This is a genomic window from Modestobacter excelsi, from assembly GCF_005930495.1.
Lineage (GTDB): Bacteria > Actinomycetota > Actinomycetes > Mycobacteriales > Geodermatophilaceae > Modestobacter > Modestobacter excelsi.
This window is the reverse complement of record NZ_SJEX01000025.1, coordinates 1-54693: the sequence shown is the minus strand read 5'-3', so window position 1 is coordinate 54693 and position 54693 is coordinate 1. Positions and strand designations below refer to the sequence as shown.

At 71.6% G+C, this 54693-nt stretch carries 50 protein-coding genes and 1 pseudogene; 30 read left to right on the top strand and 21 right to left on the bottom strand.

Annotation, left to right across the window (positions count from 1 at the left end; translation table 11 throughout):
* Positions 1 to 291: 291 nt before the first annotated feature.
* On the bottom strand, positions 292 to 1494 hold the full coding sequence (locus FHL80_RS10790) for a serine hydrolase domain-containing protein (protein ID WP_138733419.1): 1203 nt from the start codon (positions 1492 to 1494) through the stop codon (positions 292 to 294).
* Positions 1495 to 1779: 285 nt separating this feature from the next.
* Between FHL80_RS10790 and FHL80_RS10785 the strand changes: the two genes are divergently transcribed.
* Together FHL80_RS10785 and FHL80_RS10780 are read left to right on the top strand one after the other, a co-directional pair.
* Positions 1780 to 2913, top strand: coding sequence for a sensor histidine kinase (locus tag FHL80_RS10785; protein ID WP_216870616.1), 1134 nt, complete (start codon positions 1780 to 1782; stop codon positions 2911 to 2913).
* Entirely contained in the window at positions 2910 to 3566 is a 657-nt protein-coding gene (locus FHL80_RS10780) for a response regulator (RefSeq protein WP_138733417.1), read from the top strand. Before FHL80_RS10785 ends, FHL80_RS10780 begins: the two co-directional genes overlap by 4 nt.
* A gap of 345 nt (positions 3567 to 3911) precedes the next feature.
* Here the strand turns inward: FHL80_RS10780 and FHL80_RS10775 are convergent, their stop codons facing one another.
* Positions 3912 to 6857 (bottom strand): AfsR/SARP family transcriptional regulator, encoded by a 2946-nt coding sequence (locus FHL80_RS10775; protein ID WP_138733416.1) that lies wholly within the window; start codon positions 6855 to 6857, stop codon positions 3912 to 3914.
* A 67-nt stretch (positions 6858 to 6924) separates the two neighbouring features.
* Here FHL80_RS10775 and FHL80_RS10770 point away from each other — a divergent pair, with 67 nt between their 5' ends.
* From FHL80_RS10770 to FHL80_RS10760, 3 genes are read left to right on the top strand one after another with little or no spacing between them, the layout of a single operon-like run.
* Entirely contained in the window at positions 6925 to 7254 is a 330-nt protein-coding gene (locus tag FHL80_RS10770; RefSeq protein WP_138733415.1) for a hypothetical protein, read from the top strand.
* A gap of 37 nt (positions 7255 to 7291) precedes the next feature.
* Positions 7292 to 8002 (top strand): DUF4386 family protein, encoded by a 711-nt coding sequence (locus FHL80_RS10765; RefSeq protein ID WP_138733414.1) that lies wholly within the window; start codon positions 7292 to 7294, stop codon positions 8000 to 8002.
* A gap of 38 nt (positions 8003 to 8040) precedes the next feature.
* The gene (locus FHL80_RS10760) at positions 8041 to 8604 is read left to right on the top strand and encodes a hypothetical protein (protein ID WP_138733413.1); all 564 of its coding nucleotides are present in this window, start codon (positions 8041 to 8043) and stop codon (positions 8602 to 8604) included.
* Positions 8605 to 8923: 319 nt separating this feature from the next.
* Here the strand turns inward: FHL80_RS10760 and FHL80_RS10755 are convergent, their stop codons facing one another.
* Complete coding sequence (locus tag FHL80_RS10755) at positions 8924 to 9241, bottom strand: WhiB family transcriptional regulator (RefSeq protein ID WP_138733412.1); 318 nt, start codon at positions 9239 to 9241, stop codon at positions 8924 to 8926.
* A gap of 343 nt (positions 9242 to 9584) precedes the next feature.
* The gene (locus tag FHL80_RS10750) at positions 9585 to 10106 is read right to left on the bottom strand and encodes a peptidase (protein WP_138733411.1); all 522 of its coding nucleotides are present in this window, start codon (positions 10104 to 10106) and stop codon (positions 9585 to 9587) included.
* A gap of 562 nt (positions 10107 to 10668) precedes the next feature.
* On the opposite strand from FHL80_RS10750, the gene FHL80_RS10745 reads away from it, so the two are divergent.
* The 11 genes from FHL80_RS10745 to FHL80_RS25465 all read left to right on the top strand — a co-directional run bounded on the left by FHL80_RS10745 (position 10669) and on the right by FHL80_RS25465 (position 20341).
* The gene (locus FHL80_RS10745; protein WP_138733410.1) at positions 10669 to 11583 is read left to right on the top strand and encodes a hypothetical protein; all 915 of its coding nucleotides are present in this window, start codon (positions 10669 to 10671) and stop codon (positions 11581 to 11583) included.
* Positions 11584 to 11612: 29 nt separating this feature from the next.
* Complete coding sequence (locus FHL80_RS10740) at positions 11613 to 12065, top strand: hypothetical protein (RefSeq protein WP_138733409.1); 453 nt, start codon at positions 11613 to 11615, stop codon at positions 12063 to 12065.
* Between the two features lie 220 nt (positions 12066 to 12285).
* Positions 12286 to 13260 (top strand): P-loop NTPase fold protein, encoded by a 975-nt coding sequence (locus tag FHL80_RS10735; RefSeq protein WP_216870615.1) that lies wholly within the window; start codon positions 12286 to 12288, stop codon positions 13258 to 13260.
* A 39-nt stretch (positions 13261 to 13299) separates the two neighbouring features.
* Entirely contained in the window at positions 13300 to 14061 is a 762-nt protein-coding gene (locus tag FHL80_RS10730) for a hypothetical protein (RefSeq protein ID WP_138733407.1), read from the top strand.
* Positions 14062 to 14582: 521 nt separating this feature from the next.
* Entirely contained in the window at positions 14583 to 15143 is a 561-nt protein-coding gene (locus FHL80_RS10725) for a DUF732 domain-containing protein (RefSeq protein WP_138733406.1), read from the top strand.
* A 279-nt stretch (positions 15144 to 15422) separates the two neighbouring features.
* A complete protein-coding gene (locus FHL80_RS10720) occupies positions 15423 to 15884 on the top strand; it encodes a DUF732 domain-containing protein (RefSeq protein ID WP_216870614.1) in 462 nt (153 codons plus the stop codon).
* 844 nt (positions 15885 to 16728) lie between these two features.
* On the top strand, positions 16729 to 17148 hold the full coding sequence (locus FHL80_RS10715) for an acyltransferase (protein WP_246078600.1): 420 nt from the start codon (positions 16729 to 16731) through the stop codon (positions 17146 to 17148).
* Between the two features lie 717 nt (positions 17149 to 17865).
* Entirely contained in the window at positions 17866 to 18492 is a 627-nt protein-coding gene (locus tag FHL80_RS10710; RefSeq protein WP_216870613.1) for a TetR/AcrR family transcriptional regulator, read from the top strand.
* 144 nt (positions 18493 to 18636) lie between these two features.
* A complete protein-coding gene (locus tag FHL80_RS10705) occupies positions 18637 to 19560 on the top strand; it encodes an alpha/beta hydrolase (protein WP_216870612.1) in 924 nt (307 codons plus the stop codon).
* Positions 19561 to 19580: 20 nt separating this feature from the next.
* On the top strand, positions 19581 to 19934 hold the full coding sequence (locus FHL80_RS25470) for an alpha/beta fold hydrolase (RefSeq protein ID WP_216870611.1): 354 nt from the start codon (positions 19581 to 19583) through the stop codon (positions 19932 to 19934).
* A complete protein-coding gene (locus tag FHL80_RS25465; protein ID WP_216870610.1) occupies positions 19931 to 20341 on the top strand; it encodes an alpha/beta fold hydrolase in 411 nt (136 codons plus the stop codon). The genes FHL80_RS25470 and FHL80_RS25465 overlap by 4 nt, the downstream gene beginning before the upstream one ends.
* Before the next feature lie 297 nt (positions 20342 to 20638).
* On the opposite strand, the gene FHL80_RS10695 is transcribed toward FHL80_RS25465, so the two are convergent.
* The 5 genes from FHL80_RS10695 to FHL80_RS10675 all read right to left on the bottom strand — a co-directional run bounded on the left by FHL80_RS10695 (position 20639) and on the right by FHL80_RS10675 (position 24716).
* Positions 20639 to 20956 carry a hypothetical protein gene (locus FHL80_RS10695; RefSeq protein ID WP_138733401.1) on the bottom strand — a complete coding sequence of 106 codons (318 nt, stop codon included), beginning with the start codon at positions 20954 to 20956 and terminating at the stop codon, positions 20639 to 20641.
* Entirely contained in the window at positions 20953 to 21960 is a 1008-nt protein-coding gene (locus FHL80_RS10690; RefSeq protein ID WP_138733400.1) for an RNA polymerase subunit sigma-70, read from the bottom strand. The genes FHL80_RS10695 and FHL80_RS10690 overlap by 4 nt, the downstream gene beginning before the upstream one ends.
* A 329-nt stretch (positions 21961 to 22289) precedes the next feature.
* On the bottom strand, positions 22290 to 22634 hold the full coding sequence (locus FHL80_RS10685) for a DUF1330 domain-containing protein (RefSeq protein ID WP_138733399.1): 345 nt from the start codon (positions 22632 to 22634) through the stop codon (positions 22290 to 22292).
* Positions 22635 to 22984: 350 nt separating this feature from the next.
* Entirely contained in the window at positions 22985 to 23731 is a 747-nt protein-coding gene (locus FHL80_RS10680) for an SDR family NAD(P)-dependent oxidoreductase (RefSeq protein ID WP_138733398.1), read from the bottom strand.
* A 436-nt stretch (positions 23732 to 24167) separates the two neighbouring features.
* Positions 24168 to 24716 (bottom strand): TetR/AcrR family transcriptional regulator, encoded by a 549-nt coding sequence (locus FHL80_RS10675; protein ID WP_138733397.1) that lies wholly within the window; start codon positions 24714 to 24716, stop codon positions 24168 to 24170.
* A 60-nt stretch (positions 24717 to 24776) separates the two neighbouring features.
* Here FHL80_RS10675 and FHL80_RS10670 point away from each other — a divergent pair, with 60 nt between their 5' ends.
* The 3 genes from FHL80_RS10670 to FHL80_RS10660 all read left to right on the top strand — a co-directional run bounded on the left by FHL80_RS10670 (position 24777) and on the right by FHL80_RS10660 (position 30057).
* Positions 24777 to 25532 carry an SDR family oxidoreductase gene (locus tag FHL80_RS10670; RefSeq protein WP_216870609.1) on the top strand — a complete coding sequence of 252 codons (756 nt, stop codon included), beginning with the start codon at positions 24777 to 24779 and terminating at the stop codon, positions 25530 to 25532.
* Between the two features lie 223 nt (positions 25533 to 25755).
* A complete protein-coding gene (locus tag FHL80_RS10665) occupies positions 25756 to 26277 on the top strand; it encodes a polyketide cyclase (RefSeq protein WP_138733396.1) in 522 nt (173 codons plus the stop codon).
* 495 nt (positions 26278 to 26772) lie between these two features.
* Positions 26773 to 30057 carry an AfsR/SARP family transcriptional regulator gene (locus FHL80_RS10660; protein ID WP_216870608.1) on the top strand — a complete coding sequence of 1095 codons (3285 nt, stop codon included), beginning with the start codon at positions 26773 to 26775 and terminating at the stop codon, positions 30055 to 30057.
* On the opposite strand, the gene FHL80_RS10655 is transcribed toward FHL80_RS10660, so the two are convergent.
* Positions 30044 to 30406 carry a heavy-metal-associated domain-containing protein gene (locus FHL80_RS10655; protein WP_138733394.1) on the bottom strand — a complete coding sequence of 121 codons (363 nt, stop codon included), beginning with the start codon at positions 30404 to 30406 and terminating at the stop codon, positions 30044 to 30046. The two genes, FHL80_RS10660 and FHL80_RS10655, sit on opposite strands and share 14 nt — an antisense overlap.
* A gap of 213 nt (positions 30407 to 30619) precedes the next feature.
* On the opposite strand from FHL80_RS10655, the gene FHL80_RS10650 reads away from it, so the two are divergent.
* Both FHL80_RS10650 and FHL80_RS10645 read left to right on the top strand, forming a co-directional pair.
* Positions 30620 to 32068 (top strand): MFS transporter, encoded by a 1449-nt coding sequence (locus tag FHL80_RS10650; RefSeq protein WP_138733393.1) that lies wholly within the window; start codon positions 30620 to 30622, stop codon positions 32066 to 32068.
* Positions 32069 to 32562: 494 nt separating this feature from the next.
* Positions 32563 to 33036: a MarR family winged helix-turn-helix transcriptional regulator gene (locus FHL80_RS10645; protein ID WP_216870607.1), complete on the top strand. Its 474-nt coding sequence runs from the start codon at positions 32563 to 32565 to the stop codon at positions 33034 to 33036.
* Between the two features lie 356 nt (positions 33037 to 33392).
* Here FHL80_RS10645 and ygiD read toward each other — a convergent pair.
* Positions 33393 to 34148, bottom strand: a pseudogene (gene ygiD, locus FHL80_RS10640) (4,5-DOPA-extradiol-dioxygenase).
* A gap of 688 nt (positions 34149 to 34836) precedes the next feature.
* Between ygiD and FHL80_RS10635 the strand changes: the two are divergent.
* The 3 genes from FHL80_RS10635 (at position 34837) to FHL80_RS10625 (ending at position 37097) form a co-directional block, all read left to right on the top strand.
* Complete coding sequence (locus FHL80_RS10635; RefSeq protein ID WP_138733392.1) at positions 34837 to 35457, top strand: nitroreductase family protein; 621 nt, start codon at positions 34837 to 34839, stop codon at positions 35455 to 35457.
* 164 nt (positions 35458 to 35621) lie between these two features.
* A complete protein-coding gene (locus FHL80_RS10630; protein WP_138733391.1) occupies positions 35622 to 36194 on the top strand; it encodes a DoxX family protein in 573 nt (190 codons plus the stop codon).
* Positions 36195 to 36656: 462 nt separating this feature from the next.
* Entirely contained in the window at positions 36657 to 37097 is a 441-nt protein-coding gene (locus tag FHL80_RS10625; protein WP_138733390.1) for a hypothetical protein, read from the top strand.
* 84 nt (positions 37098 to 37181) lie between these two features.
* Here FHL80_RS10625 and FHL80_RS25460 read toward each other — a convergent pair whose 3' ends face one another.
* Positions 37182 to 37343, bottom strand: coding sequence for a hypothetical protein (locus tag FHL80_RS25460; protein WP_216870606.1), 162 nt, complete (start codon positions 37341 to 37343; stop codon positions 37182 to 37184).
* 355 nt (positions 37344 to 37698) lie between these two features.
* Here FHL80_RS25460 and FHL80_RS10620 point away from each other — a divergent pair, with 355 nt between their 5' ends.
* Positions 37699 to 39876, top strand: coding sequence for a glutamine synthetase III family protein (locus FHL80_RS10620; protein WP_138733389.1), 2178 nt, complete (start codon positions 37699 to 37701; stop codon positions 39874 to 39876).
* A 1094-nt stretch (positions 39877 to 40970) separates the two neighbouring features.
* A complete protein-coding gene (locus tag FHL80_RS10610) occupies positions 40971 to 41207 on the top strand; it encodes a hypothetical protein (RefSeq protein WP_138733388.1) in 237 nt (78 codons plus the stop codon).
* A 390-nt stretch (positions 41208 to 41597) separates the two neighbouring features.
* Here the strand turns inward: FHL80_RS10610 and FHL80_RS26230 are convergent, their stop codons facing one another.
* Positions 41598 to 41741 (bottom strand): hypothetical protein, encoded by a 144-nt coding sequence (locus tag FHL80_RS26230; RefSeq protein WP_246078599.1) that lies wholly within the window; start codon positions 41739 to 41741, stop codon positions 41598 to 41600.
* Positions 41742 to 42643: 902 nt separating this feature from the next.
* Here FHL80_RS26230 and serA point away from each other — a divergent pair.
* A complete protein-coding gene (gene serA, locus FHL80_RS10600) occupies positions 42644 to 43849 on the top strand; it encodes a phosphoglycerate dehydrogenase (protein WP_138733387.1) in 1206 nt (401 codons plus the stop codon).
* Between the two features lie 313 nt (positions 43850 to 44162).
* Here serA and FHL80_RS10595 read toward each other — a convergent pair whose 3' ends face one another.
* Together FHL80_RS10595 and FHL80_RS10590 are read right to left on the bottom strand one after the other, a co-directional pair.
* Positions 44163 to 45221: a helix-turn-helix domain-containing protein gene (locus FHL80_RS10595; RefSeq protein WP_138733386.1), complete on the bottom strand. Its 1059-nt coding sequence runs from the start codon at positions 45219 to 45221 to the stop codon at positions 44163 to 44165.
* The gene (locus FHL80_RS10590; RefSeq protein ID WP_138733385.1) at positions 45218 to 45661 is read right to left on the bottom strand and encodes a hypothetical protein; all 444 of its coding nucleotides are present in this window, start codon (positions 45659 to 45661) and stop codon (positions 45218 to 45220) included. Before FHL80_RS10590 ends, FHL80_RS10595 begins: the two co-directional genes overlap by 4 nt.
* A gap of 302 nt (positions 45662 to 45963) precedes the next feature.
* Between FHL80_RS10590 and FHL80_RS10585 the strand changes: the two genes are divergently transcribed.
* On the top strand, positions 45964 to 46272 hold the full coding sequence (locus FHL80_RS10585; protein ID WP_246078598.1) for an HhH-GPD-type base excision DNA repair protein: 309 nt from the start codon (positions 45964 to 45966) through the stop codon (positions 46270 to 46272).
* A gap of 166 nt (positions 46273 to 46438) precedes the next feature.
* Positions 46439 to 46786 carry a DUF3099 domain-containing protein gene (locus FHL80_RS10580; RefSeq protein WP_138733384.1) on the top strand — a complete coding sequence of 116 codons (348 nt, stop codon included), beginning with the start codon at positions 46439 to 46441 and terminating at the stop codon, positions 46784 to 46786.
* A 3-nt stretch (positions 46787 to 46789) separates the two neighbouring features.
* On the opposite strand, the gene FHL80_RS10575 is transcribed toward FHL80_RS10580, so the two are convergent.
* Both FHL80_RS10575 and FHL80_RS10570 read right to left on the bottom strand, forming a co-directional pair.
* A complete protein-coding gene (locus FHL80_RS10575) occupies positions 46790 to 47674 on the bottom strand; it encodes a carbohydrate kinase family protein (protein ID WP_138733383.1) in 885 nt (294 codons plus the stop codon).
* 10 nt (positions 47675 to 47684) lie between these two features.
* On the bottom strand, positions 47685 to 48617 hold the full coding sequence (locus tag FHL80_RS10570; protein ID WP_216870605.1) for a pseudouridine-5'-phosphate glycosidase: 933 nt from the start codon (positions 48615 to 48617) through the stop codon (positions 47685 to 47687).
* Between the two features lie 69 nt (positions 48618 to 48686).
* Between FHL80_RS10570 and FHL80_RS10565 the strand changes: the two genes are divergently transcribed.
* Positions 48687 to 48914 (top strand): DUF3039 domain-containing protein, encoded by a 228-nt coding sequence (locus FHL80_RS10565; protein ID WP_216870604.1) that lies wholly within the window; start codon positions 48687 to 48689, stop codon positions 48912 to 48914.
* Between the two features lie 89 nt (positions 48915 to 49003).
* Here the strand turns inward: FHL80_RS10565 and FHL80_RS10560 are convergent, their stop codons facing one another.
* From FHL80_RS10560 to FHL80_RS10545, 4 genes are all read right to left on the bottom strand, one after another.
* Positions 49004 to 50077, bottom strand: coding sequence for a YihY/virulence factor BrkB family protein (locus tag FHL80_RS10560; RefSeq protein WP_138733381.1), 1074 nt, complete (start codon positions 50075 to 50077; stop codon positions 49004 to 49006).
* A 77-nt stretch (positions 50078 to 50154) separates the two neighbouring features.
* Entirely contained in the window at positions 50155 to 52392 is a 2238-nt protein-coding gene (locus tag FHL80_RS10555; RefSeq protein ID WP_138733380.1) for a VanW family protein, read from the bottom strand.
* 146 nt (positions 52393 to 52538) lie between these two features.
* Positions 52539 to 52766: a DUF7455 domain-containing protein gene (locus FHL80_RS10550; protein ID WP_216870603.1), complete on the bottom strand. Its 228-nt coding sequence runs from the start codon at positions 52764 to 52766 to the stop codon at positions 52539 to 52541.
* 431 nt (positions 52767 to 53197) lie between these two features.
* A complete protein-coding gene (locus FHL80_RS10545) occupies positions 53198 to 54505 on the bottom strand; it encodes an RNA polymerase sigma factor (protein WP_439331090.1) in 1308 nt (435 codons plus the stop codon).
* Positions 54506 to 54693: the final 188 nt, after the last annotated feature.

Sequence of the window (54693 nt, the reverse complement as noted above, 5' to 3'; positions counted from 1 at the left end):
GGGGTGGGGTGTTCCGGGAGTGCGCATGAGATGCCTCTGGGGAGTGCCCGCCGCCCGCGGTGCGGGTGGTCCTTGCGGGCCGTGGTCTGAGGTTGTCGGGCGCCTTGGGCCCGCCACATGTGCGGAAGCTCATCGGTTGCCGGGCGGGCCGCACGGCCGACCCCTGACACGTGTCATCGGTGGGGCCTGAGGCGGGACGCGTGGGAGGTGCTGGACCAGTTGAGCGGGATCACCGGGCGGTGCTTGGTGGCTTCGACCGTTGGTGAGCAACGGTCGAGGCCACCGATCCCGTCAACCCCTTGCGGCGGTGAGGGCCTCGATGGCCATGAGGGCCTGCGGTCCGGGGTTGTCGGAGTTCATCATCACCACGACCGATGCTCCGCTCTCCCGGTCGAACGCGATGAACGCGGAACTCGCGGCCCCGCTGCCCAGGTGGCCGTAGACGGTCACCTGGTCGGTGGCGTACAGCTCGAGCCCCAGGCCGTACTCGTGCCGGACGACGCCGAATGCCGAGTAGTCGGCGGCCGGGATGAACGCCGTCCATTCTGCCTGGCTCGCATCGGACAGCAGTCGGCCGTCGGCCAGCGCCTCGGTGTACGTCATCAGGTCCTTCGCCGTCGACTTGAGCGCTCCGGCCGCGCCTCCGAGCGAGGGGTCCCACCGATCAGTGAAGTCGACGAATGCGTCGCCCTCCAGGCCGTAGCCGGGCGCTTCGTGACAGGTCATCACTGCGGTGTGGTGCATGCGCAGTGGCTCGAGGATGCGCTCACGCACCTCTGCGGCCCAGGGGTGGCCGGTGACCTGCTCGACGATCTGGCCGAGCACCACGTAGTTGGTGTTGGAGTAGGCATGCGCCCCGCCCGGTTCCCCGGTCCGCCCGGCCGCCTCGGCGACGGCGATCAACTCTGCCGGCGTCCACACGCGCCGTGCGTCGTCCAGGACGGCGGGCTGTTCGATGTACTCACCGAGTCCACTGGTGTGCTGGAGGAGCTGCCGGGGCGTGATCCGGTCGGCGCCCGCGAGGTCGGGCAGGTAGCCGTCGATTCCGGCGTCGAGGTCGATGCGGCCTTCCTCGGCGAGCTGCAGGACGACGACGGCCACGAACGTCTTCGTGACGCTCCCGATCCCCCAGGGGATCCGCGGATCGACGACGCCGCTGTCCCCGCTCAGTTCCTTGGTGCCCGAGGTCACAGTGATGGGGGCTCCGTCCTTCTCCTGCAGGCGGAGGACAGCTCCGACGAACTCGTGGTCGGCGCGATGCTGCTCGAGGATGCTGGTCATCTTCCGGGCGAGGCCGGAGTCACGAGGGGACGTCGTCGAAGCGGCCGCGGCGGGGACGGTGGCGGCCGAGGCGCTGCGCTGATCGGCCGTCCCACACGCGGTGGCGACGCTCAGCGTGGCGAGCAACGCCGCTGCCGCCACGGTGTTCCGGTATCGAGTGGTGCGATGGTGCGCGGGCGGTCCGGCGATGGCCGGTGTCGTGTGGGTGGTCATGGTCACCGAGCTCCTGGCTTGATCCGACGAGTCCCTGGAATTGGGCTCGTCGCAGAGCCTGGGCCCGGGGGACGCCGGACATCGAGCCCCGCGCGGGGGCCGTGATCCGGCCCATCCGGGGTAGCCGACCGCCGGCCATGCCCCCGGCGGGGCACACCGGGATGCCCCACGCGGGGCATGTGCACCAGGCGCCGCCCGGAGCAAGATGGGCTCGTGCCCACCAGGGTGGTTCGACCGGGCGAACCGCGTGCTTCGCGCGGCGCCGTACGCCCGGCCCGCGGTGAGATGTGGCTGATCACCGGCCTGGCGGTGTGCTCCGCCTTCGCCGAACTCGTCCTGCCGGCCCAGGAGCCCTACCGGTCGCCCGGGGTGCCGGCAGCCGTGCTCGCCGCGGTGTCGGTGCTGTGCCTGCTGTGGCGCCACGTCGTCCCGCTGATCACGCTCGCGGTCACGTCGGCCGTCGTCGTCGGAACCGCGGCCTCCGGGCTCAGCGTGTGGCTCGTGCAATGGCCGACGTGGATCGGCCTGTTCACCTGCTTCGCGCTCGGTGACCGCCGCCTGCGGGCCGGGGGTTGCGCTCTGGCTGCCCTCGGCGTCGCGGGGTTCCTGGTGTTCGACCGTGGTGCCTTCGATCCGACGGCGCTGTTCAACATCGCGACGATCTTCGGCATCGCGGTGGTCGCCGGCGACGCGACCCGGTCCCGACGGACCGCCGCTGCGGCCACGGCGGGCAAGGAAGTGGCCGAGGCGCGCGAACGGGCCCGGTCGGCCGAACAGCTGCTGGTGGAGGAACGCGGACGGCTTGCCCGGGAACTGCACGACGCGCTCGGCCACGCGGTGACCGTGATCGTGCTGCAGGCCGCCGTGGGACGACGGGTCCATGCGCGGAACCCGGCGTTCGGGCACGACGCACTCGAGCGGATCGAGACGGTCGGTCGAGGAGCACTCAGCGAGCTCGACCGGATGCTCCGGGTCCTGCACCCGGGCTCCCAGGAGACGGACAACGCGTGGGTCGAGCCCTCGCTGGCCGATCTCGATGAGCTGGCCGCCGGGGTTCGGGCCGCCGGACGGGAGGTGCATGTGCACACCGGGCAGGTCCAGCTCAGCGCCAGCGCCGGCCGGACGGTCTACCGGATCGTGCAGGAGGCGGTGACCAACGCCGTGCGCCACACCACGTCCGGGATCGTCCGCATCGACGTCGACCAGATCGCCGACCAGGTCGTCGTGGAGGTCACCAACCCCATCGACAGCTCCGGGGACGGCCCGCCGGCTTCTGCCGACGGACGGGGACTGGTGAACATGGGCGAACGAGCCCGCCTGGAAGGCGGCTCCCTCGAGGCCGGGCCAGTCGCCGGGGATTTCCGGATACGGGCCACCATCCCCGCGCTGAGGATGTCCCCGTCAGGATCCCGACCGTGATCAGGGTCCTGCTCGCCGACGACGACGCCCTCGTCCGCGGCGGACTGCGAGCGCTGCTGGACGCCGAGCCCGACATCTGCGTGGTGGGCGAGGCGACCAACGGCCTGGACGCGGTGCGCGATGCCCGGACCTTGCGACCCGACGTCGTCTGCATGGACGTCCGGATGCCCCGGCACGACGGCATCTCCGCGACCCGGGAGATCATCGGGTGGGGCGAGCCCCGACCCCGCGTGCTCGTGCTCACCACGTTCGACACCGACGAGGTCGTCGACGACGCCGTCGACGCCGGCGCGGACGGCTTCCTGCTGAAGCGGGCCACCCCGGACGAGCTCATCACCGGCATCCGCACCCTCGTCGCCGGGGACGCGCTCGTCTCCCCGGCCGTCACCCGGCGGTTGCTGGCCGCCTACGCCGCTCGCCGGGTTCCCGACCCGGCCCTGCTCCGGCTGGCCGACCCGCTCACCGAACGTGAGGCCGATGTGCTGCACGCCCTCGCCGACGGTCTGTCCACCGGACAGATCGCCAGCTCCCTTCGAGTCGCGCCGGAGACCGTGAAGACCCATGTCAAGCGCATCCTCACCAAGCTCGGCGTGCACGACCGCACCCAGGCCGTGGTGTGGGCCTACCGCACCGGCTTCGTCGACCGGAGCTGAGCGTGCGCGGCGTCGTGTCCACTCGACAAGTCCTCGTCTGTCAGGTCGTGGGGTGGCGCCGAACCCTTCGTTCGGCCTTGTTGCTCCGGCGTCGGTCGCCACACGGCTACGCGGTCGCTCCGGCCGTCGCAATGCGTCCGCCCAGCCCATCGCGTAGTTCCAGGGGTGTGCGCGTACCGCCTCGGTCGGTCGCTCCATCAGGAGCACGGGGTGAGCCGGCTGGAGGCGGGGTCCGACCTCCCGCTCCGCGCACCGGACGTATCACCGCCTGACCGTCGACCGCTGCGGACGCTCCAGGGGGCGTCAGGACCGGGGGACGCGACCCCGTCCGCGGGCCGACTGGACCTACGGCGTGCGTCCAGCCCGCCAACTTCCCCGGGCGGGCGTCGGCTGCCGGAGGTCGCCCAGCGTGGCGGTGGCCAGCGCCTGCACCTCGCGGTCCCCGGTGCGCTCGGCGGCGTCGCGGATCGCTTGTAGGTCCTCCTGAGCGCCGGGCTCGCCGTCTTCGGCACGCATGGTGGCTCGCAGGCAAGCGGCGAGTGCGGCGCCCTCGCCGGCGCCGGACTCGGTGTACCAGTGATGGGCGGCGTCCAGCAGTGTGCGGGCCGCGGGTCGGTCGCCGGCGTCGCGGAGGACCTCCGCCTGGGCCACCTGGGCCAGAGCGAGCAGCCGTCGGTCGCCGGCGAGCTGGGCACCGGCGACCGCTCGGTGCAAGGTGTCCGCCGCGCCCGGGTCGCCGCCCTGGCGCTGGGCGCGTCCCAACTGCACGCGGTGCAGCGCGGCAGCTCCGCCGAAACCGAGCCGGTCCGCTGACTCCGCGGCGTACCGGTGGTGCCGTGCGGCGTCGGGAAGGCGTTGCTCGGCCTGCGCGATCCTGCCGAGCGCGCCCTCGGCGTGCAGCAGTGCCCAGATGTCCCCGAGCGGCCGCAGAATGACGATCGCCTCCTCGGATGCGGCACGTGCCCCCGATGTGTTCCCGAGGGCGAGGTGGGCGAAGGCCGCCAGAAGCAGGCTGCCGCCCTCTTCCCAGGTGGCCCCGGTGGCGGCGTAGGTCTCCCGGCAGTGCGCCAGGTCGGCCAGGGCCTCAGCCGCCCGACCCTCCAGGGGGAGGACGAAGCCGCCGTACCAGCGCGCCAGCACGGCCAGCGACGGGTCGTCCTCGGCGAGGACGGTGGCGCGGTCGAGGAGGGTCCGGGCCGGCGTGAGGTCTCCTGACATCGCCTCGTACCAGCTCTCCAGCAGCAGCGCGCGCACCTCGAGATCGCGCGGCGGTGAGTCGGCGCCCAGGCGCGCGGCGTGCAGCCGGCCGACCGCGGCCCCGTCATCGAGCAGCACCCACGCCCAGCCGAGGTCGACGGCGATCCGCAGGCCGGTGAGGGGATCTGTGGCATGGGCCCGGTGCAGGGCGGCGTCGATCGTCCCGCGCTCGGCCGCGGTCACAGCGACCTGCTCGGCCTGGGCGGGGCCCCGCACCGTCGCGGCGACGGTGGCGGCCAGCTGCACGGTCCAGCCGACGAGTGCGTCGGCCGCCGCACCGGTCACCCCGGCCTCGGCCGCGCGGTCGGCGGCGAAGGCGCGGATGCTGTCCAGCAGCCGGTATCGGGTTCCTCCCGTCCCGTCGACGTCGACGGTGACCAGTGAGCGGTCGACCAGACGGTCGACGATGTCGAGCGCGGAGGCGGAGGGCACGTCGAGTCCGCTCAGGACGTGCTCGAGGGCCGGCAGAGTAGCTCCGCCCGGGAACTGAGCCAGCGCCCACAGGCCGCGCTGGTCGTCGGGGAAGAGCAGGTCGTAGCTCCAGGACAGCGCTGCGGCCAGCGTGCGGCGGCGTTCCCGGCGGGTGGACGTCGGGTCGGCGAGCAGCCGGAACCGGTCATCGAGCCGCCGGATGATCTCGGGCACCGACATGATGCGCGTCCGCGCCGCGGCCAGCTCGATCGCCAGCGGCAGGCAGTCCAGCGCGCGGCACAGCTGCGACACGGCCGGCGCGGCATCCGCCGTCAGTAGGAACGAGGCCCGCCGCTCGGCGGCGCGCTGCCCGAACAGTGCCACGGCGTCGGCCTCCGGCAGCGGGTCGAGCGGGAAGACCAGCTCGCCGTCGAGCCCGAGTGGTCGCTGACTGGTCGTGAGCACGCGCACGCCCGGAGCGCCGTCGAGCACGGCGGAGACCAGGGCGGCGACGCCCTCCGCCAGGTGCTCGCAGTTGTCGAGGACCAGGAGCAGGTCGGCTCCCCGGAGGTCCGTGGCGACATCCCGGCGGGAGCCGTCCACTGCTGGCACGGCGTCCGCGATGGCCACCGGGACCTCATCGGCGGTCCGGGCGCCCTCGAGCCTGACCCACCATGCACCGTCCGGGGAGGTGTTCCGGCCGGCCGCCTCGACCGCCAGCCGGGTCTTGCCCACGCCCGCGGGCCCGACGACCGTGACCAGGCGGCTCCGGCCGAGGGCCCGCAGCAAGCCGGTCAGGTCCTCGACCCGTCCGGCGAGCGGCGTCGCGGGCACCGGGACGTTCCCCGGGCGGCGCGGCGCAGGAGCGGACCGGGCGGCCGGCGCGAGGCCCGGGTCGTGGGTGAGCACCTGGCGCTCCAGGGCTGCCAGCTCGGCGCCCGGGTCCACGCCGAGCTCGTCGGACAGGAGGCGCGCCACCCGCCGGCAGGCCGCCAGGGCATCCGACTGGCGCCCGGCACCGTAGAGAGCGGTGATCAGCAGCGCCCAGAGTCGCTCACGCAGGGGGTGGACGGCGACCAGGGACTCCAGCTCGCCGACGAGCTCGCCGCGGGCGCCCAGGGCGAGGCGCGCGGCCAGCTCGTCCTCGAGCAGCCGGACCCGGGTCTCCTCGAGACGGACGCGGTGCGGGAGCACCCACTCCGCTGCCCCCGCGGCCGGTAGGACCTCCGCGCCGAACAGCGCCAGTCCCTCCCGGCAGGTGACCGCTGCCGCGTCGGCGTTGCCTGCGGCCAGCAGCGCAACCCCCTCGTCGGCGAGCCGGAGGACGCGCAGCGCGTCCACCCGGCCCGGGTCGACGGCCAACGTGTACCCCTCGGGTCCGCCGGTCAGCGCAGCCGGGTCGCCCAGGGCCCGGCGCAACTGCGACACCTTCGCCTGCAGTGTGTTCAACCGGGTGCCCGTCGTGCCGGGCCACAACTCCTCGACCAGCCGCTCGGCTCGGACCGGACGACCGGCGTCCAGGGCGAGGCGCACCAGCAGCTCGGTGGTCAGGCCACTGGGTACCGGCGCGGACACCCCGTCGTGCCACATCTGCACCCGGCCCAGCACCGCGACGGTGAGCACCCGGCGAGCGTAGGGCCGTCAGCCCGTCATCAGAGCGTCGTCAGCCCTCCCGTCCAGGGTTCCCCACATGGCAGCCACTCGGGACCCGGAACAGCTGATCCGGGACCTCATCGCGGGGAGCGACGGCAGCAGCCACGCCCTCCGCGACGCCGCCTGCACCAGCCAGGACCCAGCGGTGCTCGTCGCCGCCGCCCTGATCACCCCCTCCCGGACGGAGCTGCTCGCCCGGGCTGCCGCGGCCGCCACCTGCAGCCGCGATCGCCAACTGGTCGCCGTCGCCACGGCTCACCTGTGCGGCGACCACGACCGCACCCTGCTGCTGGCCCGCGACCACCAGGCCGCCCACCCCGACTCCCTGCTGGTGGCCCACATCGCGGCGCTGTCCACCCGGCGCTGACCGGCACACCGATCCCGCCCAGACAAGGAACCCCGTCATGACACCGCGCCGCACCGCCGTCCTCATGATCACCGCAGCCGTACTCGTCAACGTGGCCTTCACCGGCCTCGGCGCCGTCTTCGGCTACCCCGACGTGCTCAAGCAGCCCGCCGACGACGTCCTCGCCTCCTTCCGCGATTCGCAGGCCTCCGTCAGCGCCTGGTTCATCGCCCTCGCCCTGGGGGCGGCGCTGCTCGCCCCCGTCGCGGTCGGCGTCGGCCGGCTCTCGGCATCGCGGCTCATGCGGTGGGCGGTGCCCGTCGGCGTAGCCGCCGCCGTAGTGCAGGTCGTCGGCCTGCTCCGCTGGCCGCTGCTGGTGCCCGGCTGGGCCGCCACGGCCGCGGGCAGCGACCCGGACGCGGCGGCCGGCGCCCGTGCGGCGTTCGGCACCGCCGACCGCGTGCTGGGCAACCTGGTCGGCGAGACCGGTGGCTATCTGCTCACCGCCGCCTGGACGGCTCTGGTCCTCGCCGCCCTCGGCACCGGGTTCGCCGGCCGCTGGTTCGTCGCCCTCGGCTCGGTGTCGGCCACGCTCGTCGCCGCCGGGCTGCTCTCACCCCTCGACCTGCCGCTGGTCGACACCGCCAACCTCGCCGGCTACGTGCTGTGGAGCCTGTGGCTGGTCGCTTTCGGCGCCGTCCTCATCCTGCGGCACCGCCGCCGGCCTGCCGTCCCCACTCTGCTGGCCGCTGCCGGTGTCAGGAGCTGACCCCCATGACCACCATCCGATCGTCGAGAGCATCCCGCGTGCGTACGTGGCTCATCTGGACCGTCGGGTTCCTCGCCTTTCCCCTCGCCGGGCTTGCCGGCACCGGAGTCGCCGGCCGCGTCGACGACCCGGTCGCCGCGTTCCTGGGCGGAGCCGTCGCCGGAGCCGTCATCGGCGCCGGACAGACGGTGGCCAGCCGGGGTCGGCTGGACATCCGCAGGTGGGTCCCGGCCACCGTGATGGGCATGGGTGCCGGGCTTCTCCTCGGCGCCGTCACCGTCGGCTACGACACCTCCCTGGCCGACCTGGCACTGATGGGCGCGCTCACCGGCCTCGTCCTCGGACCGGCGCAGGCCCTGGCTCTGCCCCGCGCCGCCCGCATGCGCTGGCTCTGGGCGGCGGCGATGCCCGCACTGTGGGCGCTGGGTTGGACCGCCACCAGCCTCGGCGGGATCGCCGTGGACCACCAGTTCACCGTCTTCGGCGCCTACGGCGCGATCACCTTCTCCGCCCTGTCCGGGCTGCTTCTTCCTCTACTCCTGCCCTCCCACGCCACGGGCGACTCCGCCGCTGACACGACACCGAGCGAGGCACGCGCATGAACACCACGACGCCGCGGCACGTCATCTTCGGCGCCGGGGCCATCGGCCTGGCGACGCTCGACGCCCTGCGTCGCCGGGGCGAGACCGCCCGGCTGGTCAACCGCTCTGGGCACGCCGCCCTCCCCGACGACGTCGAGGTCATCGGCGGCGATGCCCGCGCCCCCGCCTTCACCGCCGCCGTTGCTCAAGGCGCCGAGGTGGTCTACCAGACCCTCAATCCGCCCTGTCCGCAGTGGACGGCCCAGTTCCCTCGGCTGACCAACTGTCCGAGGAGGCGCATTCGGGTCCTCATGGGTGACAGCAGGAGGGAGCTACGGCCTCAACAGGGCTCCGAGGGGTTGGCGCGCCGCACCGCGCCGTCCGCCGCTCTCAGCCGAAACCGGCGGCGCTCGCGGTCGGACAATCCACCCCAGATGCCGAAGCGCTCATCGTTGGCCAGGGCGGAACGCAGGCACTCGATCCTCACCAGGCATCTGCGGCAGATGTTCTTGGCGTCCCGGGTGGACTCGCCCTTTCCCGGGAAGAAGGCGTCGGGGTCGACCTCGGCGCAGAGGGCCCATTCACGCCAGTCGTCGAGCCGCCACAACATGACCCAGGCGACGGCCGCGAGCGCGAGGACTTCGGCGGTGATCCACATCAGTTTCCTACCTGGATGCTGGAGAGGGACGGTCCCCGTGAGTTGCGGACACCGGGAGGCACGGACGTTTTTGGCTCCAGTGGGACATGAGCATGTTCCTTGACCAACGCCGTTTACAAGGTAAGGCCGCCCGCGGAGCAGTTACCCCGACGCCCGGTCGTGCAATCGAGCGACGCGACCTCCGATGAGCAGACTTTGCCCGGTGCTGGCGCTGATCAGTGAGTGGCGGTCTTTCGGGTGGCGGCTTGTCCGGGGACTCGGTTGGCACTGAAGTGGTGGTCACACGTCCCGTGGCATGCCGCCGTGCCGGACCTTCGGACGGCAAGCAAGTGGGTGCCCGAGGTCACGAGACGGCCGCGATCAGGAAGCCGACGCTGAGAATCGGGCCGAGAGCGATCGGCGTCTTGAGGCTCCCGCCCCGCCGCACGGTCATCGATGCCTGCATCGAGACGACCAACACCATCGCGATCACAGCGATGAGCAGGCCCCGGTGAGTCGCATGACCCAGGCCCAATCCACCGAGGACCGCCAGGCGTACGTCACCGAAGCCGGCGTTGGCGAAACGCCAGCACAGCAGAGCGACACTGCCCGCCGCCGTGGCGGCGATCACGCTCATCAGCAAGCCGTCCCAGTCACCGTGGAAGCCAAGTGCGCAGGTCAGCAACACGCCGGTCGCAAAGATGGCCTGCCGGACGAGGGCTGTGGGGATCCGCTGAGAGACCGCGTCGCAGCAGCTCGCGGCGACCAGTGCAGCTCCCCAGAGCACCAGGGGAGCTGCCAGCCACACACTGCCCATGCGCAGGGCTGCAAGGGTTGTCGCCGCTCCCACCAAGGCGCCGATGCTCGCCCCGACGATCTGCAGCACGGGCGTGCTCAAGTCCGACCTACCCAGGTGGCGGAGGCCTCCTGCAGTCCACGCCGGAACGGCCAGTCCACTGCACAACGCCCCGGCAAGAACCGCGGCCGACCACGTTGAACTCACCAGTCCCGTTCGCTTCGCTCATCAGCAATATGGCCCTTGAGCTGCGCTTGTACACTGCAGCAAACGCGAGCAAATAGATCAAGATCAATTTGCAGGGCTGTAGGTTCACGTCCCATCGGGGACCCATAGCGATTCCCTGACCAGCGAGTGTGTCGGTCGGGGGCTGCTGTGCTCGGTCCAGGGCGGGCGCGGAAATCGTTGGGCGCTGTCTGGAGATGCCGAAGGCGCCCGGCGGGCCGTCATCGCTGACGCTGGCCACCGGTGGCGCGCTTAGGTTCGAGCACGTCTAGCCCGGTCGCGCAGTGCGAGGCAGCCTCGGACTCGACTGGGCCCACTACGCTCCGCGCATGTCTCCGGCATCGGCAGGCTGACGGTGGGACAGCCGATGTCCCTTTCGAGCACCGTCGCGGGCGGGACGGCGCAGTTCGGGCGTGCGCCCGTACCCGTGACAGCGCTGATCGACAGCGTTCTCGACCGGCACCGGTCGGACTATCTCAGGGACTGGCCGGTAGCGCGCCCGCAACCCTGGCCGGCGGCCCCGCTCGAGCAGCCAACGGACCGGTGGATGGAAGAACTCGTTCCGCTGTTGACGGCGGACGGCCCTCTGTTCGGTCGCCTGGCCGTCATTGGACTCTGTCTGCTCGAGCCCGAGGTGGCCGGCGTGGCCGAACGCTGGGGCCTCGTCGCCGGTCTGGCCCACGAGGTCCACCCGACCCTCACGGACTTCTTGACGCCGGTGGGTCTGCGGCTGCTGCGGCGACGGGCCCCTCTCGCCGCCCTCAGCCTCGGTCTCCTTCCACGCGCCGTCGACCTGCTCGGTCTTCCCGGCGAGGGCGCGGCCTTCCACCTGGCACTCGCACGCCAGGCGGCAGAGCCTCGAGGGCGGATCGGACGCTGGGCGGCGGCTTTCGACGGCGGCGTCTACGTCGGCAGTGGTGCGTCCTCAAGACGCATCGTCGAGGTTCCGGTACAAGGAATGGGCTGGTCTCGTGGCGGTCAGCTCCATGCTGGCCAGAGCCTCGGGGGTCTCATCGTCTACGACCCGGCTTCCGACCAACTCGACGTCGACGAGAGTTGGCCAGCTGCGGACTGCGTCGCCGTCGGCGAGACGGCCCTCGCGGTGGGCGCTGCCGCGGGGGCGGATGCCTGGTGGGGCGTCACTGACGGCGGCGCACCGGTGCGGCTGGGTGAACGGTTTCCGTTCGAGGGCGGCGTCGAAGCGATCGCTCTCGGCGGCGAACAGGTCGCCGTCGCGCATCATGGGGAGGTCTACGCCGGGGGCCCGACCGGCAGTGGGTCCTGCTGGCACACGCACCGGAAGGCTCGGTACGGCTCGCGGAGACCGAGGACGACCTTCTGATCGGCAGTCTCAGCGGGCACGTGCGCAGATTGAGTTGGTCGACAGGCCAGGACGCCGACAACGCCATCATCCCGGCCCTCACTGGACAATCCGTCGAACACCTGGCCGCGGCCGGAGGACTGACCGTCGCCGCCGGCGACCGGCAGATCGCCGTCCTGACCAAGGACGCCGTGGTCGCGCGCTGGGAGACACAGGACGAGATCACGGCGGTGGCCCTCAGTCCCGATGCCGCCGCCCTCGGTGTGGCCACGAGAAACATGACCTTCCGAATTTGGCGCATCGATGCACCGCAGGAGCTGCGCCTCACCTCTTACACCGCCGACTCACCCGATGGCGATGACCTCCTGGGTGTTGATCCCATCGTCGATGCCCTGGCCGCCCTGGTGTCGGCTCGCGCGCTGCAACCCCCGTTGTCGGTCGGACTTTTGGGGCGTGGGGCTCGGGCAAAACGTTTTCTATGCGACGCCTGGCGCACCGGGTAGACGACCTGACCCGGGAGTCGCGCGAGTCGGGGCGCCCTCAGCGTTCGCTGTGGGCGTGGCGCACCATCCGGCAGGTCCACTTCAACGCGTGGCACTACGCGTCGGCGAACGTGTGGGCGGGAATGATCGAACAGCTGATCCGTGAGCTCAGCCGACCGACGGTCGAGCCGCTGCAACTGCCCCCTGAGCTCGAGGTGCTGCAGCGACAGCGAGTGGATCGGTGGACCGGGGCAAGGTCTTGGACGACGACGCCGTGCAGCGGCTCTCGGCGGCTCGGCGGAGCAGAGCAGCGGCGCAAGCCGACGTGCGGACCAGGCAAGCGGCTCGGGAGGAGGCTGCACGTGCGCTGGCCACCGCACGGACGCGGGCGGCGACAGCGACCGTTAGCGGGTCCACCCGCCAGGTCGTCGACGAAGCGGCACGCCGGGCCGGCCTTCAATCCGTTACCGGCTCATTCGAGCAGGTGTGGGACGGGCTGGGCGCCGCTAGACGATCGGTCGACTCGCTGCGCGGCCTCGTCCGGGGCGGCGGCGGGGCCCGGCTGCTCCTGGCGCTGTTCGTCGGACCAGCGGCCGCTCTGCTCGTCGCAGGGCTGATGTACCTCCTCGCACCGAGCCTGATGGCATCGGTCACGACGATCAGTTGGCTAACGGGCACCGCGACTGGTCTGGCGGCCTGGCTGCGCCGAGGGACGCAGTGGATCGACCAACGGGTGGCGGAGATCGACGTGGCGGAGACGGCCGCCCGGGAGGACGAGGCAGCAACGCACGCTGACCTCCTGGCGGCTGAGGAGCGTGCCGCCACGGCGGCAGTTGCGGTGGCCGCTGCGGAGCGCACCGCCCGCGAGGCCGAGCAGGAGCTCGAGGCAGCGCGAGAGAAGGCCGGGGCCACGGAGGTAGGGGACCTCCTGGTCGAGTACCTCCAGGGACGAGCGACCAGTGACGACTACCGCAGTCAGCTCGGCCTCGTCGGCACGGTCCGCGGAGACCTGGAGGTCATCTCCAACGCGGTCGCCCAGCACAACGAGACGCTGCCGGACGACGACGTGGTCAATCGGGTGGTGCTATACGTGGACGATTTGGACCGGTGCCCTCCCAAGGTCGTCGTTCAGGTGCTCGAGGCTGTGCACCTCCTGCTGTCGTACCCGCTGTTCGTCGTGATCGTGGCGGTGGATGTCCACTGGGTGACGAAATAGCTCGCCAGCGTCTACCCCTCACTTCTCACGGGTGGCGACGTGACCCCGGACAACTACCTGGAGAAGATCTTCCAGCTCCCAGTCTGGCTCGACCCTCCGTCCGGGCAGGTGGCCACGGCGATGGCGCTCGGCCTGCTGGGCCACCGCGACGACCGGCCATCGCCGGCCGCGGCCGCTCCCGGGGGCACCCCGTCCGCAGAAGACCCAACAGCTCCGCGGTTCAAGACCTGGGCGGAGCAGCACCCTGCCAGCGACGAGCCGGTCGGTGAAGTGGACCTTGCCACCTCCCCACCGCGGTCGGTCGTGCTTCAGGAGGACGAGATGGTGGCGATCGGCTGGCTGGCCCCGCTACTGACCCGATCCCCCCGCGCGTTCAAGCGCTACCTCAACACCTATCGCCTGCTCAAGGCGGTGATCCCCGACGAAGACCTGGCGCAGGCGCGCTTCCTGCTGGCGTTGGCCACCGGGCGACCTGACCTCGGCGAGCGGCTGCTGACAGCGATCCCGGCGGCGCCCGGCGGTTGCACGCTCGGCGAACTGATGGAGCGCTGGCCGGGGAACGACCGCAGCTGGCTTACCCGCAGCGGCCCCCTCGACCAGAACTGGCACCAGGTGGAGTGCGCGGACATGGTCCCCGTGGTCGCCGACGTCCGGCGGTTCGTCTTCCGCGCGGCGGTGCAGACCCAGCCGCGTCCCAGGCGGACCCATCAGGGTCGTGCCCCGAACCCCGCCGCGGGCGGAACCCCAACGACGGGTCCGCATCCGTCCACGTCCTCGCGGCTGTCTCAACGGACGCCGTAAGGCTCGCTGATGCGGTAACAGGCAACCAGTCGGACTCAGCCCTCGACTTGGGCGATCGCGGTGCCTCCCCCTATCGCCACGCCTACCAGTCGCCTCGACCAATCCAGTCAAGCCGAAGAAGACGCGCCACGTCGCTGTTCGGGCCTACGGCACCAGGTGCTGGCCAACGACGGGGACACGGTGATGGCCGCACTCACTGGGGTCCTTGCTGGCCCGTGAGGCGGCAGCCGTGCCCGTGGGCGTCGGCCCACGGGGAGCCACCGTCGCCGTGCGGGCCCCGGAGCAGCCGCCCCGTGAGGCCCGGGCATCAACTTCAGCGGCGGCCACAGTTGCCGATATCTCCTTCACAGATGCCGCCCGCGGACGGACTCGCCCGCTTGGGCGAGGCATTCCTTGCAGGCATCAATGAGAGCAGGCAGAGTCGCCCGGCCATGTGGCCGAGGTGTGAGAGGAACCCGTGTGACCACCCCCATCTCCAGCCCGGGGCGACCGAGCACCCCGCAGGCCCCGCGGTGTCGCAGGTGAGCCGCAGGCGGCCCTCGAGGCTGGCGGTCACCTTCGCGCTCGTCAGTGCGTTGTTGCTCGCCGGGATCGGTGTCCTTTCTGGAGCCCTCATCGGCGCCAGTGACCGTGCCGACTCCGCTGTTGCTGCGGTTGAGGCGGCACAGGCATCCGCGGTGACGGCCGCCGCGTCGGCGTCGGCGCAGGTACAGCAGGCCGAGGCGAGTGCCAGTGGTGCCGCGGCCCGCGCCAGCACCGCAGAGGCCGCGCAGAGCTCAGCGGCACAGGCGGCGCAAAGCGCCCAGGCGGCCCAGGCGTCGTCGGGTGGTATGAGCAGTGACGAGGAGTTCCTCGCAGCCCTCGCCGCAGGCGCTCCGGATCTGCGGGCCGCAGCCCCCGGGTCCCAGCTGATCGAATCAGCGCACGCGGTCTGCGCGGTTCTCCAGACCGGGGGCCTGACCATGGCTGACGCGAGGGCCCTTGCCGCGTCGGCTGTGGGAAGTCAGGGCTGGGATGCGGCTGAGTCGGCCACGTTGGTGAACGCGTCCATCGCCGCCTACTGCCCGGAATCTGCCAACTGACGCATCCGTCCCTCGGGCTGCTGTAGACGGCCTTCACACGGCGCGGTGCCGACGTCCGGCATTCCCCATGTGCCCATGCAAGCGACTTCGACGTCCACACCGTGGAACGCCAGGTCCCGCCGGTGGTCCGACACCCAACTCTGGTCGGGCGGGCGACCGGATGAGGCGGCCGGCTGCGTCGGTGTGCCCGTCCAACAGATGGAGGTTCGGATGACCCAGATCGACCCCCATGTCCCGCCGGTGGTCGTGTCACCTGCACCCATGCGCCGTCGCGGGTGGGTGCTGCCGGCGGGTGTCTGCGGCTTCATCCTCGCCTGCGGCCTCGGCGCCGGTGTCGCTCTCGCGTTCCAGCACGGATCGACGCAGCCCGCCGCGGCTCCGGCGGCCTCGACGCCTGCTGCGTCTGCGACCGCGGGGGACGCATCGGCCGCCAAGACCGCGGCCGCGGCCACGGCCACGGCGGAGCCCACCGTTGATGGCGCCACGCTGGACGACCGATTCCTCACGGTGCTGCGGATGCAAGGAATCACCCCGTCCGCCGACGGGGGCTCTACCACGATCACCGACGCACACGGGGTGTGCATCCTCTTCGACCGGGGGCAGGAGCCCGAGCAGGTCGGCACCCTGATGACCGCCGGTGGCATGACCGACCGGCAGGCCCGGCTATTCGTCGGCGCTTCGGTCGCAGCCTATTGCCCGCGCTACGTCGACGCGGTACGGCCGTACGCCGACGGGCACTGATCGGGCTGCGTTCACCCGCCGCGTCCACGAGGTAGCGGGAGGATCGGCGTCGGTGGCCCGGTAGCGGCCGGGTCTGCCCGTCGGCCAGCGAGTGGCCGTGCTCTTCGAGCCAATGAAGCGCTCCGCGATGGGCGGATGGTGGAGCCTGCACCGGAGGGTCGACGACTCGCTCGGCAACGAGGGGCACGTCGCCAGCGCCGCCACCCCGGCCGGCTGAAGCGCGTCCTTGGGTGGCGCCGGTGGTGATCAACGTCAGCAGTAGCCGCACGCACGGGATCGATGGTGCTCTTCGACTCGAGCTCAACACGTCTGGTCCTGACCTTGGCGGGGTCACAGCGCCCTGGAGTTACCAGCCTGCACATACTCGCCACCCTCCCGCAGGCGCAACTCGCCTCGCGGCCCCTCGGCCGCGGCGATGCAGCTGCTCGCCTCCGTCGAGGTCAAGAGGCATGGCCGCGAGCACTCTTTAGGCACTCAATATGACCGTTGATCGCAATTGATGGTTCGCTTCGCTCATCACCAATACGGCCCTTGAGCTGCTCTCATACGTTGCAGCAAACGCGAGCAAACGCATCAAGATCAATTCGCAGGGCTGTTCGTTTACGTCCCACGCCCGCGTCGTGGCTACGTCACCTCGCATCGCGGTCCGATCGCCAGGCGGGGTGTCCGTGAGCGGCCCATTCAGGGGCGATGTCGCGTGCCTGGTTCTGGCAAGCTCACCGCCATGAATGGAAGGCTGCGTCGGGCGCTACGGATTGCTCTCTTCCGACGGCGCCATCCCCGCGTCCTGTTGGGGCCTGGCGTGATGATCGCCGGTCGGCTCACGGTGGGGGGTCCCGGGCGAGTGGTGATCGGAGCGGGGTGCAACCTCGAGAGCAAGAGCGGGCAGCCCAACCGGCTCAACACGCTCACCCGCGACGCCGTCATCGAGATCGGCCCGGACTCCTACCTCAACGGCATCCACATAGCAGCCCGGGAGTCCGTGGTCATCGGCGCCCGGGCCACGCTCGGCGCCGGCGCCATCTTCGACACCGACTTCCACGGCACAGCCCCCAACGAGCGGCACGCCTCCTCGCCGACCCGGCCGGTGCGTCTGGGCGATGACGTGTGGCTGGCGGAAAGGGCGGCGGTACTCAAGGGCGTCACCGTGGGCGACGCTGCGGTCATCGGGTACGGCGCCGTGGTGACCCGAGACGTGGAGGCCGGGGCGATCGTCGCCGGGGCGGGAGTCCGGGTGGTGGGCAACGTCTTGCAGCGCGACTGATCGAGACGCGGGGTCGGAGACATTGGCGCGCTGTTCCACGCGGCTGGCGTTGTCTACCTCGATGCTGATAATGCGCGGGGGAGTGCTCGGACGAACGCGTCGTGATGCGGCGCTGTCACTGCGGCCGGGCCCGGTGATCTCTGGGATGCGGCTGACGGACAGTCCGGCGAGGCCGGCGATGCGCGCGACTTCGCTTGCGGCGGCGGGGCGGAAGTGTGTGGGCTGACTCGATCATCGGCTGATCTTGCACGGCCGGCAGCATTTGGGGACGTCATCGGCCGAGACGCCGACCAACTGCTCGCGGTCGGGGAAAGCCCGATCAGGCGGCCGCCAGGTGGTGCCACGGCGGTGGCCAAAGCGTGTTGTGCAGGGTAGTTCGCCGATGTTCCTGGATGACCGGGCAACGCTCTGAGCTGCGAAAACGTACTTCAGTGGACCTCCGCGAACGCCCCATAGCCGCCCTGGCGGTGTGGGTCAGGGGTTCGACTCCGCTCAGCTCCATCCGATTCACCAGGCCGTCTTGCATCCGGAGGATGGCCGAACTCTCCCTGGCTGCAGTTGGAGTGAGTCCGCCGGGTTGCAGCAGGCTGCTCATTTGGTCGGCCGCCTGCCTCGCCGATGCTGGCAAAGACCTGGCTGTAGATGCCCACGATGCCCGATCCAGCCGCCCCACCGATCACCAGGCCTCGCTGTGGACCGGCGATGGATGCTGTACCGGTGGACAGGGCTGAAGCGCGGAGTGAGAACGGGCGCGCCGGCTACAGGCGCTCGTCGCGTTCGGATCGGGGTGAGGCCCGGCGTCGGGAACTGCTCGACAGGGTCACGGAGGACCTCGCGACCAACGGGCTGGTCGACTTCTCCCTCCGGCGGGCCGCCCGCGCAGCCGGCACGACGCACAAGGTGCTGCTATACCACTTCGACGGAGTCGATGACCTGCTCATCCAGGGCGTCCTGCGGCTTCGTCAGCGGCGGGTCAGCGGCGGACTGGCTGCCGCCGGGCGCGCACGCACGTTGGCGGGCCGGGTGCGGGCGATCTGGCCCGTTCTCGTGGCGGACGAGGCCCTCGTGCTTGACCAGGCAATCGGCCTGGCGATGTATGACGCCGCTCGCTACGCCGTGCTCGGGCAGGATGCGTCGGAGCAGTACATGCCGGCGCTCATGAGCCTGTGCCCGCCGAGTTGGTCCGACGATCGCCGGCTGGAGGTCGCCGCAATGGTCCTCGGCACGCTCCGGGGTTTTCTGATCGACGCCCGGACCAGCGGTGACCCCATGAGAATAGGGGCCGGGTTCGAGGCATTGGCGCGTGCTCTGGATCGGGAAGAGGGCGCAGACGTGCAGGGCTGACCGCCTCGTGCAGACCCCAGGACTTCGTTCGCCCCTTCACGCAGCATCGCAGCTCGGTGATGCATGCGATCATGGACATCGACGTGAACCACGTGGTTCACTTTCTCCGACTCACCGTGGTCCTGAGGAGGACGTGAGATGCCCGTGGAACGAAAGAAGGTCTGGTTCGCCAGTGGCGACAGCCGGTGCGCGGCATGGCTGTACCCGGGGTCGAACGGCGCCTGCGTGGTGATGGCCGGCGGCATGGCCGTGACCAAGGAACCCGGCACTGACCGGTTCGCGGAGCGCTTCGCCGAAGCCGGGTTCGCTGTGCTCGCGTTCGACTATCGCCGCCTTGGTGAGAGCGGCGGGGAACCGCGCCAGGTCGTCCGCCCTCGAGACGAACGCGCCGATTGGAACGCGGCAATCGCCTACGCCAGCACCGTGCCCGGTGTCGACCCGGCCCGGATCGCGATCTGGGGGTTCTCGTCGTCCGGAGGTCACGTCTTCCCGGTAGCCGCCGACCATCCGACGCTGGCTGCGGCGATCGCGCAGACGCCCAACGCCGACGGTCAGGCCGCTGCGCGCAACGCCATGCGGTACCAGCACCCACCCTCGATGCTCCGACTTCTGGGACGCGGCGTGCTGGATGCGCTCGGCGGGTTGCTCGGCCGGGCGCCACGGCTGGTGCCGTTGAGCGGACCCCCCGGAACACTCGCTGTGTTGACGACGCCGGATGCCCAGGACGGGTGCGCGGCTTTGAACCCTGGTGACCGGTACCCGGACTGGCAGCAGGCAGTTGCCGCCCGCTCGGCCCTGCGGGTGGGCTTCTATCGACCGGGCCGCGCGGCCGCTCGGGTGCGTTGCCCGCTCCTGGTGGTCGTCTGCGACCAGGACCAGTCCGCCCTGGTGGGGCCCGCCGTGCGCGCGGCGTCCCGCGCACCCCGCTCCGAGGTCGTGCACCTGCCGGGCGGCCACTACGCCACGTTCCTCGACCAGCACGAGCAGGCGGTCGACGCCGAGATCGCCTTCTTGCGGCGCCATCTGGTCGACCAGCGGGTTCGCGTCGTCGATGCCCCGGCTCGGTGAACAGCCCCGCGATGTCACAGATGGAGCTGTCGGTCGGGACGATCGACTACCGGGACACCGGTGGTCCCGGTACGCCGATGGTTCTCCTCCACGGCCTGCTGATGGACTCCGCCCTGTGGGACGCGTCCATCGCTGCCCTGTCCGCCGGCCATCGGTGCGTGGCTCCCACGCTCCGGATGGGTGCCCACCGTCATCCGGTCCGCGGCGGCGCCGACCTGTCGCTTCCCGGACTCGCCACGTTGGTGGGCGAGTTGATCGAGCGACTGGAGTTGTCCGACGTCACCCTCGTCGGAAGCGACACCGGCGGTGTGCTGGCCCAGTTGCTGGTGAGCGGCAGCTGCGCGGATGGAAGGGGGAGGGGATCGCACGCGTGACGCGCCTCGTCCTCGTCTCCTGCGAGGCATTCGGCAACCTCCCGGCCCGGGTGACCGGCACCACCCTTGCCCTGGCCGGCCGGCTGCCACCCTGGCTGTTCGGGCTGTTCATGCAACAGTTGCGGCTGCGGGCCCTGCGACGGCTCCCGGTCGCCTTCGGCTGGCTCACGGCCAGGGGCGACGCTGCTACGGCCGGGTGGATCCGGGCGGTCCTCGCCCAGCCGGCGATCCGACGGGACACAGTGCAGGTCCTGCGTTCGATCCGGGCAGCCCGGCCGCATCTCCTCGATGCCGCGGAACGCCTGCGCACCTTCACCCAGCCGGCGCTGGTAGTGTGGGCGCGCCGTGACCGGGTGATGCCCCCGGAGCACGGCCGCCGGCTCGCCGCCCTCTTCCCCCGCGGGTAGCTGGTGGAGGTCGACGACACCAGGGCCTTGATCTCGCTGGACCAGCCAGAGGCCCTCGCCCAGCTCATCGGGGACTTCGTCCGGACGTCGTAGCCCGGACAGAGCGGGCTTCCGGTGACCGTCCCGCCGGTCAGCACACCGGCCCTGCTCGTGTGGGCATCAGCTGAGCAGCCGATCCCAGTTCACGGCGGCGGCCCACTCGGCGAAGCTGTGCCAGCCGACGCTCGGGTAGGCCGCGGCAGCGGGCGAGCCGGCCGGCGCTGCGCGCGGCGACTCACCACCGGGCAACAACGTCCCTCAGTCCTCGGGCGCCGCCGCGTCGCCGTGCGCCCGTCGGGACAGGACGCTGAGGACCAGCGCGGCAGAACCGACACTGTGAAGCCGCCGCAGTTCCGGCATCGTCAGGACCAACACCGCGCCAGCATCGAAGGCGGCGCGGGCACCGCCCTCACACTCGACCTGCAAGCATCCCCGTTCCACCACGACGAGCACGTCCAGCCAGTGCGCGCGATGGACCTCCAGGGTGTCCCCGGACTCCAGGACGACGGTGCGAACCCGATGCCCCGGGAGATCGCGGTCACCGAGAAAGGACAGCCCGTCGCCATCCTCGCTCACAACAAGTCCGGCATCTCAAAGCGATCGAACAGCTCCGGTTGGGTGAACATGGCCAGTTCGGAGATTCGACCGCCGCTCACGTCCAGCACGCCAAGGGCGAAGGGGCGATGGTCGAGCGCGCCGATCTGCTGACGGTAGAGGGCGAACGCCGGCTGCCGGTTCGCCGCGGTGGGGCGCAGGAGCCAGTGAGAGCCCATCTGCCCGAACACGTGCTCGCGCAGGAAGACCTCGATCGCGTCCCGGCCGGCGAACCAGGTGGGCCGCGGCGGCATCACCAGTCGCGCGTCGGCCCGGAGCAGGGCAACCAGGGCGGCCGTGTCCGAGCGCTCCCAGGCGTCGATCAACCGCGACAGTGTCTGCCGGTCGCTCTCGCTGGAGTGCCCGGTCCAGAGGTCGCGGTCGGAGGGGAGGTAGTCCGCCAGCGTTGCATGGGCCCGCTGGAGGGCGCTGTTGACCGCCACCACTGACATGTCCAGGGCCGCCGAGGTGTCCCCGGCCGACCAGTCGAGCACGTCGCGGAGGATCAGCACCGCGCGCTGGCGCGCCGGTAGCCGTTGGATCGAGGCCAGGAACGCCAGCTCGATGGTCTCCTTCGCCGTCACCATGCTCTCCGGTTGGCCGTCGGGTGGCGCCGGTGCGGCCAGCAGGGTGTCGGGGTAGGGCTGCAGCCACGCCAGGTCGACTGGCGGTGCGGGATGCATCCGGGGGTCGGAAGGGGAAGCCACGTCGGGCGGCCATGACCTGACCTTGCGTCGTCGCAGGAGGTCCAGGCAGGCACGGGTTGCGATGCTGTAGAGCCAAGCGCGGAAGGTGCCTCGGCCGGCATAGCCATCCAGCCGCGCCCACGCCCGCAGGTGGGTCTCCTGCACGGCGTCCTCGGCGTCCTCGATCGAGCCGAGCATGCGATAGCAGTGCACCTGCAGTTCCCGGCGGAACGGCTCGATCAAGCGTCCGAATGCGGCGGCGTCGCCGGCCTGCGCGGCGACCACAAGGCTGTCGTCCATACCTGTACGACGCGCTGCAGGCCGGCCAGTCATCGACGTGCACTGCCAGCGGCTCTTCGAGACCTGGAACGCCCGAGCGGCCGCTCACCTCGAGCGAGAGTCCTGACCGGGCCGGACGGGATGCACGAGGGCGGCTATGTACCGCGGTCGTTCGTCCGGCTCCTCGCTTGCAGGGGGCCTGCGCGGGCACCGCGTGAGCAGCAGCTCGGACTGTGATCGACGGCTGCAGCCATTGCTCTCACGAGCGTGGGCGTGGCGAGGAGGCGTCGAAGACCACCAGATCCGAGCGACCGGAATCCAGGCGAAGCCGGCGCCCCGTCCGGTACTCGTCACTGTCTGTCGTAGAACTCGCGGAAGCGGGCCTTCGACGGCCACGAGTGCAGAAAGACCATGCCGGTCGGCCACTCGCCTTCGATCACCTCGGGGCGGCTCGTGGAGCGTGCGAGCAATGCGCACCCGTATCCGGCAATCAGCGGCAACGACTGCTGGGCGTGGGCGCTGAACAGGGCTGGGTCCTGCGCGTGCACGCGGGTCACCTGGAGCGTGGTCGCGGACGGCACGGCGCTTTCCGCGCCGGACAGGAACCGCGCCACCTCGGCGGTGTCCTGGTACATCTGCGACCGGGTGATCCGCCCTTCTCGCAAGCGGTAGACGCCGAGCGCCGGAACGTCCAACGCGCCCGCCTGATCGTGGGTCGCACGTACGCCGGGATCAGTGGCAGTGGTGCGAGGGCGTTGATCGAGAGGGTGTTCACCATCGCTTCCGAAGAGCGCTCCAGGTGGGGGATGAAGGCGGTGCTCACCCGGTGCAGGTCGAACAGGTGGACCGGCCAGGTGTCGCTCGATCACGGTCCTGTCGCTGTGATCGTGATAGCTGGCGATATCGGCGTTGTTGATCTGGTCATGTCGTTGGCGCTGCCCTTCTTCTGTTGGTGGGTGGTGGCGCGAGCCGTTCCCGGGATGACCGGGTTGGGCGGTCGGCCGGGTAGCGGCCGTCGCTGGTAGGGGGCTGGTCGCGGTGTAGGTCAGCCCATCGGCTTCAGTCCGTCACCGGTGAGCAGATAGCCGGGGGAGAGGTCCGTGGTGTCGGCCGCGCGCAGCTCGACCAGCGCCCGACCGGCGATCGCGGGGGTGAGGACTCCGCCCAGCCGATGGACGTAGGCCTCCTCCGACAGGCCGTCTCGGGCGGAGTAGGCCTGCACCGCCGCCCGGCCCACGTCGGTCATGGGGGAGGGTCGGGGGAACACCGTGGTGGAGGCGAGGTCGAGCTCGGCACGGCTCGCCTCCTCCTGGGCGTATCCGGCGAGGAACCGCTGGGTTGCCTTGGCGCCGGCATATCCGCCGCTGAGCGGTGAACCGGCGAGCGCGGCGCCGCTGCTGATGACGATCACCCGGCTGCCCGGGGGGAGCGGTCGAGCCAAGGCCGCCCTGATCCAGTGGAAGGCGATCTGTACGTCGGCGTGCCAGTTGGCCGAGAACGTCACCCATGTCTGGTGCTGCAGCGGCGCCATCGTCGGGGTGGCGCCGGCGACCAGGACGACCGTCCGGGGATCGTAGGTGCGAAGCAGCCGTGTGGCGGCTTCCGGGTCGGCGGCATCCGCACGTTCCGGCACCACGCCGGGGGTGGCTGCAGCCAGGTCGGCCAATCTGGCTTGATCGCGGGCTACGGCGACCACCGGGCCGGCGTCCTCGGCGAGCGCTACGGCGATAGCGCGGCGAAGACCGCGCGATGCGCCCACCACGATCGTGGGATGAGGGGTCGGTGCGTTCATCGGGTCCTCCACGGCGCGGTGAGTCACAAGAGGCGTGTCACGTGTATGACGCATCCGGGCCGGGTCGCTCACCGCCGGGCAGTGAGCGCCCCTTGGTCCCCATGCGCCGTCGGCGTCCGGGCACCGCACTCCGCTCGATCGCCATGCATCCCCGCGCGGCCGTCCGCGAGTGGCCGACACGCCGTGCCGCCGACGGCTCGTTCCTCCAGGCCGCCGTCCCTCGGCTTGCCGGGGAGCCGAGGATGCCCGTGCAGGGCGACCTGGTGGCACCGAGTGCTGAGGGACAGGACCCGAGACCACTGACGGCCGTGAGGACAGGCCGCGCAGGGACCGGGCGAGGCGAGTCCGCTCGTGTCGAGGCCGCTGAGGTCGTCGTGGCTGAGTGTGGCGAGGACGTCGAGGTCGCGCTGACCGGCGGCGGCCGTGTGCGATGGGGCTATGCGAGCCCGTCGAGGTAGGCACGCAGCACGCGGGCGGCGTCGACGGGCGCGGCCTGGGCGGTCCGGTACATGAGCAGCGCGTCGACGAGCCCGACCAGGTCGGGTGCATGCGCCGCTGGGTCGGTGACACCGATGGCGCGAAGCAGCTCGGCGGCCGCGGCGGTGAGGACGGGGCGTACCGCAGCCTGAGTCGTCAGCGCGGCTCGGAGCTCAGCGTCGTCGCGCAGCTCGAACATCAGGGCGAAGCGCGCCGCCTGTGCGTCCTGTCGGCGCGCCATGCGGTCCAGAACATCGACGGCCACCTGGGCTGCTTCAGCGCGGGTGAGCACGGCTGGGACGGCAAGATCGTCCACGTCGGCCTGCGACCCTTCCGAGAGCCGATCCACCACAAGGGCGAGCAGATCGCGCCGAGTGCGCGCGTAGTAGGACGTGGAGCCGCGCGGAAGCTCCGCTTCGGCATCCACGGACAGGTGGGTCAGGCTGTGGATCCCGGTCCGGCCGATCAGACGCACGCCCGCGTCTGCGATCTGCTCGCGCCGTCCCATGTTGCTCCCTTCGATGCTTGTCCTCTACGATCATAGAGGATGCATTCTCATGGGGTGTGAGTGACCGGCCTGGAGGGCCTGATGCACACAGCTGTAGTGGGTGGCGGCCTGTCCGGGAGAGCAATTCAGCACGCGCTCACACGGCGCGGCGGGACCGCGGAGCTCTTCTCGCGCTCGACCGGGTTCGACGTGCTGCGCGACGACGCGGCGCGTCGGCTCGGGCACGCCGAGGTGATCGTGGAGGCGACGGGCCGTTTCATCATCGGTCGGAGGTCTGCGATGGACTTCTTCACCCGCTCGACACGCGCCATCGCTACCGCCGCCCGCGCGTCCGGCGCCCGGCACATCCTGCTGTCGATCGTGAACTGTGATCTGCCTGAGGTGCAAGGCTACGGCTACTTCGCGGCCAAGGCCGCTCAGGAGCGCGTCGCACGGCAGGAGAGCGAGAACTTGACCGTCGTCCGCTCGACACAGTGGTTCGAATTCGCCGGGCAGAACGTGGACCGAATGAGGTTCGGGCCCTTCGCCTTCGTGCCGACGATGACGATCAAGCCTGTCGCGCTGGACGCCGTGGCCGATGTGATCGCTGAATGCGCGACGAGGGACCGCAGCGGCGCGACGCAGGAGGTCGCCGGGCCCGAGGTGACCACGCTGTGGGAACTGACGAAGCAACTCCCCGACAAGCGAGTCACGCCAGTGCCCTTGTCGATCCCGACGAGATACGGTCGCGCATTCCGCAGCGGTGTACTGATACCGGCGGACCAGGTGGAGATGGTCGGGCCTGCCTATTCGGCATGGCTCCCGACGCTTGGCTGACAGTGTCCGACATCAGGTTCCAGATGCTGATGGTCAGTATCGGGCCCCCTGCGTGGGGAAGACCGCCCGCGGGTTTTCGGGCCACTACGCCGGTCGTGCATGGCCCTACGCCCACCCGCCGGATGTGGCCTCCTGCTCGTCGGGGCAGTCCACGTCTCCTGACCGGGGGACATCCGTCCGTCAGGATGGCACCGGTGAGCGTGCAGTCGAAGGAGGCCGGTGGATGATCGGCGATCGGTGGGGCGTGAGCGCTGAGGAGGTCGCTCGCCACTATCCGTGCGATGACCTCGTCCCCACTCCGGCGTTGCAGGCCTGGCGCGGGGTCACCGTCCACGCCAACCGAAGCCTCGTGTGGTCGTGGGTCACTCAGATCAGACTCGCGCCATACTCCTACGACTGGGTCGACAACCTCGGTCGCCGCTCGCCGCAGGAGTTGCGCGGCCTTGCCGAGCCCGTCCCGGGTCAGAACTTCACGACCGCCGGTGGACGTCCGGCTGGGCGCATCCTGAGCGTCGAGCCAGGAGTGCAACTCACCGGCCGGATCATGGGCGCGGTCATGTCCTACGTGCTCGTGCCCACCCCCGGGCCCACAGATGAGTCAACCCGGCTCCTGCTGAAGGTCGCCGTCGCCTGCGGCCGCCCGACGGCGCCGCTGCTGTCCGTCGGCGACCTGGTCATGGCGCGCCGACAACTGCTCAACCTCAAGCGGCTGGCGGAGCGGGCGGCCGAGGCGCAACCACGCTGAGACGGGGACGTCGCCTGTGAGCCGGTGCGACGATGCATGACTTTGATCAATCCGCCCGCGCGCTGCTTCACCGAGTCGGTGTCGACCACTGTCCGCCCAGCAGTCCGCGGGCGCCCTCAGACGGACAACTGGCGGACCCTGCGCGAGGCGGGCAGGTCACGACCTGGTCGGTCTGTATCCGGCATGTGTCCGGGATTGCCTTTGCTTCGGCTGACGCGTCCGGCGGGGATCATGCGGCGGTAGGAGAACGACTGCAGCTGCAGTGGTCGCAGGTCATCCCGTTGACGGTGTAGGTCTCGGTGCTCATGGGGTCCTCCTTCTGGTGCCGGCGGCGTGCCGCCGGTGATGTCACAGTCGCGGCCGGTCCTGTCGGCGCGCTGTCTGCCGCCGGCCGGGTCCGACGGCCGTGGACAGCGTCCGGACAGTGGTGTTCCGTCTCCTGTACGAGCGGGGTCGGTGGGTGCAAACTTGCGGACTGCCAGTGAGGGGTGCGCCGTGACCGAGGTCGAGTTCCGCCTGCTCGGCGCCATGCAGATGCGAGTCGACGACGAGCCCGCGAAGCTGCCCGGGGCGGCCGAGCGCGGCTTGCTCGCCCTGCTGCTGCTCTCACCGCGCCGGACCGTCGCCGCCAGCTCGCTCATCGACCGGCTGTGGGCGGAGTCCGCCTTGCCGGCCGACCCGCTGAACGCCCTGCAGCTCCGGGTGTCAAAGCTGCGTCGGGCACTCGCCGCTCAGGACGTTGACGTCATCGTTCGGGAGGCGTCCGGGTACCGCGCCGACGTCGACGCCGACCGTGTGGATCTGCACCGTTTCGTGAGCCTGGTGCAGGCCGCGCGCACCGCCACGCGCGGCACCGCTGCTGGTGACGCTCTGGCTCTGTACGACGGGGCGCTCGAACTGTGGCGCGGTGACCCGCTCGCTGACTTCGCCGGCCAGGGCTGGGCTTCCGTCGAGGCCGCCCGGTTGGATCAGCTGCGGCAGGCCGCGTTGACCGAGCGGGCCGAGGCGGCCCTGGTGGCGGGCCGGCACGTCGAGGTCGCCGCCGACCTCGAGCCGTTCGTCGCGTTGGACCCCGGACAGGAGGCGCTCGCCGGTCTGCTGATGACGGCTCTGTACCGCGCCGGGCGGCAGGCGGACGCGCTCGAGGTGTTCGCCCGCACTCGCCGTCACCTCGATCTCGAGCTGGGGCTGCAGCCGTCCGCTGCGCTCCGCAAGGTGCACCAACGCATCCTCGAGCAGGACGATGCGCTCGCAGCCGTACCCGCACAGCCTGATCTGGCGGCAACGGTGCCTGCCGAACCCGGACCCGCCGCGCGAGGATTGCGGACCCCGGCGGTGGGCCAGGAAGCCGGCACCGGACCGAAGCGGACGCTGCCGATCCCCACCGTGCGCTTGATCGGACGCGACGACGAGCTCACGCAGCTGCGCGACGCGCTCACCCGTCAGCGCCTCGTCACCTTGGTAGGCCCTGGTGGCGCCGGGAAGACGTCACTGGCCATGGCCGCTGCGCACCAGCTCGCCGACTACTTCGAGCAGCATGTGCATCTCGCCCGTCTCGCGGCGGTGAGCAACCCGGCTGACGTGCCCCTGACGGTCGCGGACGCGCTCGGCGTGCCGCTGGACGGTGCTGATCCGAATGCGGCGGTGCGCGCCCGCCTGCTTGCCTATCTCGCGAACCGGCGGCTGCTGCTCGTGCTCGACAACTGCGAGCACGTCATCGACGCGGTGGCGAGGCTCGTCGACGCCATCCTCGGCGCGGCCGAACACGTCACCGTGCTCACGACCAGCCGGGAAGCCCTGGCCGTTCCCGGCGAGGTGCAGGTCAGCGTCGCGCCGCTCGCGGTGCCGCCCGAGGGGGCGCCCGCTGAGCAGGTACTGCAGTTCCCAGCTGCTGCTCTGTTCGTCGAGCGGGCGTCGGCTGTCCGAGCGAGCCTGAACCTGTCGGAGCCGTACCTGCTGGCGCTGGCGCAGGTGTGCCGGCAGCTCGATGGCATGCCGCTCGCGCTCGAACTCGCTGCGGCACGCATGTCGTCGCTGTCGCTGCCGGACCTGGCCGACCGTCTGGGTGACCGCTTCGGTCTGCTCACCAGCGGGCCGCGCACCGCAGAGGCGCGGCAGCGGACCTTGCGCGCGACCGTCGAGTGGAGCCACGCGCTGCTGTCGGAGCCCGAGCAGCAGGCGTTCCGGCGCCTGGCCGTGTTCCACGGCGGCTGGACGCTGGAGGCAGCGGAGGCCGTCGTCGCGGGCGAGGACATCCCCGGCGGTGAGGTGTTCGACGTGCTCGACCACCTGGTCAATCGGTCGATGGTCGTGCTCGTGCCCGGCTCGCCGTCGCGGTACCGCATGCTCGAGACGCTGCGGCAGTACGCAGTCGAGCAGCTCGACGCCGCCGGGGAGCGAGACGAGGCGGCTGCCCGGCACGCGACGTACTTCCGGCATGTCGCTGAGCAGGCCGAGCAGAGCCTGCGCGGCCACGGACAACGGGCGGCGCTGCGGCGGCTGCGCAACGAGCAGCCCAACCTGCGTGCCGCGTTGGCGTGGCTGTCGGCCGACCCGAGTCGGGTCGAAATCGGGCTACGCCTGGCGGGCTCCTTGGCGCTGTTCTGGCACCTGGGACGGCACGTCGAAGGTCGAGAGGTGTTGTCCAGGCTCATCGCCGCTCCCGGTGGGAGCCAGCAGGCCCGAGCCCGTGCGCTGCAGGCATTGTCGATCGTCGAGCGTCCACGGGCCTGCCTGGTGCATCCCAGCCCGCGCTGTGCGGAGACGGCGCTGGCGAGCTTGCAGCTGTTCGAGGCCGAGGGTGACGCGCATCGCGCTGCCCTGTCGAAGGTGCTGCTCGCAGTCGAGCTGCTCGACGGCTCGGACGCCGGCCACTTCGCACAGCTGCTCGCCGAAGCGGAGGCGCAGTTCACCGCCCAGGCCGACGACTGGGGTCATGCGGTCGTCGCGTTCGTCCGCCTGCAGAACTTCATCCGCCGAGGCGACGAGCCGCGGTCGCGGGCGTTGGGCCGGACCGCGTCGCAGGCGTTCCGCCGGCTCGATGACGCCTGGGGCCTGTCAGCTGTTCTCCTTCACCTCGGCTGGGGGCTGGCAGCGTTCGGCCGGTACGCCGAGGCGATACCCGTGCTTGAGCAGGCGATCGAGGTGTCGAGCTCGGCCGGGGTCTTCAACACCGCCCAGTGGGCGCTCTCCGACCTCGGCGTCGCGCTGCTGGCTGTCGGCGAGCGCGAGGCGGCCTCGGCCGCGTTCGACCGAGCTGCGTCTGCGTCCGAGGAGGTCGGTGACGCCGCCGGTGTTGTCCTCGCCGGCCTGGGACGGGGGCAGATTGCCCGGATCGACGGAGATGCGACGACGGCCCGGCCGCTGTTCGAGGAGGCGGTGCGCGGCCTGACCCGACTGGGCACTCCGCTGTGGGTCGGGCAGGCACTCGCCGGTGTCGCCTGGTGCGACTGGCGCGAGGGGCTGCTGGATGACGCCGCCGACCGGTACAGGCAGGTGCACGCAGCCGGGGAGCAGTACACCGAACCGACCTTGCGCGCGATCGGCCTGGAGGGTCTGGCACGCGTGGCGGCATCCGTGAATCAGTGGGACCAGGCGCAGGAGCGGCTGAGCAGGGCCGCCGAGGTTCGGCAGGCGTCGGCGCGACCCGCACCGCCGCACGAGCAGGCTGAGCTCGACGACTTATGGGGTCAGGTCGGCGATGCAGTCGGTGCGGCCGGTCGGCTGGGCGCGCCTCCCCCGGGGAACATGGCGGAGTCCTGGCAGCTCACGTCGCAGTAGCCGGCGCTGCGTCCACAACCCGCGCGGTGTAGCCGGAGCCGGCGAACACGGCCAGGACATCGGCGACGGTCATGGTGCCGCCGAGGACGACCGTGCCGGTGTTCGCGTCGGCCGTGATGGTCTGGACGCCGGCGACGTCACGGAGCCAGCCGGTCACCTCGCGCACACAGTGCCTGCACCGCATCGAGCCGACCGAGAGCCTGACCTCGAGCATCGCGCTCACCTTTGTCCAGCGGGCGTTCCTCTGACGCCACCCAAGGTGCCTTGCTGCGCTGTCCGTCCGCTGTCCACCGGCGCCATTCGGGACACCGCCCGCCGCGAGGGCGTCGTCGCGGACGCCGACGGTCACGAAGCTGATGCGCGGCGACAGCACGGGCCGGGGAAGACGTATCCAGAGCGAAGGGCGTGGCGACAGGGTCGGTACGGATCTCGAGGACCGCAGCTGTCGCGGGTGTGCCGTGGCGAGGACGACAGAGCGAGGACAGCGGCAGGACAGAGGGTCTTACGAGTCTGCGTCTCGACAGCCACCGCCGGCTGTCCTTCGCGGAAGACAGGAACCGTCATGACAACCACCGCACCCGCGGCGAGTTCGACGAGCAGCCGGCGCTGGCTCGCTCTCGCGCTCATCGCCGCCGCTCAGTTCATGGTCATCATGGACACTTCGATCATCGGCGTTGCCTTGCCGAAGATCCAGGCGGATCTCGGCTTCGACCCGCAGGACCTTAGTTGGGTGTTCAACACCTACGTGATCTTGTTCGGCGGTCTGCTGCTGCTCGGCGGGCGGCTGTCCGACCTGTTCGGCGCCCGCCGGATCTTCGCCACGGGCTGGGCGATCCTCGGTGTCGGTTCGCTCGTCGCCGGCCTGGCCGACGGCGTCGCGGTCGAGCTGACTGGCCGCGCGATCCAGGGCGCCGGCTCAGCGCTCATCGCCCCGGCCGCGCTCACCCTGCTGTTCCAGGTGTTCGGCGGCAGCAACGAGCTCCCGAAGGCCCTCGCCCTGTACGGCGCAGCCGCACCTGCAGGCGGCACCGCCGGCGTCTTCCTCGGCGGCGTCCTGACCGAATACGCGTCGTGGCCATGGGTGTTCTTCATCAACCTCCCGGTCGCCGCTGTCGTCCTGCTGCTGACCCGTTCGGTCATGCCCGTCGGGAAGACCGGCCGCGGCTCGCTCGACCTCGCCGGTGCAACCACCGCCACGCTCGGCCTCGGCGCGGTCGTCTTCGCGATCGTCCGCGCCCCGGAGGCCGGCTGGACGTCCGCCAGCACGCTCCTTGCCGGCCTCGGCGGCCTCGCGCTCCTGGGTGTGTTCGTCGCGCTGCAGGCCAAGCTCCGTCAGCCGCTGATGCGTCTGGGCATCTTCCGCGCACCGAACCTCGCCGCTGCCAACGTCGCACAGTTGCTCCTCGGAGCCGCCTGGATCCCGATGTTCTTCTTCGTGAACCTGTACCTGCAGCAGATCCTCGGCCTGGGTGCGTTCGCGTCCGGCGCCGCGCTGCTGCCGCTGACCGTCACGATCATGATCGGGATGGTCGCGGTCGCCCCCAGGCTCATCGCCCGTTTCGGCCCGAACGCGATGACCGTCTCGGGTCTCGCGACGCTGGCCGCTGGTCTGGTGTGGCTGTCGTTCATCGACGCCGACGGCAGCTTCGTCGTAGACGTGCTGCCTGCGTCGCTGGTGACCGCGGCCGGCATGGCGATGGCGTTCATCCCCTCGCTCGGTACCGCGCTGTCGTCTGCGGCGCCGGAGGAGGGCGGCCTGGCCGCCGGGATCGTCAACACCAGCTACCAGATCGGTTCCGCGCTGGGCCTGGCCGCGATGACCGCGGTCGCAGCTGCGTTCGGCGCCGACGAGGCCGGCAACCTGGCCGAGCTCACCAACGGGTTCTCCGCCGCTCTGCTCGGCGCCGCCGGCATCGCCGCCGTCGGTGCGGTCCTCGCCGCCGTGCTGCTGCAGAAGCCCGCCGCCAGCCCGGCCGCTGACCGCACCGACAGCAAGCTCGTCGACGCCTAGCTGTACCGCACGTCCTGCGGCACTACCCGGCTGGCGCGGTCACACCTGGCGGCCGCGCCAGCCGGCCCACCCGCTCGAGACGTCGTAGCTGCCGCCACTCCGGACGCCCGTCGTCCCTGGGCCGCTGTGCCCTCCCACGACCCTCCCCCGGCTCAACCACTTGGAGCTGTCATGGAAACAACCGGACACAACGCCGAGCGCAAGCCGCACCGTCGCCTGGCTGGCGGGCAGCGTCGACCGGTGCTAACCGGCGGCGGATGGTGGAGCGGCCGAGCGTGGCCCCCCGAGCCGATCACCGATCGGTGGGGGCGCGACAGCGCTCACCGGGCACGTCAGACCGCCGCGCAGTTCGCCCCCCTCAAGGGCGCGCCAGTCGTGCCGAGGTGAGGGGACGTGCCACGAGTGCAGCTGTCTGGACCCGCGCGACCCCAGCAGTGCAGGAAGGGAGTCCGCTCGACGGACCCCAGCTGCGCGCGTAGGTCCGCCTCCGCTGGGTGCTCGAGCTGCTTCCCGGTGCGCTGGACGCGCAGCTGCGCCGGGACTCCGACGTGACCGAGTTCGAGTACTACGTCCTGGCGATGCTGTCGGAGGCGCCTGGCCGGACGCTGCGGATGACCGAGCTGGCCCGGCAGACCAACGCCACCCTGCCCCGGCTCTCACACGTGGGCAGCCGCCTGGAGGCCCGGGCGCTGGTCGAGCGCTTCCCCTGCCCCGAGGACCGCCGGGCGACCAACGCCCGGCTCACCGCCACAGGCTGGGCGAAGGTAGAGCAGGCGGCGCCCGGGCACGTCGCCACCGTGCGGCACCACGTCATCGACGCGCTCAGCGACGAGCAGATCGACCAGCTCGCCGCGATCGGCGACGCCCCCCTCGCCCGACTCGACCCGACCGGGTCGATGGCCGCGACTTACACCCGCTACGACGCGGCGCCGGGTTCCCCGACGCGGGAGCAGCCCGCCGACGGCTGACCGCGACATCCTCGGTCCCGCCTCACGGGTCAGGTCGTGGCCGCGGCAACGGCCGCCCCGCACCGCCCGCCCGCCCGATAAGGCCGTCGCCGCCATCCGCCTCGCCGCCGGGCGCGCTCCCGGCGTCGCCGCGGCTCCGCAGACCGCGGTCCCGTTCCCGGCTGCGCCCTAAGCTGCGCGCTCCATCGCCGCCGCCGCTGCTGGCGACGTCGCTACGCGTGACGGGGGTGCGGGTCAGTTGCCCGGTCGAGCGGCGGCCTGCGGCGGCGGCCAGCTCCCGGGTATGCCGAGCTCGACATGCGACCGCGCCGGTGGGTCGACGGGTGGACCGGCCCGTCGGCGCGTGCGTTGCCCGCTCAGATGTTGGAGCCGTCCGGCGGCAGCCCGGGCGGAGCCTGCGGCGCGCCACCCGACTCGGGGGTCTGCCCGCAGTCGAGGCCCAGCGTGTACGCCGTCATCGACAACGAGCCGTACGCGTACCCGTCGACCAGCACGGCGGCAGACTCGTCGCCGGCCGCGCCGGCGAGCCCGGCCAGGTACAGCGCGGGGATGAAGTGGTCCGGTGTTGGCACGGCACTGCGGTAGTCGGCGTGCGCGTCCAGCGCCGCGAACTCGGTCGGGGCAGTGAGCATGCGCTGCTTGGCGTCCTCGTCGAAGCGCTGGGCCCAGTCGTAGCCGTCATCGGCCAGCGACCAGTTCATCCCGCGCAGGTTGTGCACCACGTTGCCGCTGGCCACCACCAGGACGCCGCGCTCGCGCAGCGGCGCGAGCTTCGCCCCGAGCTCGAGGTGGTAGTCCGAGCTCTAGTCGGCGTTGATGCTCAGCTGCACGACGGGGATGGAGGCGTCCGGGAACGCGTGCACGAGCACCGACCAGGTCCCGTGGTCGATGCCCCAGCTGTCGACGTCCGCGCCGACCCACGTCGGATGGACGACGTCGCTGACCTCCTCGGCCAGCGCCGGCAGCCCCGGCGCCGGGTACTGCACGTCGAACAGTTGCGGCGGGAAGCCGTAGAAGTCGTGGATCGTGCGCGGTCGCGGCATCGCCGTGACGGCGGTGGCGTTGATGTACCAGTGCGCGCTGACCACGAGGATCGCGCGGGGCCGCGGCACGGCCTCGCCGAAGGCACGCTACGCGGCGGTGTAGCGGTTCACCTCGAGCGCATTCATCGGATTGCCGTGCCCGAAGAAGGCCGCCGGCATCAGCCCCACCGAACCGCCGCTGTCCACGCTCACGCTCGCCCCCGCCTGTCGCATCCAAAGGCGCCGTCGCCCTCGCCGGGCGCCTCTGAGCAGTTCGAGATGTCGCGACCGTAGCCGCTGTCACGCCGGGGCGCCGGTGCTGCAGCGACCGCGAGGGGAGCGCAGCAACCCTCTTGGCAGCCAGTGGGGCGAGTCGGCACCCAGACAGCAAGCGTGAGCTCCGGATCTCCCTGACGCGACGACCGATGGTCGTTCACCCGGATGCGCCCGGCTTCTGGGCGGAGGCGCACAGCGGATCGGCGGGGACGAGGGCCTGGCCGGAGATCGCGACCGAGGGTCCTCTGCCCAGGCCCAGCTGCCGGTCCCGCTGGCCACCGCCGGGCGTGAGTCGTTCATCAGCGCTCACGGCGTGGAAGGGGCAGCCGCCGTGGCAACCGTGCCCTACGCGCTCCGACGGGCCGCGGCGCGGGCGCCGGGCCGCTCCGAGGCGTCCGTGCCCGGCGTCACCCACGAGCGGGAAATGGTTAAGTCGTCAATCACCTTCTGTTTGGCACGCCCTCGACCTGCCGCTCGTCGGCCGACCCACGGAACGGACGCCATGACTGCGACGACCTCGCCCATCTCGAAGGCCGCGACCACCGCTGCGCCGCTGCACCCGCTGCTGGCCGAGCGGTGGAGCCCGCGCGCCCTCGACGCTCGGCACGACCTCACGGCCGACCAGCTCAACGCGCTGCTCGAGGCCGCCCGCTGGGCGCCGAGTGCGTCCAACACCCAGCCGTGGCGGTTCGCCGTCGCACTTCGAGGCAGCGCTGAGTACGCCGCCGTGCTGGACGGGCTGGCGCCGGGCAACCGGGCGTGGGCGCACGCCGCCTCCGCGCTGATCGTCGCCGCGGCCGAGACGGTCGGCCCGGACGGCGCGGCCCGGCCGTGGGCGGTGTACGACACCGGGCAGGCGGTGGCGCACCTGACGGTGCAGGCCCAGCACGAGGGCCTGGCCGTGCACCAGCTCGGCGGCTTCGACCGGGACCGGGTCGCCGCACTCCTGGCCGCGCCCGGCGAGGTCACGCCGCTGGTGGTGCTGGCCGTCGGCCGTCGGGATGACACGGCGCAGCTCGCGGAGCCGTTCGCCAGCCGGGAGACCGCCGCCCGCGATCGGCTGCCGCTGAACCGGCTACTGCTGCCCATGCAGCCCGCCCCCGCCGAGTCCGCCGCCGCCTGACAGTGAGGATCACACCGCCGTCGGCGGGAGCCCCGCCGGCCCCGCCGGCGTCCTGCGCCACCCACCCGCCCAGGCCGTCGCTGCACCGACTCCGATCAGAGGCATGCACCGCAGCGCAGCCGGGCATCCACCGATCGGGATCAACTCCGACGGAGGAGAACGGCATGAGCATCGGGCGACTGGCGGCGCGAGCCCTCATCGGGGGCCTGTTCATCGGGCACGGCACGCAGAAGCTCTTTGGCTGGTTCGGCGGCCCCGGCCCCGCCGGCACCGCAGGGATGATGGAGGCCCTCGAGATGCGTCCGGCGAAACTGCACGCCGCAGTCGCCGGGACGACGGAAACCGCAGGCGGGCTGATGCTTGCCGCCGGCCTGGCGACCCCGTTGGCGTCGGCCGCACTGACCGGGGTGATGACCACGGCCATCCGCAAGGTGCACCTGCCCAACGGCCCGTGGGCGGCCAACGGCGGCTGGGAGTACAACGCCGTCCTGATCGGCGCGCTGACGGCGTTGACCGAGACCGGCCCCGGGGACCTGTCGCTCGACCGGGCGCTGGGCATCGAGCGCACCGGTCCGGCCTGGGCGCTGGGCGCGCTGGCCACCGGCGTCGGCACCGCGTTCGCCACGATGGCGCTCGGTCGCCGCGGGAAGCCGGGAACCGCTGACACGACCCAGTCCGCCGCCGTGGAGGCGGCCCAGGGCGACACCGCAGGCGACCCCACGACGACCGGCACCTGACGCGGTCGACCGGACGTCGCTCGCTTTCGACGCAGCTCGCCCGTTGCGGCGAGCAGATCCCGCCCGCCATCAGGACGCGATGGAGGCAGTCGAGCGCCGCCCGGTTACACGCTAGCGGCGGATTCCTTGCACGCCTATCGCGCGGTTCGCGACAGAGCCGACCACCCCCATCCACGACGTCGCCGCCGCGGTGCTGGAAAATCTCGCCGCCGTGCGCCCGACGCCGTCTCGGCCGTCACCTCCGCGCCTACTGCACCGGCGGCGCTCCGCTCGCCGCCCGGGCGGCCACCGCCCGGCTGCACCAGCTGCGCACCCTCAGCGCTCACCGGGACGCGCCGCGCCGCCGCTGCGTGAGCCGGGCCGCCCCACCGCTCCGATCGGCGCAGCCGTCGCCCGTCCGGGTGGGCCGCGCGCGGGGTTGCATCCCGTACCCGGGTACGGGCTTACCGTCTGCGCATCGACTTGCCGCTGACCGCTTCCCGCTCCGGCCCTGCCCCCGCCGACTGGGTGCCGGTCGACGCCTGCACGCTGCCCACGGCCGACCAGCCGCTGCGGATGGCGGAGTTCGACGACCTGTTCACCGCGGTGGAGCGCCCGGCCGGCGCCACCGTTGGAGCTCGGCTGCTGCTGGCCGGTGACGCGGGCCTGCCCGAGCGGGTGCAGCGGCTGGCCGACGCCGAGACCTCCTGCTGCTCGTTCTTCACCTTCACCGTCACCTCGCTGCCCGGAGACGACGCGGCCACGGCGGGGACGCGATCGGCGGCATCGTCCGAGCGGCAGCCCGGCCGGTGTGGACGGCCTGGCGGCCTCCGTCTGCGGGGGTATTCGCAGTTGATCACCGCCATGAACGAGGCGCCCGGGCGTGCGGTGCTCCGTTTGCGACGGCCGGCGGACGCGAGCTGAAGGGGTACCTCGCGGCCGGCAGACAGCCCAACCGCGGCCGAGGTCCTGCGGCAGGCCGCCTGGGACGGTGACGCCGAACAGCGGTCAGGAAAGTGCCGGGCTTCTCTCCAGGCTCATCTGCTGCGCGGCCGCCTCGATCCACGGGTGGTGGATGTCCAGGCCCTCCGCGCGGGCAGCGGATCGCAGCGCCGCCGTCGTGACGTCAACCGGTTCACCGGCCACACGTTGGGCGACCAGCTCGTACACCAGGGACGCTCGCATGCACGTGCCCAGAGAAAAGAGCTCGAGTTGGTTCCGCCAGTCCGTCTGCATTGTCGGAGACTTACCTGACGGCCACGTCGACACGCCGGTGTAACGAAGGTGTAACACGACACCGCACCACCAATTGCGTGCTCGGGACCGAACGCGTTCGGGTCGCCTGGCGAGAAGTATTTGGACGTGAGCGCCGATCACTGTCTCGAGCGCGAGGCACTGGCCGCGCCCATCGTGGGTCCAGTGTTCACCGGCGCGAAACTCATCCGGTGTGCGCCCTTCCTAGGTTGGTGACGTCGGGGTCCTGCGGGGATTCCCGCGAACGCACCGCCGTCCTGAGGGAGTCGCCGTGAGCGGTAACGCCGTCCGTCTGCAGGCCATCAAGGACGTCGAGGCCTACGTGCCGCCGGCGGTCAGCTTCACCGCGGGGGAGGCGCCCGGCGAGGTCTTCGGCGCCAACGTGTTCAGCAAGGCGGTGATGCAGAAACGGCTGCCCAAGTCGGTGTACCGGTCCGTCGTCGCCACCATCGACCATGCCGCACCGCTGGACCCGCTGGTCGCCGACGCCGTTGCCTCGGCGATGAAGGACTGGGCGATGGAGAAGGGCGCCACGCACTACGCGCACGTCTTCTACCCGCTGACCGGGCTGACCGCGGAGAAGCACGACAGCTTCCTGGAGCCGGCCGGCGACGGCTCGGCGCTGGCCGAGTTCGCCGGCAAGACGCTCACCCAGGGCGAGCCGGACGCCTCCAGCTTCCCCAGCGGTGGTCTGCGCAACACCTTCGAGGCCCGTGGCTACACCGGCTGGGACGTGACCAGCCCGGCGTACGTGCTGGAGAGCCCGAACGGCAACACACTGTGCATCCCCACCGTCTTCGTCTCGATGAACGGCGACGCGCTGGACCACAAGACGCCGCTGCTGCGCTCCCAGCAGTCGATGGCCAGGCACGCCGAACGGGTGCTGCGGCTGTTCGGGCACGCCGACCCAGATGCGGTGGTCTCCTTCTGCGGCGCCGAGCAGGAGTACTTCCTGGTCGACCGGCACTTCTTCCTGGGCCGGCCGGACCTGCTCAACGCCGGCCGCACACTGTTCGGCGCCAAGCCGCCCAAGGGCCAGGAGTTCGACGACCACTACTTCGGCGCCATCCCCGAGCGGGTGCTCGGCTACATGCTCGACACCGAGCGGGAGCTGTTCAAGCTGGGCATCCCGGCCAAGACCCGGCACAACGAGGTCGCCCCCGGGCAGTTCGAGATCGCGCCGATGTTCGAGCGCGCCAACGTGGCCGCGGACCACCAGCAGCTGCTGATGACGACGTTCAAGCGGATCGCGCAGAAGCACGGCATGGAGTGCCTGTTCCACGAGAAGCCGTTCGAGGGGATCAACGGCTCGGGCAAGCACGTCAACTTCTCCCTCGGCAACGCCACCGAGGGCAACCTGCTGCTGCCAGGTGACACCCCGCACGAGAACGCGCAGTTCCTGGTCTTCTGCGCAGCGGTGATCCGCGCGGTGCACAAGTACGGTGGGTTGCTGCGCGCCTCGGTCGCCTCGGCCAGCAACGACCACCGGCTCGGCGCCAACGAGGCGCCGCCGGCGATCATCTCGATCTTCTTGGGCGACCAGCTGGCCGACGTCTTCGATCAGGTGGCCAAGGGCGGGGCGACGTCGTCGAAGGAGAAGGGGACGCTGATGATCGGCGTCGACACTCTCCCGGTGCTCCCGACCGACCCCGGTGACCGCAACCGGACCAGCCCGTTCGCCTTCACCGGCAACCGGTTCGAGTTCCGCGCGCCCGGGTCGATGCAGTCGGTGGCCGGCCCGATGGTGACGCTCAACACGATCATGGCCGAGGCGCTGGATCACATCGCCACGCAGCTGGAGACGGCGGTGGCGGCGGGCACGGAGTTCAACGCCGCTGTGCAGAAGCTGCTGGAGGCGATCATCACCGACCACGGCGCCGTCGTCTTCAACGGCGACGGGTACTCCGAGGACTGGCAGGTCGAGGCGGCCGCCCGCGGGCTGCCGAACCTGCGCACCACACTGGACGCGCTGCCCGAGCTGATCAGCGACTCCGCGATGGACCTGTTCAGCACGTACGAGGTCTTCAGCCACCGGGAGATGCACAGCCGCTACGAGATCGGACTGGAGCACTATGCGCTCAGCGTCGGGGTGGAGGCCCGGCTGACGTACGAGATCGGGACGACGTCGGTGCTGCCGGCCGCTGTCCGGCACCAGACCGAGGTCGCGCAGAACCTCGGCGCGCTCAGGGCGGCCGGGGTGGACCCCGACCTGTCGGTGATGGCGGAGATCAGCACGCCACTGACCGAGTTGCGCTCGGCGCTGGTAGCGCTGCGGACGGCGTTGGCCGGCGACGCCGGGGCCTCGGCGCTGGAGGAGGCGCAGCACGCGCAGGACGCCCTGCTCCCGGCGATGGCTGCCGTACGGGCCGCCGCCGACCAGCTCGAGGGCGTCGTCGCCGACGACCTGTGGCCGCTGCCCACCTACCAGGAGATGCTGTACATCCTCTGATGAGGCCTGAGACGCCGCCCGAGCCGCCTGGCCGGGTGCCACGGGACCGGTGATCGGCAAGGCAAGTCCGCGGAGGACGCCGTTCTTGTTCGGGTCAGCGAGCTCCTCGCCGGGGCCGCCTTCGTGCACCTGTCGAGGAACCGGTACCGGTGCCCGTCACAGGCTCCCGGTCGGTGAACCGAATCGTCAGATGCCCGCCCGACGCGTCGAACACCCGGGCGGTCAGCCGGTCCAGCGGCCCAATCTGCTTGCCGTTGCACAGTCGGCCGCACGCTCCGATCGGGTGGAACCCACCGGGGCGTTGGACGCCGGTGCGCGCTCCCTGAGCGGTCGGTCAACGCGCTGCTTGTGCCCCTGGTATCTCGACCCGGCGCTGCGCGTCACCTAGCCGAGGCGGGTTCCTGGCCCGCGGGTCGGGCGTCTACTAAGGCACCGGCGTCTGGGTCGACGTCTGGGGTCCACCGAGTCGATCACCGCCGCGTGATGGGTCTGCCCGTGGGTGTCGACACCGCCCGTGACAGGGCCGCGAATCCTCGTGTCGGGACTGAGACGCTGGCGCTCCCGGCCCCAGGGATGCAACTCGGCACCCCAGTGGACCGGAAGGTGACCGCGCGGCGTCGGCCCCTGAGCGACGGGCGGGGCTGACGTCACCCGTGCGGGGACGAAGCTCCAGCGTGAGTCCTTGGCCGAGTTTCGTGTAGGGCTTCGGGCTGCTCGCCGACCTGCCGCGGGCGGTGAGCGTGTTCGGCAGCGCCCGCACCCCGGGCGACACTGCGTACGAGGCCGGAGTGCACTGCTGTATGCGCCCCTCCTGCTGATTGCGGTCAGGCTTTGGTCCGCGTCAGCAAGCTACGGTGCGCCGGTGAGTGCGACGGGAGACGGAACAGCGCCGCCCGCGGAAACCGCCGGATACCGCGCCGCCGGTGACCGTCGTGCGTGGGGAGAGCTCGGCGCGTCAGCAGATTGACGTGCTGCACGGTCGGCCAGCCTCGAGGCAGTCCAATCCGAGGGCGTAGCGTAGTCAGCCAATGACACTGCGTCATCGGCACCGGTCCTGACATGTCGCGGACATCAGGCGCAGCGAGCCTGGGTGCATGGCGGCCAGCTTGTACGTGACGGGGACCCACGTTGCTTCCGTGGAGCGCGATCCGCTTCATGCGGGACGAAACGTCAACCGGGTGGTCAACCTCGCCCATGCAGTCGCCAAGCCCGTCGTGGACGGGCTCGAGGAATCCGTGTGCGGTGTTCTGGTCACCGCTCTGGCGCACCTGGACTGGCAGATGGTCTGGGGCGTGCCTCGGTGCTTGGAGTGCCAGCGGATCGCTGGCTGACCGAAGGAGTCGTCACGGTCCGACACGGGTGGCGGCAGAGCGGGTCACCGCGGTGACGCCCTCCGACCTGATGCGGATCCTGAGCGCCCAGCGCTGAACCGTCAGCGATGGGCGGGGAACCGCCAGCGGAGCAGACCAACCCGTCGCTGTTCCCGGCTGGCGGGAGCCAGGCCGACTGGCCTTTCACGAGGGCTTCCCATCAAGCGACGAGGGCAGCCCACGCGGGGTGAAGGCCGATCTCACGGCGGCCCATCAGCGGTTTCCACGCGCGCAGGGGGCTCGACCGGCTCGCTCAGCAGCTCGGGGCGACCACCGCAGCGCTCGGGTCCTGGCCGAACTCGAGGATCAGGCAACAGCCGTCACAGGCCACGCCAGTGGGCTTCACGGCGGTCAGCGGTCGAGGTCGTCCACGTGCTCGGGCCGCAGGCGGCGAAGCAGCACTCCGGTCACCGACCCGACTCGGGCCTGAGTGCCGCGCAGCCCCGAGACCAGCGGCATCAGGTCATCGTGGATGCGCCGCAGCGTGTCGGGCACGGTGTCGACGGCGGGGTCGTTGAGAACCCTGCCGACCCGCTCCAATCCCGGCCTCAGAGCCCGTACCGGCTGCTGAAGCTCCTCGACCAGCCCTTCAAGACGTTCGGTTGTCCGCTGAGCCGACTCGATCGTGTCCCGGGCTCTCGTGGTGACCTCCGTCAGCTCCTGGATCGTCCGATTGAGGTCGGCGAGTGTGCGCGGCAGTTGGGCGAGTGCCTCGGTTGCTCTTGCAGCAGCGACAGCACGTCGCCGAGCCCGGGGATGCCAGGCATCCCCATCCCGCGGAAGGCGTCCACGTCGGCAACCGTCCGCGACCGCAGGTCGCCGCGCAAGCCGGGCACAGTCCGCCCTTCGCGGCCAATGGCACACCCGTCCCCGAGGCGCGCCGGCAAGGCGGGTTCGACTGGGCGATCAGCGCACCGAGGAAGCGCGCTATCGCGTTCGGTTGGATGACTCGGCGGTGTTCCAGAGACCATGGGTTGTCAAGCACGCGGCCTGGACCTCCGGCAGCGACCCGGGGACGTGCAATGCCGCCCGGGCCCAGGCGGATTCCAGCTCGAACCAGGACGACGTTCCTCCGTAGCGCAAGCGCCGTCGGGCCTCCGCCGACGACGGCGTCGCCATCCTCGTCCACCCGGCCGCAGGTGAAGGGGGCGACGACACCGCTGTGCGTCACGACCAGCCGGACGTGACACTGCGATCGGCTGGGCTCGCCCACGAGCGCGCCACCGTGGTCGCCCTGCGGGACGAGGGCCGTCCAGGCGCGATCGCCGTCGGGCGCCAGCCCGAGCGCCGCGGGTACCCCATGTACTGCAGGAAGCCGACCTGCTCGCGGCATCGACGGGCCACACGCGTGACTGCGAGCATCAGCAGGACCGCATGACTTGAGGAGACTGCCCGACATGCCCAAGGCCCTGCTGCTGGAGAACATCGACCCGGTGGCGGTGGAGTCGCTGTCTGCGGCCGGGTACGAGGTGGAGTCGCTGCGGGGAGCGCTGGACGAGGCGGACCTGACTGCTGCACTGGACGGGGTCCACCTGCTGGGCATCCGGTCCAAGACGCAGGTCACCCGCGCCGCCGTTGAGGGCCACCCGGAGCTGGCAGCGGTCGGCGCGTTCTGCATCGGCACCAACCAGATCGACCTGGTCGCGGCGGCGGAGTCCGGGGTGGCGGTGTTCAACGCGCCGTACTCCAACACCCGAAGCGTCGTGGAACTGGCGATCGCGGAGATCATCAGCCTGGCCCGGAGGCTGAGCGATCGGGACCGCGCGCTGCACGCGGGGATCTGGGACAAGTCGGCGACCGGCAGCCATGAGATCCGGGGCCGGACCCTGGGCATCGTCGGGTACGGCAACATCGGCAGCCAGTTGTCGGTCGTCGCCGAGGCCTTGGGCATGCGGGTGCTGTTCTACGACCTGGAGGACAAGCTCGCGCTGGGCAACGCCGAGGCCTGCGGCAGCCTGGAGGAGTTGCTCGAGCGCGCGGAGACGGTGACGTTGCACGTCGACGGCCGGGGCGGCAACGCGGGGCTCTTCGGCGCGGAGCAGTTCGTCCGGATGCGCCGGCGCAGCCTGTTCCTCAACCTCTCCCGTGGGTTCGTGGTCGACCACGAGGCGCTGCGCGACCACATCGAGAGCGGCCACATCGCCGGCGCGGCCATCGACGTGTTCCCCGACGAGCCGAGGGAGCAGGGCGACCAGTTCAGCTCCGTGCTTCGCGGACTGCCCAACGTCATCCTCACCCCGCACGTCGGCGGGTCGACCCAGGAAGCTCAGTACGACATCGGCCGGTTCGTCGCGGGCAAGCTGGCCGACTACACCGTCACCGGGGCGACGACGCTCAGCGTGAACCTGCCCGCGGTGGCCCTTCACGGGTCGTCGGCGGCCCGGTTCGCGCTGCTGCACCGCAACGTGCTCGGCGTTCTCGCGCGCGTCGACGCTCTGGTCGGCGAGCACGGTCTCAACGTCGACGGTCAGGTGCTGGCCACCCGCGGGGAACTCGGCTACGTCATCACCGACGTCAACCAGGACATGCCCTCCGCCCTGCTGACCTCGCTCCGGGCGCTGCCCGAGACACTCCGGCTGATGGCGTTCTCCACGAGCCCCTGACTGGGACGTTGGAGCGGGCAGCCGGTGAAGGGTCGGAGCAGTTCCTGCTCGGGCGCCGGCTCGGGGAAGCACCTGCCCGACCGGGCAGGAGTACAGCAACCGGTACAGCAAAGCGGCCCGGACGACGGCGTACCGCGACGGACGGCGACGGACACCTCGAGCCTTTGAACTGCACGAACAGGACAACCACGCATGACCGCGGACCCGGGGCAGGTAGCTGGGGGGTCAAGGGTTTCGTGGGTCAGCTACTGCAGTCCCACCGTCGAGGGCGCCAGGACTACCCCGGCGTACTGCGAGCAGTCATTGGGGTTCGCTACGGGCCAACGGATGCCCGACGCCGGGAGACGGTGCGTTTGGTGGTGGCGAGCTGAGTGGCGATGTCGCGGATCGATCTGCCGCGGGCGGTGAGCCGGTGGATGACTTCCTGCTGTTCGGCGAACGTGAGGTCGTCGTAGCGGATGCCGTGGCCGGTCACTGCTCGTTCGACGGCTATCGGGTCGACGTCGTCCGCAGGGGGAGTGCCGGCCATCGGGTGGGGCGTGGGGTCAGTGTCGATGTCGTCCCAGGCCAGCGGTGGCTTCCAGCCTCGGGCGGCGGCATGGGCTCGGGCAGCGTTTGCGGCGGCTCGCTCCTCGCCGGTCGCTCGTGGTGGTGGGGTGTTCTCCAGCCGTTCGTAGAGGTCGGCGACGTCCTGAGCGGTGCGTGCGGTGACCGACGGGCTCGTCATGCTGCGCTTGAGGCTGGTCGACCGGCGACCGAGTGGGGCGGCCAGGAGCTCAGGAGCCCAGCCGGCGGCGATGAGCGCCTGCACGCGGCGGTGGGTGCCGGTGGCTTCGACACGGCTGGTGGAGGCGCGGTTGGCGTCGTCCATGTCGATGATCAGGATCCGGGCGGCCGTGGTGGGACGGACCCGGCGCGTCATGGTCGAGTTGTTGAGGGCGGGGTCGGCGAGCTCGCGAATGTGGCTGAGGGCCATGTCGGCGAGGTGGGCGATGCGCTTGACGCCGATGCCGGCTGCCCGCAAGGCGGTGATGTGCTCATGGACGGGGCGGGCGTCGACGTAGGGCTGCCAGCGGCCGTGGGTGCGCTCGCGGTTGGCCAGGCGGGAGACAGCGGTGTTGGCGGCGGTGCAGTCGGTGCAGCGGCATTGATCTCTGACGTATGCGGCCCTGGTGCCATGCACGTGATGGCCATTGGCATGGGTGCACTCGCGACTCGCTCGCGTTCGGGCTCGGACGGCTCGACGAGCGGCTCGGTCGGCGGCCAGTCGGTGCTTGTCGCAGGAGTGCCGGGGATGATGCGCATCGGCGAGCGGGGCGCTGGCGTAGCTGGCGGTGTAGCCGCAGCTCGAGCAGCTTCGGGTGACCGTCATCGCCGGTGACGTGGCCATAACGACGAGGGGCTAACCACCCGGGTGCGGCCGGGAACGCCGGCTCGGCGCAGTACCTCCTCGATCCAATCGGTGCGGATCGTGCCGGCGTCTCCGACGTGCTGGTCGAAGGCCATCGCGGTGATCTGGGAGACGCTGGCCGACCACTCGGCGGAAGAGAGCGGCCGTTCCAGGTGGGCCTCGATGGTGGGCCGGTCGACGTAGGCCACGCTGGCGCCGAGGTGGTCGGCCAGGTCGGTCAGCAGCCGGTGGGGGTCTCCGCCGTAGACGGCGAGGAGAGCCTCACGGGCATGGCGGCGGTCAGACTGCCGGTCCGGGTCACTCGCTCCGGTCGAGGCTGTTGCGCTGAACTGCCGGTGATTGCCCGGCTCGACGACGTTGAACGCGTCGACCGGAAGTGGCTCTTGGGCGTGGCTCGGCATCGGCGCTCCTCACAACAGCTGGTGCTCTCGCCGGAGGAGGCGCTGTCCCGGGTCCCGTGGTGACACCGGGTGCCGGTGTTCCTTGTCCGCGAATCGGATCTGACGCAGGTGACCGCGTCGGCACGGTGGCTCCGGGGTGCGGGCGCCAGCTCGGATGTGAGCAGCGGCGGGCAAGGCGGCCGGCGCACGCGCTGCATCCGAGTGAGGCCTTGATGAGGAGCTGCGAAGCCCAGGCAACCGGTGGTCCACAGCGAGATGCCGCCGGCGTCAGGCGGTGGCACGCGGCCGCCGCGGCGCCGGCCATGCATGGCTACGACGGCCGCGCCGACGCGCTGTGGAGCGACGTCCCCGACGGCGCGACCCTGCTCCGCCGGCTGGGCGAGCTGCCCGGCTTCGGGGCGCAGAAGTCGAGGATCTTCCTCGCGCTGCTCGGCAAGCAGTACGGCGTCACGCCACCCGGCTGGCGCGAGGCGGCGGGGGACTACGGCCGGGAGGGCTCGCGCCGCTCGGTCGCCGACATCACCGGCCCGGCGTCGCTGGCCGAGGTGCGGGCCACCAAACAGCAGCTCAAGCAGGCTGCCAAGGACGCGAAGGCAGCCCAGCAGGCCTGACCCGACCGCAGGCCGACGACCCCGCGAGAACGGTGCGCCGGGCACCTGCATGGCGCACGATCGAGTGGCACGATGGGTCGCAGGAGCCGGGGGCTCCGGGGCCGGTCGCACCATCGAGAACCGACCACCGCCGCCCATCCCCCGGCCAGTCCAGGGAAGGGCGACCGTGGCATCCAGCCAGTCCTCGAGCCGGTCCGACCGACGCGAGCCCCTGCTCATCACCGAGGCAGAGCCGAGTCAGGCCGACCAGCACGCAGCCCGCAAGAAGCGCTACTCGATCACCATGGCGATCCGCGGCGGGAGTCTGGTCCTCGCTGCGCTCACCGCGCAGTACTCGCTGTGGCTGATGGCGGTCTTCGCCGTCCTCGGCACGGTGCTGCCCTGGATCGCGGTGGTCATGGCCAACGACCGGCCGCCGAAGAAGCACCTGGACCCCAACCGCTACCGGCCGCCGGCACCCGACCGGATCCTGGAGTCGGGCAGCAGCAGCAAGGCCCGCGTCATCGACATGTGACCCTCAGCGGGCCCCCGCCCGTCCCACGACGGCGGCGGCCCGCTGCAGGCCGGCCTCCAGCGCCGCGGACGGGTCGGGCCGGCCGCCGGAGCGGGCCCACACCGACAGCACGCCGGCGGTGAAGGCGTCACCCGCCCCGGTCGTGTCCACCACCTGGGCCGGGTGCGCGGCCCGGTGCACCAGCACGTCCCCGGCGGCCCACAGCGCTCCCTCGGCCCCCAGGCTGACCACGACGACCGGGTGCAGCCCCGCCAGCGCCCGGGCCGCCGCTGCGGGGTCGGCGCAACCGGTGAGCAGCCGGGCCTCGTCCGCGTTGGGCAGCAGCAGGGTGGCGTCAGCGGTGTCGGCGAGCCACCGCTCCACGCCGTAGCCGGCCAGCGGCCCGGTGGACGCCGGGTCGACCGACACCGTGCACCCCGCCGCGCGCGCCGCAGCCAGGGCGGCGAGCCCGGCGCCCCGGGGTCCGTCGGCCAGCAGCGTGTAGCCGGACAGGTGCAGGTGCCCCCTGGCCGGGGGCGCGGGGACGTCGTCGGGCCGCAGTGCCAGGTTGGCGCCCCGGTCGGCGAGCATGCTCCGCTCCCCGCCCGGCTCGACGAGGCTGATGATCGTGCCGGTCGGGACGCCGGGCAGGGTGCGCACCGCGAGCGTGACCCCGGCACCGGCCAGGTCCCGGCACAGCGACTGGCCGGGGAGGTCGTCGCCGACGCAGCCGGCCAGCGTCACCGGCGTCCCGAGCGCGGCCAGGTGCGCCGCCACGTTCGCACCGGCGCCGCCGCCGCGGGTGACGATCGCGGCGGGGCGGTCGGAGCCCGGCGCCGGCTCCCCGGCCAGCAGGGCGACCACGTCGGTGCAGACGTCGCCGACGACGACGACCCGCGGTCCGGTCACGGTCGGCCGGTCAGCGGGGGAGTGCCGCGAGCTCGGCCGCGATCTGCCCGGCGAGCTCGGCGTTGCGGAGCACCAGCCGCACGTTGACCTCCAGGCTGGCGCCGGCGCTGGCCTCGTGCAGGTGGCCGAGGATGAACGGGGTGACGTCCTTCCCGCGGGCCCCGGCGGCGTCCGCCGCGGCGAGCGCGTCGGCGATCACCCGGTCGTGCAGGTCGGCGTCCAGCTGCTGGTCCACCGGCAGCGGGTTGGCCACGACGACCGCCCCGGGCGCCAGCCCGCGGCGCGCGGCGAACACCCGGGCCGCCTCGGCCGGGGTCTGGACCGACCAGTCGACCGAGGACCCGGAGTCGGCGACGTAGAAGCCGGGGAACGCACATGTGCGGTAGCCGACGACGGTCACCGACAGCGACTCCAGCCGCTCCAGGGTGGCCGGGACGTCGAGGATCGACTTCACGCCCGCGCACACCACGACCAGCGAGGTGCGGGAGAGCGCGGTCAGGTCGGCGGACTCGTCGAAGGTGTCGCTGGCGTGCCGGTGCACGCCGCCCAGACCCCCGGTGGCGAAGACGCCGATCCCGGCGCGCTCGGCCAGCAGCGCGGTGCTGGAGACGGTGGTGGCGCCGCTGCGGCCCAGCGCGGCGGCGATCGGCAGGTCCCGGACGCCCAGCTTGGCCAGCTCCGGGTCGGCGCAGACCCGGTCGACCTCCGCCGCGGTGAGGCCGACGTGCGGGACACCGTCCAGGACGGCGATCGTCGCCGGCACCGCGCCGCCGGCCCGGACGGCGTCCTCCACCTGGTCGGCGGCCGCCCGGTTCTCCGGGCGGGGCAGGCCGTGGGCCAGCAGCGTGCTCTCCAGGGCCACGACCGGCCGGCCGGCGGCGAGCGCGTCGGCGACCTCGGGGGACAGGGTGGTAGCAACAGGTGGGCCAGCGGCGTTCTGCACCCTGTCATCATGGTGGGCGGTCCGCGGGCGACCGGTCACCGGTCCCGCACCCCGAACCAGGGAGCAGACGTGAGCAGCAGCGACATCCTCGAGCGGCCGGACGTCCGCGACGCCGACACCGGCAGCGCCAACGAGGTCTTCCACTACGTGAAGAAGAACAAGATCGCCGAGAGTGCGGTCATGGGCACCATGGTCGAGGCGCTCTGCGGCGAGGTCTTCCCGGTCACCAAGACCCCCAAGCACGGCAGCCCGGTGTGCCCGGCCTGCAAGGAGGTCTACAACCAGCTGAAGAAGTGAGTCACCGGACCCTGCCAGGACGGTGACGGCCCCTGTGCAGGGTCCCGGCGCGAGCGGAGCGAGGGTCGGGGGGCACGGGGGTCCTTCGTCTAGCGGAGTCCCAACTTCTCGGCCTCCAACTCGATCTTGGCGGCGCGGCGGGCCTGACGGCGGGCGTCGTGGCGGCGGCGCTTGGCCGGCCACCGGGTCTCGATCGTGGCGTTGAGCTCGCCACCGAGCAGCAGCGCCATGCCCAGCAGGAAGCAGAACAGCAGGGCCGCGATCGGGGCGGCCAGCGCGCCGTAGGGCAGGGCCGTGGTGAGGATGTCGGCGACGTAACCGCGCAGCACGGTCGCCGCGACCACGAAGAAGACGACGGCGAAGATGGCCCCCGGCAGGTGTCGGTGCCAGGGGATCCGCCGCGGCAGCATCACGTGGTAGAAGCTCGTGAGCACCAGGACCAGGCCCACCACGACCAGCGGCCAGTACACCGCGTTGACCAGGATCGTCGCGGTGCTCTGCCAGTCGGTGGGCAGCAGGTCGACCAGGGTCTCCCGGCCCAGCACCAGCAGCGGCAGGGTGAGGACGGCGGCCACCAAGCCGCAGACGAACAGCCACAGCGCCATCAGCCGGGTGGCGATCGGCCCGCGCACGTCGCGTTGCCCGTAGGCGATGACGCCGGTGTTGATGAACGTCGCGGTCGCCGAGGAACCGGCCCACAGCGACACCAGGAAGCCCAGGCTGACGACGTCCAGCCGGCCCGAGTTCAGGATGTCGTCCAGGGTCGGCTGCACCAGGTCCGCCACGACGCCGGGGGTGAGCGCCTCGGCGGAGGCGGTGACCAGCTGGTTCTCGATCTCGGCGACCTTGTCCGCGCCGATCCAGTCGCCGAGGAAGCCCAGCGAGCCCAGCAGCCCGATCAGCAGCGGGGGGACCGACAGGACCTGCCAGAAGGCCGCCTCCGCCGACAGCCCGAGGATCCGGTCCGACCAGGCCTTGGCCAGGCTGGCCCCGAGGACCTGCAACGGCACCCGGATCGGTGCCGGCAGCCACCCCAGCCGGCCGCGGCGGGCGGGCTGCGGACGCGGCTGCGGAGGGGCATCCCCGGCGCGCGGTCCGGCGTCGGCGCCCTCGGTGTGCTCACCGGCGGGCGCCGTTGAGCTGCGTGGGACGGCGGAGGCCACAGCTCCAGTGTGCACGGCCGCTCCGCCGGGCGGCCGCTGCTGACCTGCGGACACCGCCCCGGAGGGGGGCGACGGTCTCAGCGGCGTCGCCGACGTGCGCGGGCGCGGACGTCGTCAGCAGGCCGGGCACCGGGACGCCGTCCGGCCGGCGTGGCCGGTGCCGGGGTGCTCGTGGCGGCCGGCTGTCCCGCGGCCGGGTCGGCCGGCGGGATGCAGTGGATGACCGCCTCGGCGGCGTAGTGGGTGTCGAAGTCCTCGCGGCGGAGCTCGGCCCCGGTGGCCAGGTCCTTGAACACCCGGGTCACGGTGATGTCGAAACCCTGCGACCCGGACTGCGCGATGCAGGTGCCGTCGTCCGGCTTCTCCTGCACCGCCGGGGCGGTGACGTTGCGCTTCGCGCTGCTCACCGACTCGACGTCGTAGTGCGGGGTGCCCCAGAAGGTGACCGTGATGGAGCCGCCGGAGACCCACTGGGTCTGCACGTAGATGCCCGTGGTGGTGTCGTTCTTCCACACCAGGTCGATGAGCCCGTCGTAGACGGTGGCCTCGCGACCGGCGGGGTAGCGGCTGATGTAGAAGCTGTGCGGCTTGTGGTGCACGTCCTCGAGCCCGGCGAAGAAGACGGCGTTGAACATGGTCGTGGCGAACTGGCTGATGCCGCCGCCGACCGCCTTCGCCAGTTGGCCACCCTCGATCACGTTGGCCGGGACGTAGCCCTGGGCGGTGCCCCGCGGGCCGGTGAAGTCGTTGAGGCTGAACGTCTCACCGGGCCTGACCAGGGCGCCGTCCACCTTCTCGGCGATCACGCGGATGTTGGTCGCGCTGGGCGACATCGTGAAGTTGGTGGTGAACGAGCTGACCTGCTCGGTGATGCCCAGCGCCTGCGCATGCTCGGTGGTGAAGTCGGCCGGCACCGGGCCCAGCGTCGCGGTGACCTGGCGGGGGGCGGGGTCGTCCAGCACGGGCAGCAGCTGCTCGGCCAGTTCGGAGGGGTCGATCCCCTGGCCGTCGACCGAGGGGACGACCGAGATCGAGTCGCCGGTCACCTCGAAGCGGGCGTCCTGCGCGGGGGAACCGAAGGCGGCGAAGTCCTCGCCCATGGCGGTCTGCAGTGCCGCCGGGTCGACCGCGACCTCCAGGCTGCCGTCGTCCTCGGGGCTGAAGGTCAGCGAGGCGGCGATCGCGGTCTCCGGGACGTCGACGGGGTCCGCGCCGTCGGTGCCCGCCACGGTGACCGGGGCCGCCAGCGCCGGCGTGACCGTCTCCTCCAGCACGCGCTGGGCCTCGGCCGTCCCGACCCGCACCGGGGCGACGTCGACGGGCAGGTCGACCGGGGACGCCGGGTCGGCCGTGGAGGAGACCGCCGCGGTGATCGCGGCGACGGCGCCGTCGCGGTCCAGCGTGCGGCCCTCGACGGGCTCGACGAGTGAGGGGGTGGTGCCCTCGAGGGTGATCGTGGCGTCCACCGGGGCGCGGTCCACCGTCGTGGCCAGCAGCTCGACCTGGGCGTCCAGCGAGGTCCGGTCGACGGTCAGCACCGGGTCGACGGTGCGGTCGGAGAACAGCGAGGTGAGCCGGGTCCAGGGGTTGAGCGGCTGGTCCTCAACGGCGTCGACCGTGCCCGGCACGTCCAGCGCGATGCCTGCGGCCGGGGGGTGCAGCAGCCCCTCCACGTCGTCGGCGACCAGCGGGCGGTCGGCGACGACCCGGGGCGCGAGGTCGCGCTGCAGCCGATCGGAGGCCTCCGCGGGGGACAGGCCGCCGAGCTCGAGGCCGGCCACCACCGTGCCGCGCGGGACGTCGTCGCCGGCAGCGAGCAGGTCGACGCCGTAGGCGGCCCCCAGTGCGAGGACGGCTGCGGCGGGGAGGAGGACCGCGCGGCGCCGCCACCAGGGACCGCCGGGCGGGGCACCGGCCGACGGCGGTCCGGGAGGTCCGTCCGCGGTCTCGTGGTCGCCGAGGAGTGTGCTGTGCCGGGCGTCGTCGGGGGCCGGGGCGTGGTCGTCGTGCGCCGGGCCGATCACCTGGGTGTCGGAGTGCTCACGGCCGTCAGCGGCCGTCGTGGCGCTGTCCGTCGTGGTGTCGTCCGTCGTGGTGTCGTCCGTCGTGGTGTCGTCCGCTACCGGCGGGATCAGCTGGGTGTCCGACGGCTCGGCGTCAGGTCCGTCGGCCGTAGGCGCGGCCATCCGGCCGGACCCGGACGCGGCGGGGCCGGACAACGGCGGCACCGGCGGCGCGCTGCGGTTCCCGCCGATCGTGCCGTCCGACTGCAGGCGCACCGTGTCGGCGGCGTCCCGGGGGGCGTCCTGCGGCATGGATCGGTCTCCGGCTCGGGGGAGACCGGTGGCCGGTCCCGGGAACGGCGAAGCCGCCGACTCCCCGTTCCCGCGGTGCGGGTCCGGAGCGTCGGCGGCTTCGTCGGGTGAGGGCTTCATCGCTGGCGCGACGATAGTTGCCCTCTTCAGTCGGAGACGCGCGCCTCGCCGTCTGTGTCGATGATGTCGACGGCGATGTCGCGGAGCTTGCTGTCGTACTCACGGGCGTGGTGCCCGCAGAAGACGAGGTCACTGCCGCTGGGGAGGACCACTCGAACCTTGGCCAGAGCACCGCAGCGGTCGCAGTGGAAGGGAACGACGAGATCTTCGGTGGGCGGGGTCGTCGTCAGCGTCTGGGTCGTCATCTGGCTCATCACTCGCTCTCTACCGCACGGACCCGCGACTGCGGATCGGCCTCCTGCACAGCGCCAGGATGGCCCCTCGTGTTCCCGTTCCGGCCCCCGAAGTGCATCGACGCGCGGAAAGAGATGCGGTCGTGACACGAACAGGTGCGGTGGAGCGGTTCAGCAGGGGACGTCACTGGTTTCGGAACTGGGTCCGGGTGGTGCACGTGCTGTCTTGCTCGATCACCGGCCGGGCCGGCTGTGGGTCCACTGCTGTTCTGACCTCGCCCACGCTACGCCGTCTACCCGACACGTGCCGTCGTACACAGTCGAGTCACCCATTCGGTAGAAGGACCCCCCTGCCCCCCCATCACTCGCAAGCTCGCGACGGGACCCTGCAGGGGGGCCGGCAAAGCCGCCCTGCACGGTCCCGTCGCGAAGCTGTGCGGAGAGGTGTTCCTTCAGTCCAGGTAGTCGCGCAGGACCTGCGAGCGGCTCGGGTGGCGCAGCTTCGACATCGTCTTGGACTCGATCTGCCGGATCCGCTCCCGGGTCACCCCGTAGACCTGGCCGATCTCGTCCAGCGTGCGCGGCTGGCCGTCGGTGAGGCCGAAGCGCAGCCGGACCACGCCGGCCTCCCGCTCGGACAGCGTCTGCAGCACGCTGGTGAGCTGGTCCTGCATGAGCGTGAAGCTCACCGCGTCGACCGCGACGACGGCCTCGGAGTCCTCGATGAAGTCACCGAGCTGGCTGTCGCCCTCGTCGCCGATGGTCTGGTCCAGGCTGATCGGCTCCCGGGCGTACTGCTGGATCTCCAGCACCTTGTCCGGGGTGATGTCCATCTCCTTGGCCAGCTCCTCCGGCGTGGGCTCGCGGCCCAGGTCCTGGAGCAGCTCGCGCTGGATGCGGCCGAGCTTGTTGATGACCTCGACCATGTGCACCGGGATGCGGATGGTGCGGGCCTGGTCGGCCATGGCCCGGGTGATCGCCTGCCGGATCCACCAGGTGGCGTAGGTGGAGAACTTGTAGCCCTTGGTGTAGTCGAACTTCTCGACCGCGCGGATCAGCCCGAGGTTGCCCTCCTGGATCAGGTCCAGGAACGCCATGCCGCGGCCGGTGTAGCGCTTGGCGAGGGAGACCACCAGGCGGAGGTTGGCCTCCAGCAGGTGGTTCTTGGCGCGCTCGCCGTCGCGGACGATCCAGTTGAGGTCGCGGCGCATCTGCGGGGTGAGCTTCTGGCCCTCCTCCTCGACCTGGCGCAGCCGCTCGGCGCCGTAGAGCCCGGCCTCGATCCGCTTGGCGAGGTCGACCTCCTCCTCGGCGGTGAGCAGCGCGACCTTGCCGATCTGCTTGAGGTAGGCGCGGACGGAGTCGGCCGACGCGGTGAGCTCGGCGTCCTTGCGCGCCTGGCGCAGCGCCTCGGACTCCTCCTCGTCGTCCCACTCGAAGTCGCCGCTCTTCTCGTCGCCCTCGTCGGTCTCGGCGACGGCGACGCCGTCCTTGCCGGTGACGACGGTCTCGTCGAGCTTGAGGCCCTCGGGCCCCGCGTCGACGACGGCGACGGCGCTGCCGTCACCGGCGACGGCGGTCAGCACGGTGCCCTCGCCGGCGCCCGGGGAGGGGGCGATCGTCGGCTTGCGGGCGGCGGCCTTCTTCGCCGGGGCCTTCTTGGCCGGGGCCTTCTTGGCTGCTGCGGTCACCGCGGCGGTGGACTGCGTCGAGGCGGTGGCACGGGCGGCGACCGTCCGGCTGCGACTCGGACTGCTCACCGTGTTCTCCGGCTGGTCGGACGGCTGGTCGGCGGGCACTCAGGGTTCCTTCCCGTACAACTGCGGTGCGTTCCTCGAGGACCGTGTGGCCCGCGGGCAGCGGCCCCGGACCGCACCCGGCGCAGTGGCCCACCGCCAGGCCCGGCGGGGTGACACACCGCGAGGTGTTTCACCGGGCTGGGGGAGGG

Coding starts and splice junctions, on each gene's coding strand:
- FHL80_RS10690 (WP_138733400.1), bottom strand. CDS start 21,960: ATGGACGACAGCCTTGTGGTCGCCGCGCAGGCCGGCGACGCCGCCGCA.
- FHL80_RS10770 (WP_138733415.1), top strand. CDS start 6,925: ATGGCAGCCACTCGGGACCCGGAACAGCTGATCCGGGACCTCATCGCG.
- FHL80_RS10755 (WP_138733412.1), bottom strand. CDS start 9,241: ATGTGGATCACCGCCGAAGTCCTCGCGCTCGCGGCCGTCGCCTGGGTC.
- FHL80_RS10610 (WP_138733388.1), top strand. CDS start 40,971: ATGGCGGCCAGCTTGTACGTGACGGGGACCCACGTTGCTTCCGTGGAG.
- FHL80_RS25470 (WP_216870611.1), top strand. CDS start 19,581: ATGGAGCTGTCGGTCGGGACGATCGACTACCGGGACACCGGTGGTCCC.
- FHL80_RS10630 (WP_138733391.1), top strand. CDS start 35,622: ATGAGCATCGGGCGACTGGCGGCGCGAGCCCTCATCGGGGGCCTGTTC.
- FHL80_RS10680 (WP_138733398.1), bottom strand. CDS start 23,731: ATGAACGCACCGACCCCTCATCCCACGATCGTGGTGGGCGCATCGCGC.
- serA (WP_138733387.1), top strand. CDS start 42,644: ATGCCCAAGGCCCTGCTGCTGGAGAACATCGACCCGGTGGCGGTGGAG.
- FHL80_RS10595 (WP_138733386.1), bottom strand. CDS start 45,221: ATGACGGTCACCCGAAGCTGCTCGAGCTGCGGCTACACCGCCAGCTAC.
- FHL80_RS10555 (WP_138733380.1), bottom strand. CDS start 52,392: ATGCCGCAGGACGCCCCCCGGGACGCCGCCGACACGGTGCGCCTGCAG.
- FHL80_RS10590 (WP_138733385.1), bottom strand. CDS start 45,661: ATGCCGAGCCACGCCCAAGAGCCACTTCCGGTCGACGCGTTCAACGTC.
- FHL80_RS10650 (WP_138733393.1), top strand. CDS start 30,620: ATGACAACCACCGCACCCGCGGCGAGTTCGACGAGCAGCCGGCGCTGG.
- FHL80_RS10665 (WP_138733396.1), top strand. CDS start 25,756: ATGATCGGCGATCGGTGGGGCGTGAGCGCTGAGGAGGTCGCTCGCCAC.
- FHL80_RS10785 (WP_216870616.1), top strand. CDS start 1,780: ATGTGGCTGATCACCGGCCTGGCGGTGTGCTCCGCCTTCGCCGAACTC.
- FHL80_RS10675 (WP_138733397.1), bottom strand. CDS start 24,716: ATGGGACGGCGCGAGCAGATCGCAGACGCGGGCGTGCGTCTGATCGGC.
- FHL80_RS10585 (WP_246078598.1), top strand. CDS start 45,964: ATGCATGGCTACGACGGCCGCGCCGACGCGCTGTGGAGCGACGTCCCC.
- FHL80_RS10790 (WP_138733419.1), bottom strand. CDS start 1,494: ATGACCACCCACACGACACCGGCCATCGCCGGACCGCCCGCGCACCAT.
- FHL80_RS10765 (WP_138733414.1), top strand. CDS start 7,292: ATGACACCGCGCCGCACCGCCGTCCTCATGATCACCGCAGCCGTACTC.
- FHL80_RS10635 (WP_138733392.1), top strand. CDS start 34,837: ATGACTGCGACGACCTCGCCCATCTCGAAGGCCGCGACCACCGCTGCG.
- FHL80_RS10550 (WP_216870603.1), bottom strand. CDS start 52,766: ATGAGCCAGATGACGACCCAGACGCTGACGACGACCCCGCCCACCGAA.